At 71.0% G+C, this 55,274-nt stretch carries 54 protein-coding genes and 1 pseudogene; 31 read left to right on the forward strand and 24 right to left on the reverse strand.

What is annotated here, in order from left to right:
• Positions 1-101: 101 nt before the first annotated feature.
• Positions 102-293, reverse strand: coding sequence for a transposase (locus BLQ63_RS06075; protein ID WP_143014783.1), 192 nt, complete (start codon positions 291-293; stop codon positions 102-104).
• Positions 294-336: 43 nt separating this feature from the next.
• On the opposite strand from BLQ63_RS06075, the pseudogene BLQ63_RS29765 reads away from it, so the two are divergent.
• Positions 337-639, forward strand: a pseudogene (locus BLQ63_RS29765) (transposase family protein); the annotation flags it as partial.
• Here BLQ63_RS29765 and BLQ63_RS06085 read toward each other — a convergent pair.
• Positions 549-1,154: a DUF397 domain-containing protein gene (locus BLQ63_RS06085; RefSeq protein WP_308204470.1), complete on the reverse strand. Its 606-nt coding sequence runs from the start codon at positions 1,152-1,154 to the stop codon at positions 549-551. The pseudogene BLQ63_RS29765 and the gene BLQ63_RS06085 overlap by 91 nt on opposite strands.
• Entirely contained in the window at positions 1,084-1,887 is an 804-nt protein-coding gene (locus BLQ63_RS06090; protein ID WP_091030297.1) for a Scr1 family TA system antitoxin-like transcriptional regulator, read from the reverse strand. The genes BLQ63_RS06085 and BLQ63_RS06090 overlap by 71 nt, the downstream gene beginning before the upstream one ends.
• Positions 1,888-2,212: 325 nt before the next feature.
• Between BLQ63_RS06090 and BLQ63_RS06095 the strand changes: the two genes are divergently transcribed.
• Entirely contained in the window at positions 2,213-2,542 is a 330-nt protein-coding gene (locus tag BLQ63_RS06095) for a hypothetical protein (protein ID WP_091030300.1), read from the forward strand.
• A complete protein-coding gene (locus tag BLQ63_RS06100) occupies positions 2,535-2,870 on the forward strand; it encodes a hypothetical protein (protein ID WP_091030302.1) in 336 nt (111 codons plus the stop codon). The genes BLQ63_RS06095 and BLQ63_RS06100 overlap by 8 nt, the downstream gene beginning before the upstream one ends.
• Before the next feature lie 199 nt (positions 2,871-3,069).
• Here the strand turns inward: BLQ63_RS06100 and BLQ63_RS29115 are convergent, their stop codons facing one another.
• Both BLQ63_RS29115 and BLQ63_RS06110 read right to left on the reverse strand, forming a co-directional pair.
• The gene (locus BLQ63_RS29115; RefSeq protein WP_091030305.1) at positions 3,070-4,014 is read right to left on the reverse strand and encodes a glycoside hydrolase family 19 protein; all 945 of its coding nucleotides are present in this window, start codon (positions 4,012-4,014) and stop codon (positions 3,070-3,072) included.
• A gap of 247 nt (positions 4,015-4,261) precedes the next feature.
• Positions 4,262-5,014, reverse strand: a complete 753-nt coding sequence (locus BLQ63_RS06110) for a VOC family protein (protein ID WP_091030307.1) — start codon at positions 5,012-5,014, stop codon at positions 4,262-4,264.
• Between the two features lie 309 nt (positions 5,015-5,323).
• Here BLQ63_RS06110 and BLQ63_RS06115 point away from each other — a divergent pair, with 309 nt between their 5' ends.
• From BLQ63_RS06115 to BLQ63_RS06175, 13 genes are all read left to right on the forward strand, one after another.
• Positions 5,324-6,028 (forward strand): YqeB family protein, encoded by a 705-nt coding sequence (locus tag BLQ63_RS06115; RefSeq protein WP_091030312.1) that lies wholly within the window; start codon positions 5,324-5,326, stop codon positions 6,026-6,028.
• A gap of 187 nt (positions 6,029-6,215) precedes the next feature.
• Positions 6,216-6,839 carry a LysE family translocator gene (locus BLQ63_RS06120; RefSeq protein WP_091030314.1) on the forward strand — a complete coding sequence of 208 codons (624 nt, stop codon included), beginning with the start codon at positions 6,216-6,218 and terminating at the stop codon, positions 6,837-6,839.
• A 227-nt stretch (positions 6,840-7,066) separates the two neighbouring features.
• Positions 7,067-7,879, forward strand: coding sequence for a class I SAM-dependent methyltransferase (locus BLQ63_RS06125; protein ID WP_091030317.1), 813 nt, complete (start codon positions 7,067-7,069; stop codon positions 7,877-7,879).
• Positions 7,880-8,069: 190 nt separating this feature from the next.
• Positions 8,070-9,299 (forward strand): methyltransferase, FxLD system, encoded by a 1,230-nt coding sequence (gene fxlM / locus BLQ63_RS06130; RefSeq protein ID WP_091030321.1) that lies wholly within the window; start codon positions 8,070-8,072, stop codon positions 9,297-9,299.
• 251 nt (positions 9,300-9,550) lie between these two features.
• On the forward strand, positions 9,551-11,419 hold the full coding sequence (locus BLQ63_RS06135; protein ID WP_177154807.1) for a CASTOR/POLLUX-related putative ion channel: 1,869 nt from the start codon (positions 9,551-9,553) through the stop codon (positions 11,417-11,419).
• A 223-nt stretch (positions 11,420-11,642) separates the two neighbouring features.
• Positions 11,643-13,418: an ABC transporter ATP-binding protein gene (locus tag BLQ63_RS06140; RefSeq protein ID WP_091030326.1), complete on the forward strand. Its 1,776-nt coding sequence runs from the start codon at positions 11,643-11,645 to the stop codon at positions 13,416-13,418.
• A gap of 780 nt (positions 13,419-14,198) precedes the next feature.
• The gene (locus tag BLQ63_RS06145) at positions 14,199-15,257 is read left to right on the forward strand and encodes a glycerophosphodiester phosphodiesterase family protein (RefSeq protein ID WP_218125096.1); all 1,059 of its coding nucleotides are present in this window, start codon (positions 14,199-14,201) and stop codon (positions 15,255-15,257) included.
• 105 nt (positions 15,258-15,362) lie between these two features.
• Positions 15,363-15,713, forward strand: a complete 351-nt coding sequence (locus BLQ63_RS06150; RefSeq protein ID WP_091030330.1) for a bleomycin resistance protein — start codon at positions 15,363-15,365, stop codon at positions 15,711-15,713.
• Between the two features lie 320 nt (positions 15,714-16,033).
• Positions 16,034-16,984: an ABC transporter substrate-binding protein gene (locus BLQ63_RS06155; protein ID WP_091030333.1), complete on the forward strand. Its 951-nt coding sequence runs from the start codon at positions 16,034-16,036 to the stop codon at positions 16,982-16,984.
• A complete protein-coding gene (locus tag BLQ63_RS06160) occupies positions 16,981-17,874 on the forward strand; it encodes an ABC transporter permease (protein WP_091030335.1) in 894 nt (297 codons plus the stop codon). Before BLQ63_RS06155 ends, BLQ63_RS06160 begins: the two co-directional genes overlap by 4 nt.
• Complete coding sequence (locus BLQ63_RS06165; protein WP_245680869.1) at positions 17,871-18,638, forward strand: ABC transporter permease; 768 nt, start codon at positions 17,871-17,873, stop codon at positions 18,636-18,638. The genes BLQ63_RS06160 and BLQ63_RS06165 overlap by 4 nt, the downstream gene beginning before the upstream one ends.
• Entirely contained in the window at positions 18,639-19,415 is a 777-nt protein-coding gene (locus BLQ63_RS06170) for an ABC transporter ATP-binding protein (protein ID WP_091030337.1), read from the forward strand.
• Positions 19,412-20,581, forward strand: a complete 1,170-nt coding sequence (locus tag BLQ63_RS06175) for a 4-hydroxybenzoate 3-monooxygenase (protein WP_091030341.1) — start codon at positions 19,412-19,414, stop codon at positions 20,579-20,581. The genes BLQ63_RS06170 and BLQ63_RS06175 overlap by 4 nt, the downstream gene beginning before the upstream one ends.
• A 128-nt stretch (positions 20,582-20,709) precedes the next feature.
• On the opposite strand, the gene BLQ63_RS06180 is transcribed toward BLQ63_RS06175, so the two are convergent.
• Positions 20,710-21,297, reverse strand: a complete 588-nt coding sequence (locus BLQ63_RS06180; protein ID WP_218125097.1) for a GNAT family N-acetyltransferase — start codon at positions 21,295-21,297, stop codon at positions 20,710-20,712.
• A gap of 65 nt (positions 21,298-21,362) precedes the next feature.
• On the opposite strand from BLQ63_RS06180, the gene BLQ63_RS06185 reads away from it, so the two are divergent.
• The 4 genes from BLQ63_RS06185 to BLQ63_RS06200 all read left to right on the forward strand — a co-directional run bounded on the left by BLQ63_RS06185 (position 21,363) and on the right by BLQ63_RS06200 (position 25,530).
• A complete protein-coding gene (locus BLQ63_RS06185) occupies positions 21,363-22,880 on the forward strand; it encodes an ABC transporter substrate-binding protein (protein WP_091030346.1) in 1,518 nt (505 codons plus the stop codon).
• A 215-nt stretch (positions 22,881-23,095) separates the two neighbouring features.
• Positions 23,096-24,835: an ABC transporter permease subunit gene (locus BLQ63_RS06190; RefSeq protein ID WP_091030349.1), complete on the forward strand. Its 1,740-nt coding sequence runs from the start codon at positions 23,096-23,098 to the stop codon at positions 24,833-24,835.
• 69 nt (positions 24,836-24,904) lie between these two features.
• The gene (locus tag BLQ63_RS06195; protein ID WP_143014784.1) at positions 24,905-25,135 is read left to right on the forward strand and encodes a FitA-like ribbon-helix-helix domain-containing protein; all 231 of its coding nucleotides are present in this window, start codon (positions 24,905-24,907) and stop codon (positions 25,133-25,135) included.
• Entirely contained in the window at positions 25,132-25,530 is a 399-nt protein-coding gene (locus BLQ63_RS06200) for a type II toxin-antitoxin system VapC family toxin (protein WP_091030358.1), read from the forward strand. The genes BLQ63_RS06195 and BLQ63_RS06200 overlap by 4 nt, the downstream gene beginning before the upstream one ends.
• A gap of 46 nt (positions 25,531-25,576) precedes the next feature.
• On the opposite strand, the gene BLQ63_RS06205 is transcribed toward BLQ63_RS06200, so the two are convergent.
• The 3 genes from BLQ63_RS06205 to mscL all read right to left on the reverse strand — a co-directional run bounded on the left by BLQ63_RS06205 (position 25,577) and on the right by mscL (position 27,937).
• Positions 25,577-26,383 carry a VOC family protein gene (locus tag BLQ63_RS06205; protein WP_091030361.1) on the reverse strand — a complete coding sequence of 269 codons (807 nt, stop codon included), beginning with the start codon at positions 26,381-26,383 and terminating at the stop codon, positions 25,577-25,579.
• A gap of 105 nt (positions 26,384-26,488) precedes the next feature.
• The gene (locus BLQ63_RS06210; protein WP_091030365.1) at positions 26,489-27,307 is read right to left on the reverse strand and encodes a VOC family protein; all 819 of its coding nucleotides are present in this window, start codon (positions 27,305-27,307) and stop codon (positions 26,489-26,491) included.
• Positions 27,308-27,544: 237 nt separating this feature from the next.
• Positions 27,545-27,937 carry a large conductance mechanosensitive channel protein MscL gene (gene mscL / locus BLQ63_RS06215; protein WP_091031496.1) on the reverse strand — a complete coding sequence of 131 codons (393 nt, stop codon included), beginning with the start codon at positions 27,935-27,937 and terminating at the stop codon, positions 27,545-27,547.
• A gap of 172 nt (positions 27,938-28,109) precedes the next feature.
• Between mscL and BLQ63_RS06220 the strand changes: the two genes are divergently transcribed.
• Positions 28,110-28,952, forward strand: a complete 843-nt coding sequence (locus BLQ63_RS06220; RefSeq protein ID WP_091030367.1) for an aldo/keto reductase — start codon at positions 28,110-28,112, stop codon at positions 28,950-28,952.
• 42 nt (positions 28,953-28,994) lie between these two features.
• Here the strand turns inward: BLQ63_RS06220 and BLQ63_RS06225 are convergent, their stop codons facing one another.
• Positions 28,995-31,370: a carbohydrate-binding protein gene (locus tag BLQ63_RS06225; RefSeq protein WP_091030371.1), complete on the reverse strand. Its 2,376-nt coding sequence runs from the start codon at positions 31,368-31,370 to the stop codon at positions 28,995-28,997.
• A gap of 93 nt (positions 31,371-31,463) precedes the next feature.
• A complete protein-coding gene (locus BLQ63_RS06230; protein WP_091030374.1) occupies positions 31,464-32,510 on the reverse strand; it encodes a LacI family DNA-binding transcriptional regulator in 1,047 nt (348 codons plus the stop codon).
• A gap of 519 nt (positions 32,511-33,029) precedes the next feature.
• On the opposite strand from BLQ63_RS06230, the gene BLQ63_RS06235 reads away from it, so the two are divergent.
• From BLQ63_RS06235 to BLQ63_RS06250, 4 genes are all read left to right on the forward strand, one after another.
• Positions 33,030-34,325 carry an ammonium transporter gene (locus tag BLQ63_RS06235; RefSeq protein ID WP_091030378.1) on the forward strand — a complete coding sequence of 432 codons (1,296 nt, stop codon included), beginning with the start codon at positions 33,030-33,032 and terminating at the stop codon, positions 34,323-34,325.
• A gap of 187 nt (positions 34,326-34,512) precedes the next feature.
• Positions 34,513-36,066 (forward strand): signal recognition particle protein, encoded by a 1,554-nt coding sequence (gene ffh / locus BLQ63_RS06240; protein ID WP_091030381.1) that lies wholly within the window; start codon positions 34,513-34,515, stop codon positions 36,064-36,066.
• Positions 36,067-36,283: 217 nt separating this feature from the next.
• Complete coding sequence (locus tag BLQ63_RS06245; RefSeq protein ID WP_091030385.1) at positions 36,284-37,378, forward strand: amidohydrolase family protein; 1,095 nt, start codon at positions 36,284-36,286, stop codon at positions 37,376-37,378.
• Positions 37,379-37,486: 108 nt separating this feature from the next.
• Complete coding sequence (locus tag BLQ63_RS06250) at positions 37,487-38,014, forward strand: hypothetical protein (protein ID WP_091030388.1); 528 nt, start codon at positions 37,487-37,489, stop codon at positions 38,012-38,014.
• Positions 38,015-38,066: 52 nt separating this feature from the next.
• Here BLQ63_RS06250 and BLQ63_RS06255 read toward each other — a convergent pair whose 3' ends face one another.
• From BLQ63_RS06255 to BLQ63_RS06295, 9 genes are all read right to left on the reverse strand, one after another.
• Entirely contained in the window at positions 38,067-38,423 is a 357-nt protein-coding gene (locus tag BLQ63_RS06255) for a VOC family protein (protein ID WP_091030391.1), read from the reverse strand.
• Positions 38,424-38,498: 75 nt separating this feature from the next.
• Positions 38,499-38,972 carry a twin-arginine translocase TatA/TatE family subunit gene (locus BLQ63_RS06260; protein ID WP_177154808.1) on the reverse strand — a complete coding sequence of 158 codons (474 nt, stop codon included), beginning with the start codon at positions 38,970-38,972 and terminating at the stop codon, positions 38,499-38,501.
• Between the two features lie 79 nt (positions 38,973-39,051).
• Complete coding sequence (locus tag BLQ63_RS06265) at positions 39,052-40,419, reverse strand: S1C family serine protease (protein WP_091030397.1); 1,368 nt, start codon at positions 40,417-40,419, stop codon at positions 39,052-39,054.
• A 206-nt stretch (positions 40,420-40,625) separates the two neighbouring features.
• Positions 40,626-40,793, reverse strand: a complete 168-nt coding sequence (locus tag BLQ63_RS06270) for a DUF3117 domain-containing protein (RefSeq protein ID WP_091030400.1) — start codon at positions 40,791-40,793, stop codon at positions 40,626-40,628.
• 184 nt (positions 40,794-40,977) lie between these two features.
• The gene (locus BLQ63_RS06275; RefSeq protein ID WP_091030404.1) at positions 40,978-41,487 is read right to left on the reverse strand and encodes a hypothetical protein; all 510 of its coding nucleotides are present in this window, start codon (positions 41,485-41,487) and stop codon (positions 40,978-40,980) included.
• Positions 41,488-41,499: 12 nt separating this feature from the next.
• Complete coding sequence (locus tag BLQ63_RS06280; RefSeq protein WP_091030407.1) at positions 41,500-42,036, reverse strand: DivIVA domain-containing protein; 537 nt, start codon at positions 42,034-42,036, stop codon at positions 41,500-41,502.
• Positions 42,037-42,057: 21 nt separating this feature from the next.
• Entirely contained in the window at positions 42,058-42,789 is a 732-nt protein-coding gene (locus tag BLQ63_RS06285) for a hypothetical protein (protein WP_091030409.1), read from the reverse strand.
• Positions 42,786-45,341, reverse strand: coding sequence for an FtsK/SpoIIIE domain-containing protein (locus BLQ63_RS06290; protein WP_091030412.1), 2,556 nt, complete (start codon positions 45,339-45,341; stop codon positions 42,786-42,788). Before BLQ63_RS06290 ends, BLQ63_RS06285 begins: the two co-directional genes overlap by 4 nt.
• Positions 45,342-45,545: 204 nt before the next feature.
• Positions 45,546-46,805: a M18 family aminopeptidase gene (locus BLQ63_RS06295; RefSeq protein WP_091030415.1), complete on the reverse strand. Its 1,260-nt coding sequence runs from the start codon at positions 46,803-46,805 to the stop codon at positions 45,546-45,548.
• Between the two features lie 81 nt (positions 46,806-46,886).
• On the opposite strand from BLQ63_RS06295, the gene folP reads away from it, so the two are divergent.
• From folP to BLQ63_RS06305, 3 genes are read left to right on the forward strand one after another with little or no spacing between them, the layout of a single operon-like run.
• A complete protein-coding gene (gene folP / locus BLQ63_RS06300) occupies positions 46,887-47,750 on the forward strand; it encodes a dihydropteroate synthase (RefSeq protein ID WP_091030418.1) in 864 nt (287 codons plus the stop codon).
• A gap of 49 nt (positions 47,751-47,799) precedes the next feature.
• A complete protein-coding gene (locus tag BLQ63_RS28295) occupies positions 47,800-48,033 on the forward strand; it encodes a hypothetical protein (RefSeq protein WP_177154809.1) in 234 nt (77 codons plus the stop codon).
• Positions 48,023-48,433: a PIN domain-containing protein gene (locus BLQ63_RS06305; RefSeq protein ID WP_177154810.1), complete on the forward strand. Its 411-nt coding sequence runs from the start codon at positions 48,023-48,025 to the stop codon at positions 48,431-48,433. Before BLQ63_RS28295 ends, BLQ63_RS06305 begins: the two co-directional genes overlap by 11 nt.
• A gap of 47 nt (positions 48,434-48,480) precedes the next feature.
• On the opposite strand, the gene BLQ63_RS06310 is transcribed toward BLQ63_RS06305, so the two are convergent.
• Together BLQ63_RS06310 and dapE are read right to left on the reverse strand one after the other, a co-directional pair.
• Complete coding sequence (locus BLQ63_RS06310) at positions 48,481-49,170, reverse strand: LOG family protein (protein ID WP_091030425.1); 690 nt, start codon at positions 49,168-49,170, stop codon at positions 48,481-48,483.
• The gene (gene dapE, locus BLQ63_RS06315; protein ID WP_091030427.1) at positions 49,167-50,237 is read right to left on the reverse strand and encodes a succinyl-diaminopimelate desuccinylase; all 1,071 of its coding nucleotides are present in this window, start codon (positions 50,235-50,237) and stop codon (positions 49,167-49,169) included. Before dapE ends, BLQ63_RS06310 begins: the two co-directional genes overlap by 4 nt.
• 39 nt (positions 50,238-50,276) lie before the next feature.
• On the opposite strand from dapE, the gene BLQ63_RS06320 reads away from it, so the two are divergent.
• Positions 50,277-51,206: a DapH/DapD/GlmU-related protein gene (locus BLQ63_RS06320; RefSeq protein ID WP_091030430.1), complete on the forward strand. Its 930-nt coding sequence runs from the start codon at positions 50,277-50,279 to the stop codon at positions 51,204-51,206.
• Between the two features lie 317 nt (positions 51,207-51,523).
• Here BLQ63_RS06320 and BLQ63_RS06325 read toward each other — a convergent pair whose 3' ends face one another.
• Positions 51,524-52,660 carry an Mrp/NBP35 family ATP-binding protein gene (locus BLQ63_RS06325; RefSeq protein WP_091030434.1) on the reverse strand — a complete coding sequence of 379 codons (1,137 nt, stop codon included), beginning with the start codon at positions 52,658-52,660 and terminating at the stop codon, positions 51,524-51,526.
• 89 nt (positions 52,661-52,749) lie between these two features.
• Here BLQ63_RS06325 and BLQ63_RS06330 point away from each other — a divergent pair, with 89 nt between their 5' ends.
• Positions 52,750-53,592, forward strand: coding sequence for a PhzF family phenazine biosynthesis protein (locus BLQ63_RS06330; protein ID WP_091030438.1), 843 nt, complete (start codon positions 52,750-52,752; stop codon positions 53,590-53,592).
• Between the two features lie 7 nt (positions 53,593-53,599).
• Here the strand turns inward: BLQ63_RS06330 and amrA are convergent, their stop codons facing one another.
• A complete protein-coding gene (amrA, locus tag BLQ63_RS06335) occupies positions 53,600-54,193 on the reverse strand; it encodes an AmmeMemoRadiSam system protein A (protein WP_091030441.1) in 594 nt (197 codons plus the stop codon).
• 123 nt (positions 54,194-54,316) lie between these two features.
• Between amrA and BLQ63_RS06340 the strand changes: the two genes are divergently transcribed.
• The gene (locus BLQ63_RS06340; RefSeq protein WP_091030444.1) at positions 54,317-55,189 is read left to right on the forward strand and encodes an SDR family NAD(P)-dependent oxidoreductase; all 873 of its coding nucleotides are present in this window, start codon (positions 54,317-54,319) and stop codon (positions 55,187-55,189) included.
• The last annotated feature ends 85 nt before the right edge of the window (positions 55,190-55,274 follow it).

Genomic DNA, 55,274 nt, shown 5'->3' on the forward strand with positions numbered 1-55,274 from the left:
ATCCGCGACCCGGGCAAGAAAGCCAAACGCGAAAAAACCATGAGAGAGCGAGAACAGCACCTGACCAGCACCAAAGGTTAAAAATCAAGGCTAGGCCGTGTTTACGAACTCGGTTTCAAGTCGAGGATGATCGCGATCTGGATGGTCGCTTCGTAGCGGATGGCAAGTTTGTCGTATCTGGTCGAGGCGGCGCGGTAGCGCTTGAGGCGGCCGATGACTCGCTCAACGGTGTTGACGTTCCGATTCATCGCCCGCGCCGCCGGAACAGAAATCGATCCTGACGGATACGTCACTGAAGCCGCTCTCGCTGCGTCTTGCTTGATCCCGAAGCACTCGGCCGACACCCAGCGCGTTGTCGCACTCGGTACCCCGCTGCCGGGCAACCGCAACGACTCGGTCGCCTTCGCCGCCTCGGGCGTCGACCATGCCACCCGTACCGCGACGGAGATCGCCGACGGTGGCTATCGAGGCACTCGTGCGGTCATCCCACACCGCCGCAGGAAGAAGGACGAGCCCTTGACCGGCTGGAAGGAAGCCCACAACGCATCTCACCGCCAAGTGCGCGCACACATTGAGCACACCTTCGCGAAGCTGAAAGTCTGGAAGGTGCTCCGCGACTGCCGCCTGCGCGGCGAAGGTACTTGGAGTTTGCGTCCGCGGTGCTTATTTGATCGTCGGCCGCTTTCGCGCCGCGCACAGCGTCTTCGACCAGCGCCAGGGCTGCGCGGAGCGCGGCGGCGACGTCGCCGATTGAAGTCATCCGGTCCTCCTCGCCGGGGATCGCCTGTCGCCGGAGATATGCGAAGGCCGCCGTTGCGGGGTTGCGACGGCGGCCTTTGAAGCTGTTCGGGGTCTAACTCGGCGGCGCTCAGCAGGGCCTTGAAGTCGGTCGAGGCGAGGTCGAAGATCGGGGAGTCGTGACCGAGCTTGGAGTCCCGTACCTGGAACGCTCCGGTCAGCTGGCGGGCCTCGACGCAGCTGCTGTCGTCACCACCGTTGCTTCGGGTGCTCTTGCGCCAGGTGACGCGGCACTCGACGCAGCTGCTGTTGTCGCCGCCGCCACTTCGGGTGCTCTTTCGCCAGCTACCGTATCCAGTCATCGAGGCGCCCTCCAATTCGTTGGCCTGCCGACCACATCCTCTTGACCCGGTCATAGTACAAGCCGACCCGCTCCACCTCCTCTATGTGTCGGCTCTGGTCGATGGTCTCGACGTAGACGAACGGCGGCGGGGCCTTAAGAAAACCGCTGGGCCGGAAGATCTCGAATGAATGCTCGACGCCGTAGTACAGGCCGTCCAGGACACGGATTTCGCAGTTGGGCCACTGGTCGATCTCAAGCAGGTGGTTGAACTGCTGTTCCGCACCATCCCAGCCGCGAATCTGGCGCAGAGCGTTGGCGCTCATGAGGAACCGCATGACCGGTGCGGGGCGGCGCGCGGTGAGGGTGAGATAGCGGCGGTGTTTGCGCTGCCAGTTCTGCATCGGGCTCACGCCCTGCTCAGGAAGCCTCTCCAGGTGGTACCGCTGATGTTGGAGCGGCCCGGGGATGTACCACGGCTCCCACTTCCAGAATTCGCCCGCTGTCGCCTCGGCGCGCTCGACGATGAAGATATTGCGCTCGTTCAGGTCCGAGACGATCTTGCCGTTGTCGAGCTGACTGATGACATGGGTCAGGAAGTCGGTGCGCATCTCGCTGGCCCCGCAGATCTGAGCAAGCCTCGCGACCATGCCCGCCTTCGGGCGGGTCTCTCCGGAGACGTAGTTCTGGATCGTTCGCACACTCACGCCGAGCACGGCGGCGATCTGTGCATAGGTGAGATCCGATTCTTTTGTGAGTGCTTCGACATCCGCGCGGTAGAACCATTCCGCGACAGTAGAGAGCGGCATCGGATCCCCCTGAGTTCGTTGGTGGGAACGGACTGTAACCAGACGGTACACGGGCTTTTTCGGTCGATGCAATAGGGACAAGGAACCGGAAAGTTTGGGGCGCAAAACTTTCCGGTCAATCTTGCGCAGGCCCCTTACCAGCAGGAAGTGCTCCCGCGTCGGACCTTCTGTCTCCCAAGCTCAGCGCTTAGATTCATTGCATCGCGGGTCCTCTTGACCGATCCGCGATTGGTGGGGAAGCCCGGGGATCGCTCCTCCCGATGAGCATTGCGATCCCCGGGCGAAATCCTGTCGGCTATCCGACAGTCTGAAATGGAGGTGCGCGATGCGCGACCCGAATGCGACCGGGAATTCCGGTCGGAACCCCCTCGACCGCGGGGGCTTCAGCGACGACTTCCGGTCCTATACGGTCCTCGCTTCGAGCGCCGATGCGCCGGACTCGTTCCAGGTCATCACAGGCGAGCGCGGCGACGACGTCGTCCTGGTCGTCTCCGGCCTCACTTCCGGCAACCTCAAGGCGACCTGGGGCCGGTTCTGGTCCGGCCTCAAGCCGCAGTCGAAGATCTGGGTCGAGGAGCAGGCGTTCCGCACCTTCTACTCCGGCCACCGGATCATCGCCACGGCCCCGGTCTCGGCGAGGTTCTGTGATGGCTAGCCGCGCAACGGGTCCGACCCTCCCCGACGACGACCCCTACAACTTCCGCTCCGACGGCAAGCCCGGCATCGACGGCCACCTGGGCGACTTCCGCAGGGGCCCGGCGGTCTTCTCGCTCTACCGGCTCGACTCGTTCCCGGCCCGGGCCTTCAAGATCACCGAATACCTGCTCGACGTCGAGGACGGCGCGGGTCCGCGCGAATGCTGCCGCTTCACCGACGACCCCGAAGACGTGCCCGAATGGAACGGCAGGTGGAACGGCGACGAATGGTGCGGCTGGATCATGCAGCAGGTCCAGGCCCTCATCGCCGAGCCCGACATCCATTGAACCGCACCGTTCGTTGCTCGTGCTGAGCTGCGACGACCCGCATCGACCCGCAAGACTCTCCGCGGTCCGGCGCCTGAACCTCTGGCGGTCCGCGGAGTCCCAAGGGCACGCTCCTCCCCAGGACGACCCGTGCCCGCGAAGGGCCGGTCGAGGATTGGTGGATCCTCGACCGGCCCGCCTTCGTTTCGTCAGTTGTCGATCAGCAGTAGAGGTTCGGGCCCGTGCCGACCCCGAGGATGCCGGTGAAGCTCGTGTAGTTGTTCACGCGGCTCTGCACCTGGGCGGGGTTGCCGCCGTTGCATTCGATCGAGCCGTTGATGGAGCGGATCGACTCGCCGAAGCCCGAGCCGTTCGTCATGGCGGCGTGCCCGGTCATGGAGCCGGGCCCGCTCTGGGTGTTCCAGTACCACAGGGCGGTCTGCCAGGCGACCGTCGCGTTCTGCTCGACGAGCCACGGGTTGGTGAGCAGGGGCAGGCCGAGGGCGTTGCCCGCGGCGTTGTAGTTGAAGTTCCAGCTCAGCTGGATCGGTCCGCGGCCGTAGTAGGCGGCCTGTCCGGCCGGGCAGCCGTAGGACTGGCCGGCGTCGCAGTAGTGGGGGTAGTTGGCCTGGTTCTGCTCCACGATGTGGACGAGGCCGCCGGTCTCGTGCTTGACGTTCGCGAGGAAGGCCGCGACCTCCTGCTTCTGTACGGTGGCGCTGCCGGTGTTGCTGAAGGCCGGGTACGAGGCGGTGGCGTTGACGAAGCCCTGGTAGGTGTAGAACGAGTTCCGGTTCGGGAACATCTGGTTGAACTGGGCCTCGGTGACGTCGAGGCCGGTCGGGGTGCCGGGTCCGGGGTCGGTGCCGCCACCTCCGCAGGCGACGGCATTGCGCCAGACGCCCCACTGGCCGGTGGTGCCGGGGGTCTCGCCCTGGGTCCACCACTGGGCGGTCCAGTTCTGGCCGTTGTGGGACGCGACGTTGCCTTGCGTGTAGACGGTGCCGGCGTTCCACGGCGCGGCGCAGGCGGCCTGGGCGCTGATGTCGGTTGCGGAGCTGATGCCGGTCTCGGCGTTGGCGGCGGGGACGCCCATGATCACGGCCAGGGCGACGGCGAGCGAACCGAGCAGCGCGAGGAGCTGCCGGCGGGGTCGACGGAGCATGGTCTCACCTCATATTCATAAGGAAGCTTTACTTATAGATAAAGGTAACTTTCCCAGCGAAGCGGCACAAGACTCCAGAAGCGACTGATTTGCGGGATTCCGGGCGGAGACGGGGTGGGAGCGCTGCGGCGCACGCAGAAGCGCCGATCGGCACGGATCGGCGCTTCGGGCTCTCGGTCTCGCGCCGCAACGGGCGCTGAACCGCCGGTCGGCCGCTGAGGCCGACCGGCGGCCTGTCAGGTGCGGGTCAGGGCGCCGGGCGCCAGTCGGGGTCCTTGGCGGTGATGCAGTACTCCAGGCCCGTCGGGTCGCGCATGACCTGCCAGAAGTGATGGCGCCGAACCGCTTCGGCACCCAGCTCCACGTGGCGCTCGGTCTCGGCGTCGACGTCCGAGCACGACAGGTCGATATGCGCCGACGCCGACTGCCCGCGCTCGGCGGCCTCCAACCGCTGCAACAGGACATGCAGCGGCAGTCCCGGCGGCGGAATGAGCCGGCGGAACTCGGGCGACTCGCTGCGCGTCTGCGGCCAGCCCGTCAGCGACTGCCAGAACACCAGCTCGTGGTCGAACGCCTGCGGCGGGATGTCGATGCACAACTGGTCGGTCCGGCTGCGCTGGCCGCCCGGCCACGTCGAAGCGGACGGGGCCTTGGCCTCGCCGTTGTGGCTCACCAGGCAGAACGCGAAACCGCCGGGGGAGAGGAGGACCGCGAGGCCCGGCTCCTGGAAGACGAGGGTCGCGCCGAGCACCCGGGCGCGTTCGGCGTCGGCCTCGACGTCGTCCACGTGCAGGTCGAGGTGGTTGCCGCCCTTGCCCTCCCGCACGCGCTGCACCCGCAGGCACGGGTCGCCCTCGGCGGGGATCAGGGTCACGAACTCCCCTTCGGGGCCGCGGCGCGGCGACAAGGTCGTGTCGGTCACCTTGAGCCAGAACGCGATGCCGTCCTCGAAGGTCTCGGCGGGATAGTCCCAGAACGCGGTAGTCCATCGGATCGCCATGCCCCGAGACTAGTACGGATCATGAGCACGATTCGGCATTCAACACGTTCGTGGGAGCAGTGTCGGACCCGCATGTCACCCTCGGAACCGGGGGCGCTTCGAAACGGGCGCGCGGGGCGCCACCCCCTGCGCCGAAACCGCCCGCATCGCGACCTCCGTATCGCCCCCGCGGCCCGCGCCCTGACTTTGGTATCGCCGACCGCTCTTCCTCTCCTCCTTGAGAAGTAGTACCCAGGTGCGGCGTTTCTCCAGGTCAGAAGGCATGGATACAGTAGGGCCACCTGCACCCGACGGAAAGGCGGCGAACCCGTGCCCACCGATCGCGCCCATGAACGCAACCGCACCACCGTGGCCGACCCCGCCTGGGTCGCACCGGCGTTCCTCGTGGTCCTGCCCATCGTCGGGGCCGCCCTCGGCTGGGGCCTGACCCTCATCGCCGAATGGATCACCGGCCTCTCCTGGTTCCCCTTCCAAGGCCTGTTCGAACTCTTCACCGACCTGTCCGCGACCGTGCAGCTCGTCGTCGCCCTCGCACTCGGCCTCGTCGTCGGCCTCCTGCTCGCGATGTGGGCCGTCCACGAGATGCTCACCGTGACCGTCGGCCCCGCCCGGCTCGAACTCAAACGCGGCGACTACCGGTGCACCGTCGAGCGCACCGACGCCGCCGCCGTGTTCGTCGAGGACAAGCGCCTCATCGTGCTCGGCCACCGCCGCCAGGAACTCGCCCACGTCCCCTTCGACCTCGACCGCGACAAGCTCGCCGACGCCCTGCACCGCCACGGGTACGCCTGGCTGCCCGACGGCGACCCCTACGCCGCCGACTTCCACCGCTGGGTCCCCGGCGCCGAAGGCCTCCCCAAGGGCGCCAACGCCGTGCTCAAGGCCCGCGAACAGGCCCTGGAGAAGTCGAAGCAGGACGACCTGCGGGAACTGCGCGACGAACTCGCCGACCTCGGCGTCGTCGTCCACGACAAGGACAAGAAGCAGTACTGGCGCCTCTCCGACCCGGCCTGAACCGCGGGCAGGAGTCGAGGACCCGGGGGGCGGTCCCCGGTATTCAGGGTGACACCGGGGTACGACATTCGCGGCCGCGGCCGGAACCAAGCCAGGCCCGAACCCGGTCGGTGAACCCCGTCATCATGCCGATGCGGCCGGCCCCGGGCGGTGCCAGTATCGGAGGCACCCGACCCGAGGAGACCCGATGACCGTCCTGCTGATCTTCGGACTGGCGATCCTCATCGCCGCCATCGTCCCCGGACCCGACTTCGCGATGGTCGTGCGCAACACCGTCATGTCCGGGCGCGCGAGCGGGATGTGGACCGCCGCCGGCGTCGGCTTCGGCGTCTGCGTATGGGTCGTCACCACCTCCGTCGGCCTCGCCGCGCTCCTGGCCGCCTCCGCGCTCGCCTTCACCGTCGTGAAGATCGCCGGCGCCGCCTACCTCGTCTACCTCGGCATCCGCTCCATCCGCACCGCGATCAAGGAGCGGCGCACGCCCGCCGCCGAGATCGAACTCGACCGCGCCATGACGCGCCTCGCCGCGTTCCGCTCCGGCCTCATGTGCAACCTGCTCAACCCCAAGGCCGTAGTGCTCTTCACCGCGCTGATGCCGCAGTTCATCGACGGCGGCGCCGACACCCAGTGGGTCCTCATCGGCGAACTCGCCGCGGTCGGGATGACCGTGGTCTCGCTGTGGTACCTCGCGCTGGCGGGCCTGATCGGGCTCCTGCGCCGCGTGCTCGACCGCCCGCGCGTGCGCGCCTGGATCAACGGCGTCACCGGCGCGGTGATGGTCGCCCTCGGCCTGCGGGTCGCCGTGAGCTGACGCCATGCGCCGCAAGCGAGCACGGCCGCCCGACCGCTTCGCGGGGGAGCCGCGCGTCGGCGCCCGGAGGCGATGGGGTGAGATAGCACAGCGGCGGCCAGCCGACCGGCGCCACGCGCTTGCGGGAGTGCGTGGACCCGGCAGACCGGCCGCCGTCTCCGTGCCCCGCACGCGGTCCGGGCGGTAAATCGATGGCGGTCCGCAAGCGCCTCACGGACCATCGACCCATGAGCGAATGGGAAATCGAGACCGAGATCCGGGCGTACTACGAACGCGGCGAGGAGCGCGAGCGGCTGACGCGGAACGCGCGCGGCCGCTTGGAGTTCGCCCGCATGCAGGACCTGCTGCGGCGCGTGCTGCCCGGCGAGGGGCTCGACGTGCTCGACGTCGGCGGCGCGACCGGGATCCACTCGGCCTGGATGGCCGCCGACGGGCACAAGGTCACCCTCGTCGACCCCGTGCCGAGCCAGGTCGAGGTCGCCTCGCGGCTGCCCGGGGTGGAGGCGGTCGTCGGCGACGCGCGCGACCTCCCCTGCGGGGACTCGACGTTCGACGCCGTGCTCCTCATGGGGCCGCTGTACCACCTGACCGACCGGGCCCACCGGGTCCAGGCCGTCGCGGAGGCGCGGCGGTGCGCGCGGCCCGGCGCGATCGTCGCGGCCGTGACCATCAACCGCGTCGCGGCCTGGAACGACTACCTGCTGTTCCAGGCGGGCGGGCGCGACAAGGGCTTCACGCCCGACGACGCGCTGCGGATCCTGCGCGAGGGCGACCTGCGGTACTACGAGCAGGAGATGTTCACCACCGCCTACCTCGCGCACCCGGCCGAGGTCGCGTCCGAGTTCGCGGAGGCGGGCCTGGGCGCGGCGGTGCAGTACGCGGTGCAGGGATTCCCCGGGTTCATCCCGGACCTGGAGGTGCTCATCGACGACGAGCGGGCGCGCGACCACCTCATGGAAGGCCTGCGGCTCATCGAGACCGAGCCGTCGCTGCTGGGCGCGAGCAACCACGTGCTGACCGTCGCGCAGACCCCGGCCTGAGTCCGGAAGGGCGCCCGGCCGCGGAATGTCGTACCCCTCGGGCACCCTCGTATCGGGGGCCCGCAGAGCGGCTCCCGGGGTCTCGACCCCTGCGCCTCAACCGTTGGTCCGCCCGCCTTGGCCTTTCAGCGGTTCCATGGGGTGAAATTGGAGGAGGCGATCTTGGCACTTCGGACGTACGCTTGGGAACGTGGGTGATCACACCGATACTTCCGGTAATGAGGCGCACCAGCTGCGCACCCGCCTCGTGGAGAATCTGCGGTCGAACGGGGTGATCCGGAGTGCGTCGGTCGAGGCCGCCATGCTCGCGGTCGCGCGCCACCGCTTCCTCCCCGAGGCGACGCTGCGCTCGGCTTACGCCGACGACGCCTACGTCACCAAGCGCAACAGCGACGGCGACGCCGTCAGCTCCGCCTCCCAGCCCGCGATCGTCGCCGAGATGCTCGAGCAGCTCGACGTCCGGCCCGGCCACCGCGTGCTCGAGATCGGCGCGGGCACCGGCTACAACGCCGCGCTCCTCGACGCCCTCGTCGGCCCGCACGGCTCGGTCACCACAGTGGACATCGACGCCGACACGGTGAAGCGCGCCCGCAAGGCCCTCGACGAGGCCGGATGCCAGCGCGTCCGGGTCATCCAGGGCGACGGCGAACTCGGTGCGCCCGAAGGCGCCCCGTACGACCGCGTCATCGTCACCGTCGGCACCTGGGACCTGCCCCCGGCCTGGTGGGACCAGCTCGCCGACGGCGGCAGGCTCGTCGCGCCGCTCACCATCCGCGGCTGCGAGCACTCGGTCGCCTTCGACTACGACGGCGGCGTCATGCGCAGCCGGTCCGTCGTGGGCTGCGGCTTCATGCCCATGCGCGGCCTCGGCAGCCACGAAGGGCAGACCGTCGAGCTCTCCGAAGGCCGGATCATGACCTTCCACGTCGAGGGCGAGGTCGAGGCCGAGGGGGCCACGGGCGCGCTCGACGGGCGCGGCACCACCGTGTGGACCCCCGTGCGGCTCAAGGTGAACGAGGACGCCTCGCAGCTGTCGCTGTGGCTGGCCTGCGCGTTCCCCGGGTACGGGCGCATGAGCGCGCCGTTCGGCGACCACGGCCTCCAGCGGCTCCTGATGCGCTGGGCGAACCCGGCCGTCGTGGAGGACCGCGACTTCGCGTACGCCGTGTGCCGGAGGGTCGACGGCGTCAACGAGATCGGCGTGCGGGGCCACGGCCCCAGCGGCACCGCCCTCGCGGTGCGCGTCGCCGAGCAGGTCCGCCTGTGGGACCGCGTGTGCCGCGACGGCGTCAACCTCCAGATCATCGCCCACCGCGAAGGCGAAGGGCTGGAAGAGGAGTCGGAGGCGCGCTTCACCGTCCCGAAGCGCCATACGCGCCTCGCGATCCGGGTCGCGCCCGTCCCCGCCGAGCGGTCGTAGCGCCCCGCGAACCCCGGCCCGCCTCGGCTGAGTCCATTCGATCTATGGTGATGGGTGCCCTTCGCCGTTCTCTGCGCTCCCTTTTGCGCATTGCCCGTCTCCGGGTGACCCCGTGTAGCCGCTCCGCTCCGACCGGTCGCAGTGGACGCAATGCGGTATTAGTGGTCGACACCCCGCGACCTCCCCGGTCCGACTCGCCTCCGCCCCGAGTCGGCCCGGTCGACAGCCATTCCCCAGAAAGGATCTCCCCGATGTCCGAGCCGACGTTCAAACAGCGAGCTCGCTATTGGTTCGACAACACCATGTCGAAGGGCACGAAGGCGCTCATCGGTTGGCTCACGGTGATCACATTGGTGCTCACCGCGATTGGCGCGATGTTCCTCCTGTTCGTAGGCAAGGGCGACGGCGTAGGCGGTACTTTGTGGACGTCGTTCATCCACATCCTCGACGCCGGCACGATCACGGGCGACGCCGAGGGCGGCCCGTACATGGTCATCATGTTCGCCACCACCATCGGCGGCCTGGTGATCCTGTCGTCACTCGTCGGTGTGCTGACCACCGGTCTCGACGCGAAACTCGAAGACCTCCGAAAAGGGCGCTCGCTCGTCGTTGAGAAAGATCACACCGTCATTCTCGGATGGTCGGATCAGGTCTTCATCATCATCTCGGAATTGGTGGAGGCCAACGAAAGTGAGAAACGCGCGTGCATCGCGATCCTCGCCGACCGCGACAAGGTCGAGATGGAGGACGAGATCCGCACGAAGATCGCCGACCTCAAGTCCACGCACGTCGTCTGCCGCACCGGCGACCCCGCCGACCCCGACAGCATCGCCCTCGTCAACCCCTCCCAGGCCAAGAGCGTCATCCTCCTGACCTCCGCCGAGGAGGACCCCGACGCCCAGCTCGTCCGCAGCCTCCTCGCCGTCACCCAAGGCGAAGGCGGCCTCAAATGCCACGTGGTCGGCGCCGTCAGCGAGGGCCGGAACCTCCCCGCCGCCCGACTCGCCGGGGGCCGTGCCGCGCACGTGGTCGACGCCAACGACCTCATGGCCCGCCTGATGGTCCAGACCTGCCGGCAGTCCGGCCTCTCGGTCGTCTACACCGACCTGCTCGACTTCGGGGGCGACGAGATCTACATGGTCGACGAGCCCGGCCTCTACGGCCGGCCCCTCGCCCAGGCCCTGCACGCGTACCGGACCTCCTCGCTCCTGGGCGTGCTCACCAAGGACGGCCGCTGCATCATCAACCCGCCCACGAGCGCGAACCTCCAGACCGGCGACAAGCTCATCCTCATCGCCGCCGACGACTCCGCGATCGTGCTCGACGGCTCGCGGCCAGCGATCGACGAGAGCGTCATCGTCGCGCGCGGCGACGCCGGGAACCGGCCCGAGCGCACCCTCATCCTCGGGTGGAACGCCATGTCGCGGACCATACTCGAGCAGCTCGACCAGTACGTCGCGCCCGGTTCGATCACCGACGTCATCTCCGACCACCCCGACGCGGCCGAGGCGATCCGCAAGATCGGCCCGGCCATGCGCGTGCAGGGCCTCAACTTCAAGGAGGACGACACCACCGACCGGCGCCTCCTGGAGACCCTGAACCCCGGGTCCTACAACCACATCATCGCGCTGTGCTCGGACGACGTCGCCCCGCAGCTGGCCGACTCCAAGACCCTCGTGACCCTGCTCCACCTGCGGGACATGGCCCAGCGCACCGGCACCCGCTTCAAGGTGGTGTCGGAGATGGCCGACGATCGCAACCGCACCCTCGCGCAGGTCACGCAGGCCGACGACTTCATCGTCAGCGACAAGCTCATCAGCCTGCTGCTGACCCAGACCGCCGAGAACCCGCACCTGTCGCAGGTGTTCGCGAACCTGTTCAGCGCGGACGGCTCGGAGATCTACCTCAAGCCCGCCGACCACTACGTGCGCACGGGCACGCCGGTCAACTTCTACACCGTCGCCGAGTCGGCCCGGCGGCGCGGCGAGACGGCCATCGGCTACCGGGTGGTCGCCGAGGCCCAGCAGGCCCCCAGCTACGGGGTGCACCTCAACCCGGACAAGGGCCAGACGATGATGCTCCAGGCCGGCGACAAGATCATCGTGCTGGCCGAGGACTGACCCCGACCGGCTGTCGGCCCCCCGCGGCATAGTTGCACCGGGGGCGACGGCGAACCGACACACCCGACCCCGTGGGCCGGACCCCCGTGCCGCGACGCGTCGGTCCTACGACCACGGTCGTAGGCGGATCTCGACTTCCGGCCGATGCCGGTGTCGCAGGCCGGGGGTAGCGTCGTGGGCAACCGCGGCACCCAGCGGGAGTTCTTCAAGGAAGCACAGGCGAATGACCGACACCACCACGGCGCCGCCCGGCGCCGACTCAGTCGACCCACCCGTAAAGGCGCCCATACGCCGATTGTGGGGGTACGCGCGACACCACCTGCGCCTGCTCCTCATCGGTGGCGCCCTCTCCTTCGCCGGGGGCATCGTCGGCCTCGTCCAGCCGCTCATCGCCATGGACGTGATCGACACCCTCTCGAACGACGAGTCCCTCACCCGGCCGCTGGTCTACCTCACGGCCGTCGTCATCGGCGGCGGCGCCCTGAGCGCCCTCGGCCCCTACTTCATGCAGATCGCCGGGCAGGACGTCGTCCTGACCGTGCGCCGGCAGCTCATCGGCAGGCTCGTGCGCCTCCAGGTCGCCGAGGTCGACCGGCTCAAGCCCGGCGACCTCGTCTCGCGGCTCAGCTCCGACACGAACCTCCTGCGCACCGTCGCGAGCACCACCGTCATCGGCGGCGTCACCGACGCGTTCATGATCCTCGGCGGCATCGGCCTCATGGCCTGGCTCGACCCGGTCCTGTTCGGCACCACCATGTCCATGGTCGCCCTGGTCACGGTGACGATGCTGTTCATCATGCCGCGCATCCAGAGCGCGACCGTCCACTCCCAGAAGGCGCTGGGGGACATGGGCTCCCTGCTGGAGCGCATCTTCAGCGCCTTCCGCACCGTCAAGGCCTCCGGGGCCGAGGACCACGAGATCGCCCGCCTCGACGAGGCCGCGACGGTCGCCCGCGACAAGGGCGTCAAGGCCTCCTTCTGGGAGGCGCTCGCGGGCGTGGCCGCGTTCATGCCGGTCAACATCGCGTTCCTCATGGTCCTGGGCGTCGGCGGCGCGAGGGTCGCCTCCGGGGCGATGGACGTGGGGACCCTCATCGGGTTCCTGCTGCTGCTGTTCTACCTGATGGGCCCGATCAGCGGGCTGGTCGCCTCGCTCTCGCAACTGCAGACCGGCCTGGCCGCGATCCACCGCATCGAGGAGGTCGCGAACCTCGACTCCGAGGAGCCGGTGGGCGCCGTGACCGCCAGGGGCGGCGAGGGCCCGGCGCAGGTCGTGTTCGAGGACGTGACCTTCCGGTACGGCGAGGACCTGCCGTACGTCCACCACGGCGTCACCTTCGCCTCCAGCGGGCGCGGCCTGACCGCCCTGGTCGGCCCCTCGGGCGCCGGCAAGACCACGGTGTTCTCGCTCATCGAGCGGTTCTACCCGGCCACCACCGGCTCGATCCGGGTCGACGGCGTCGACATCGCGGACTGGCCGCTCGAGGAGCTGCGCGGGCTCATCGGCTACGTCGAGCAGGACGCGCCGGTCCTCGACGGCACGCTCCGCGAGAACCTCGTGATGGCCGCCCCCGACGCGAGCGAGGACGACATCGCCGAGGTCGTCAAGACCGCGCGGCTGACCGAACTGGTCGGCAAGCTGCCCGACGGGCTCGAATCGCGGATCGGCTACCGGGGCACGACGCTCTCGGGCGGCGAGCGCCAGCGGGTCGCGATCGCGCGGGCGCTGCTGCGCAAGCCGCGGCTGCTGCTGCTCGACGAGGCCACCTCGCAGCTCGACGCCGCGAACGAGGCCGCGCTCAAGCAGGTCATGCTCGACGCCGCCGAGCGCACGAACGTGCTGGTGGTCGCCCACCGGCTGTCGACGGTGACCAGCGCCGACCAGATCGTGGTCTTCGACGCCGGTCTGGTGCGCGCGGTCGGCACGCACGCGGAACTGGTCGCCAAGGACGACCTGTACCGCGACCTGGCCGCCTCGCAGCTCCTCACGGCGGCTTAGGGAAGTCGCTTCGGCCGCGGGCGCCTTTGGGCGCCCGCGGCCGGCTCGAAGATCGAGGCGCGGGCGAGCGAACGGCGCCGCCGACCCGCATCGCGCGGCGAACGCGTCGCCGCGGCGCTGACCAGTTGCGCCGTGGTGCGCACGGCCGGGCCGTCCCGGACCCGATGATCGCCGGGCGGCGCCCGCAGCACCCGGCGCGCTTCGGATCGCGGTGCTCATCGAGCGTCGCGACCGGTGCCGCCCTGCGGCGCAGGCGATCTCGCGGGTGCGTCAAATATTCGAGGGGTTCGATGCTTGACGTCCGGGCGCGAGTGCGTCAAGATGCTTATAGAAAGCGGTTCCTATCGCTCTCTGAGGCCGTGTAAGGCGGTCCTGGCCGCGACGATGCCCAAATCGGCGACTATCGCAGAAACCGGTTCCGGATCTACCGGGGGCGGCGCCGGCCGGGACGCCTCCGCCGGCCGGAGGCCGTCGCTTCGGTGACCGGACAGATGGTCGCGGTGGTGCATGCCGGGGTGGCCGCCACCGCCGAACCGACGGCCTCCGCACCACGCCTTCGCCATCGGGTGGCGCGGTGACGGCGCAGCACGCCCCTCTCGCCGGGCGGACAACGCTTCGGGGCGCCGCGGTCATGCCGCTCTTCCTCGACGGGGTCGCGCGCCGCGGGTGAATCACCCGTTTTCAACCAGTCTTCAAGTACCGTTCAGCCGCGGGCAGGCCGCGGTACGGCTGCGCGCGGTCCACTGAAGGTCCCCGCTCACCGACAGGAAGAGGACTTCGATGTCCCGCAAGGGTGCGATTCTGCGCGCAGCGGCGGTTCTCGCCGCCGCCGGAACCCTCATCGGCCTCGCCGCCGCCCCGGCCGCCGCCAAGCCCCACCACGATCACGGGAACCACCACGACGCCGAGCCGATCGTCATCGCCCACCGCGGCGCCAGCGGCTACCTCCCCGAGCACACGCTCGAGGCCTACGCGCTCGCGGTCGACCTCGGCGCCGACGTGATCGAGCCCGACCTCGTGCTCACCGCCGACGGCGAGCTGCTGGCCCGCCACGAGCCGGTGCTGGACGAGACCACCGACGTCGCCGAGCACCCCGAGTTCGCCGACCGCAAGACCACCAAGGACATCGACGGCAACCCCGTCACCGGGTTCTTCGCCGACGACTTCACCCTCGCCGAGCTCAAGACCCTCCGCGCCGAGGAGCGCCTGCCCGACATCCGGACCGAGAGCGCCGAGCACGACGGCGAGTTCCAGCTCGTCACCTACGACGAGGTCCTCGACTACGTGGGCACCCTCGACGAGAAGATCGTCACCTACCCGGAGATGAAGCACCCCTCCTACTACGAGGAGCAGGGCCTGAGCATCGAGGACGCGCTCGCCGACCTGCTGGAGGAGCGCAAGCTCGACCGCAAGCGGTCGCCGGTGTGGATCCAGTCCTTCGAGTACCAGAGCCTGCTCAACATCGCCGAGCGCGTGGACAACCGGATCGGCCTGAACATCGACGGCCAGGGCCCGATCTCCAACGCGGACCTGAACGAGTACGCCGACACGCTGGACACGGTGAGCCTCAACAAGAACCGCATCTTCCCGCGTGCGGCGGACGGCTCGATCTCGGAGCCGACCGACATCGTGGAGCGCGCGCACCGCCGTGGCCTGGACGTGCACGTCTGGACCTTCCGCGCGGAGAACACGTTCCTGCCCGCGAACCTGCGCGAAGGCACCGACCCCGCCGCCTGGGGCGACATCGAGGCCGAGTTCGCACTCTTCTACGACCTCGGCGTCGACGCGGTCTTCAGCGACTTCCCCGACCTCGCCGTCGCCGCCCGCGACGACTGCTGAGTACAGACCCAGGATTCGCAACACCGAGAAGAGGGGCCGCCCTGCCGCCGGGGCGGCCCCTCGCCTTCGCCCGCGAATGTCGGTGCGGGCTGAGACGATGGCCGCATGAGCATTGAAGAGACCGCCGAGCAGGCGATTCCGATCCTCCGCATCGCCGACTCCGAGACCGCCGTCGCCTGGTACGAGCGCCTCGGGTTCGCCGAGGAGTGGGCGCACCGGTTCGAGCCGGGCTTCCCCGCGTTCGTGTCGGTCGCGCGGGGGCCGGTGCGGCTGTTCCTGTCCGAGCACGAGGGCGACGCGAGGCCGAACGGGGTGGTGTACCTGCGGCTGCGCGATGTGGACGCGATCGCGGCCCGGTTCGGCGCGAAGGCCGAGGACACCGAGTGGGGGGCCAGGGAACTCGAACTGACCGATCCGGACGGCAACCGGATCAGGATCGGGATGCCAAGGGACTGAGGTGCGACCGCACCCCGGGGTCGGGTGTGTTGCGGCGCAAGGCCCCCCGGTTCAAAGGTGACGCGGGGGTGCGACAAGTCAGGGCGGGCCCGCCCCCGGGGTCGGGTGTGTCGGAGCGGGGCGCCCCCCGATTCAAGAGTGCCTGCGGGGTCTGACGATTCGGGGTGCCTCGGCGGGGATCAGCCGCTGTGCCGACGGCCGTGTCAATGGGGGGCTTCGCTCTTGACCTCATGTCGGGGATCTACTAGCTTCGATATGTGAACGAGTATTCGCATCGCGAACACTCGGTGCCGTCACCTCGCTCCCCCGGAGGCACCACCATGAGACGCCCGCTCGCCCTCGCCGTCCTGGCAATCACCCTCATCGGCACCGTCACCGCCTGCGGCGGCGAGGAAGACGACACCGGCGGGACCGACACCGTCTCCGTCGGCGTCATCCCCATCGTCGACGTCGCCCCCATCTACCTCGGCATCGAACAGGGCTTCTTCGCCGAACGCGACATCGAGGTCGAACTCACCGAAGCCCAGGGCGGCGCCGCCATCGTCCCCGGCGTCGCGGCCGAGGAGTTCGACTTCGGCTTCTCCAACATGACCTCCCTCCTCCTCGCCCAGTCCTCCGGGCTCCCCGTCGAAGTCGTCGCCAACGGCGTCGCCTCCACCGGCGAGGCCGGCGCCGACTTCGGCGCCGTCATGGTCGCCGCCGACAGCCCCGTCCAGACCCCCGCCGACCTCGCCGACGCCACCATCGCCGTCAACACCCTCAACAACATCGGCGACACCACCATCCGCGAATCCGTCCGCGCCGCCGGCGGCGACCCCGCCGACATCGGCTTCACCGAAGTCGCCTTCCCCGACATGCCCGCCCAGCTCGCCGCCGGCAACGTCGACGCCGTCTGGGTCGTCGAACCCTTCAAGTCCATCGTGGAGGCCGACGGCGGGCGCCCCGTCGCCTGGAACTACGTCGACGCCGCCCCCGACCTCACCGTCGCCGCCTACTTCGCCACCACCGAAATGGTCCAGGAGGACGCCGACCTCGTCGCCCGCTTCGCCGCCGCCGTAGCCGAATCCCTCCAGTACGCCACCGACAACCCCGACGCCGTCCGCGACATCCTCGCCACCTACACCGACATCAGCACCGACATCCTCGCCGCCATGACCCTCCCGGCCTGGCCCGCCGAGGTCAACCGCGACTCCGTCGAACGGCTCGCCGAACTCGGCGAGACCGACGGGATCTTCGAGAACCCGCCGGACGTGGACGCCCTCCTCCCATGAGCCGCAACGACGACCGCAGTCCGGCCGGAACGCGCCCCGCCGAGGCCCGATCCGGACCGGACCGCCCGCAAGCGCGCCGGCGGCGCCACCCCAGACCCCGGCCGCGTCCCGCCTCCCCAAGGAGGACTCCGCTGCTCCTGGGAGCGGCCGGGGTCGCCGCCGCCCTCGCGATCGGCCAGATCCTCCCGCACACCGGCCTGGTCGACCCCGACTACACGCCCACCACCGGCGCGGTCGCCGCCGCGCTGGCCGACGACCTCGTCCGATCCGAGTTCTGGCGCGCCCTCGCCGACACCCTGACCGCCTGGGCCCTCGGCCTCGCGATCGCCGTCGCCGCCGGGGCCGTCCTCGGCATCCTGATCGGCTCCCTCCCGTTCGTGCGCGCGGCCACCGCCTCCACCGTCGAGTTCCTGCGCCCCATCCCCTCGGTCGCCCTGGTGCCCTTGGCGGTCCTGCTGTTCGGCACCCGCCTGCCCTCGACCCTGCTCCTGGTCGTCTACGCCGCGTTCTGGCAGGTCCTCGTCCAAGTGCTCGCCGGCGTCCGCGACATCGACCCGGTCGCCGCCGACACCGCCCGGAGCTTCCGCCTGAGCCCTTGGGAGCGCCTTCGCCACCTCGCCTGGCCCACCGCGCTGCCCTATCTCATGACCGGCGTCCGCCTGGCGGCCACGGTCGCCCTCGTCCTCGCCATCACCGCCGAACTCGTCATCGGCTCGCCCGGACTGGGCCACGAGATCGCCGTCGCCCAGTCCTCGGGCGCGACCGAGCGGATGTACGCGCTCATCTGGGTCGCCGGCGGCCTCGGCGTCCTCGTCAACCTCGCCGTGCGCGCGGTCGAGAGAGGCGCCCTGGGCTGGCACCCGTCCGTCCGATCGGAGGCGACCGCGTGAACCTCCTGCGACGGGCCCTCGCGCTCACGGCCCTCCCCGCGATCCTCTTGGGCGCCTGGTGGATCGCCTCCGACGGCTCCACCAGCTTCTACTTCCCGCCACTGCGCGAGATCCTCGCCGAGTTCGGCGAGACGTGGACGGCCGACCGGTGGGCCGCCGACGTCCTGCCCAGCGTCGCCCGCCTCGGCGCCGGCTACGGCGCCTCCTGCCTCCTCGGCGTCGGTCTCGGCCTCCTCATCGGACGCACGACCTGGCTCATGCACCTCGCCGAACCCGTCCTGGAGTTCGCCCGCGCCGTCCCGCCGCCGGTCCTCGTCCCGGTCATCATGCTGTTCGCAGGGATCGGCGACACGATGAAGACCGCCGTCATCGTCTCCGGCTGCGTCTGGCCGATCCTGCTCAACACGATCGCCGGGGTCCGCTCGGCCGACGCGGTCCAGCTCGACACGGCCGCCGCGTTCGGCCTGGGCCGCACCAGGACCCTCGTGTCGGTCGTCGTGCCCGCCGCGAGCCCCCGGATCGTCACCGGGATGCGCCAGGCCCTCGCCGTCGGCGTCATCCTCATGGTCATCAGCGAGATGTTCGCCGCCCAGTCCGGGCTCGGCTTCGCGATCGTCCAGTTCCAGCGCAGCTACGCGATCCCCGCGATGTGGAGCGGCATCCTCCTCCTCGGCTGCCTCGGGGTCGCCCTCGCGGCCCTGTTCACCCTGTTCGACCGGGCGGTCCTGCACTGGTACCACCGGATGCGCGAAAGGAGCGCCTGAGTGCTCGAAGCGGACGGCATCGGCAAGGACTACCGGGTCGACGGCGCGGTCAACACCGCGATCGACTCGCTCACCTTCCAAGTGGCCGAAGGCGAACTGGTCTGCATCGTCGGCCCCTCCGGCTGCGGCAAGACCACCCTCCTGCGCATCTGCGCCGGACTCCTCGCCCCCACCCGAGGTGTCGCCAAAGTGGACGGACGCGAGGTCGACGGCCCTCCCGCCGACACCGCCGTCGTCTTCCAGGAGTACGGACGCAGCCTCTTCCCGTGGATGCGCGTGGGCGCCAACGTCGACCTGCCGCTGCGGCGCCTCGGCCTCACCCGGGCCGAACGGCGCGAACGCGTCGCCGAGGCCCTGGGCCTCGTCGACCTCGCCGGACGCGAGCGGGCCTGGCCCTGGCAGCTGTCGGGCGGGATGCAGCAGCGCGTCGCCATCGCCCGCGCCGTCGCCTACCGGCCCCGGCTCCTGCTCATGGACGAGCCGTTCGCCGCCGTCGACGCCCAGACCCGCGCCGAACTCGAAGACCTCATCCGGGACCTGTGGCACCGCCTCGGCGTCACCGTCGTGTTCATCACCCACGACATCGACGAATCGGTCTACCTGGGCCAGCGCGTCCTCGTCCTCTCCTCTTCGCCCACCCGCATGCAAGCCGAGATCCACATCGGACTCGGTGAGGACCGCGACCAGCTCGCCACCCGCTCGAGCCCCGAGTTCGCGAAGCTGCGCGGCGCGGTCTGGAAGGAGATCCAGGCGGCCAAGAAGGGCGGGGGCGAATGAAGGCGCGCGTCGGCATCATCGGGGCCGGTCCCGCCGGGCTCCTCCTCGCGCTCCTGCTGCACCGCAGCGGGATCGACTCGTTCGTGGTGGAGCGGCGCAGCCGCGCCCACTGCGAGTCGCGCGTGCGGGCCGGCGTCCTCGAGCAGGGCACGGTCGACACGCTCACCGCGGCGGGCGTCGGGGAGCGGATGCTCGCCGAAGGCCATGTGCACCACGGCATCGAGCTGCGCTTCGGAGGCCGGGGCCACCGGATCGCCTTCGAGGACCTCGTGCCGGGCCGCGCGATCACCGTGTACGGGCAGCAGGAGGTCGTCAAGGACCTCATCGCCGCGAACCTCGCCGCGGGCGTGCCGATCCGCTTCGAGGCCGACGACGTGGCCGTCCACGACATCGACGGCGACCCGTTCCTCACCTTCGGCGCCGATCGGCTCGACTGCGACGTGATCGCCGGGTGCGACGGCTTCCACGGCGTCTCGCGCGCCTCCGTTCCCGCGAATCGCCTGCGGCTGTTCGAGAAGACCTACCGGTTCGCGTGGCTGGGCGTCCTCGCCGACGTCGCCCCGTCCGCCTCGGAGCTCGTCTACTCCGCGTCCGAGCGGGGCTTCTCGCTGCACTCGATGCGCTCGGACCTGGTGAGCCGCTTCTACCTCCAGGTCCCGCCCGACGCCCGGGCCGAGGACTGGACCCACGAGGCGATCTGGGCCGAGCTCAAGGCCCGCCACGAGACCGTGCCGGGCTTCACCCTCGCCACGGGGCCGATCCGCGAGGTCGACGTGGCGGTGATGCGCTCGTTCGTGGTGGAGCCCATGCGGTTCGGGCGGCTCTTCCTCGCCGGGGACGCGGCGCACATCGTGCCGCCGACGGGGGCGAAGGGCCTCAACCTGGCGGTGGCCGACGTCCGGGTCCTCGCGGCGGCGCTGGGGGAGTACTGCCGGACGGGTTCGGAGGCGGGCCTGGACGCCTATTCGGCGACGTGCCTGCGGCGGGTGTGGCGCGTCCAGCACTTCTCGTCGTGGATGACGAGCCTGCTGCACCGGTTCGGCGACGGCGACGGCGGTTTCGACCGGCGGATCCAGCGGGCCCGGCTCGAAGGGGTCGTGCGCTCGCGGGCGCAGGCGACCGTGCTGGCCGAGAACTACGTGGGGCTGCCGTACGAGGACGCGTGAGGCGCCGCCGCGCGGGGCCTCGCCCGGTGCGGCGCCGTGTGCGGACGGTGCTTGAGCGACCCTGCCGCATTAATGGGAATCATATTCATTAATATGGCGGGATGCACGCGTTCGAGCACCGCCCGCCGTCAGCGCGGAATGCGCAGCCGGAAGTGGACGGTCTCGAACGGCTCGTCCGACCCGTCGCGCATGTCGTTGACGGCCACGCGCTCGTCGAACAGGACGGCGCCGCGCCTGGACCAGAACTCGACCGCGCCCGGCGTCCGCGCGTCGGTGTGCAGGTAGACCCCGGTGTAGCGCTCGCGGCCGGCGATGAAGTCGAGGCAGGCGTCGACGAGGCCGCCCGCCAGGCCGCGCCGGCGGTGCTCGGGGCGCACGTAGACGCGGTAGAGGCTCGCGGTGCGGCCCTCCTCGAAGTGCCGCGTCACCTCGTGGGGGTGCGGCGGCGAGACCGGGGTCTGCCCGCGCACGCCCGCGGTGCCCACGACCCGGCCGTCGCGGACGGCGACGAACAGCGCGTTGTCCTCGGGCGCCAGGTAGGACGACTCCAGGTCGATGATGTCGCCGTGCCACCGCGGCAGGTACCCGTGCCCGAAATCGCGGTACACGGTATCCAGCATCACCGAGCGGGCCTGCGCGACGTCGCCCGGTTCCGCCTGCCGCAGCACGTAATCGGCCGCACCTTTGGTCTCAGTAGTGGTCATCAGACTCGACACGCATGCCATTATTGCACCTGTTTTGCAATAAAGAAAACTTCGCGATAAGAGACGAGGCTCACTCCATGCCGCTCTCCCGGCGCACCATGCTCACCGCCGCCGCGCCCCTCGGCCTCGGCGGACTCCTCGCGACCGCGGGCTGCTTCGATTCCAGTGCAAGCGAATCGGGCCGGCTCACGATCGCGATGGCGCTCACCCCCGCCGCCGCGCTCTCGCCCCACTCCGAAGACGCGTTCCTCCTCGCCCGCTGGGCCGTCGCCGAGACCCTTGTCGGCCTCGACGACAACGGCCTGCCCGTCCCCCGGCTCGCCCTCGACTGGACCCAGGTCGAGGACACCGCCTGGGATCTCACCCTCCGCGAGGGCGTCGCCTTCCAGGACGGCACCGCCCTCGACGCGGCCGCCGTCGCCGCCTGCCTCAACGCCGCCGCCTCCGCCGCGGCCGTCCCCCGCGTCATCGACGGCGTCGGCCTCACCGCCGAAGCCACCGGCGACCACACCCTCCGCATCACCACCGCCGAGACCGACCCCGTACTCCCGCAACGCCTGTCCAGCCCGCAGCTCGCGATCCTCTCCCCGGACGCCTACCAGGGCGACACCGTCGACCCCGTCGGGCACGCCACCGGGCCCTTCACCATCACCGAGTCCACCGCCACCGGCGCCGTCCTCGAACGCCACGAGGGCTACTGGGGCGAGCCGGCCCTCCTGGACGGCTACCGCGCCGACTACGTGCCCGACGCCGCCACCCGCGTCGCGGCCCTGCGCTCCGGCGAAGCCCACGTCCTCGAAGCCGTGCCCTACGCCCAGATCGCGAACCTCCAGGACTCCCAGCTCCAGGACGCCCCCACCGGCCGCACCGTCAGCCTCTACCTCAACACCGCCGCCGGCCCCCTCGCCGACCCCGCGCTGCGGGCCGCCGTCGCCGCCGCGGTCGACCCCGGCCCGATCGTCGACGACCTCTACGAGGGCCGCGCCGACGCCCCCGAAGGGCTCTTCGGGCCCGCCCTCGCCTGGGCCGCCGACCACCGCGACCACACGCTCCCCGAGCCCGCGGCCCCCGCGGGGGAGGCGCTGCGCCTCGCCACCTACTCCAACCGCGCCGAACTCCCCGAAGCGCTCACCGTCATCGCCGCGCAACTCGAGGCCGCCGGATTCGCGACCGAGACCGAAGTGCGCGAGTACAACGACATCGAACCCGACATGCTCGCCGGCGAATTCGACTGCGTCCTGATGTCCCGCTCGGTCGTCCAGGACTCCGGGGACGCCTACACCTACCTCGACTCCGACTTCACGACCGGCGGCGGCTTCAACGTCTCCCAGCTCGCCGACCCGGACGTGGACGCGGCCGTCGCCGCGATCAGGGCCGCCTCCGCGCCGCTCGACGGCGACACCCCCGAAGCGGTCGCCGCGCGCCGCCAGAACGCCGTGCTCGACGCCGAAGCGGTCGTCCTCGCGACCACCGCGATCGTCCCCGTCGCCCACGAACGACTCGTCACCGGTGTCGCCCAAGGCGTCACGGGCATCGCCAGCGACCCGCGCGAACGCGAGATCATCACCGCTGCGACCGACATGGACCCGGCATGAGGCTCGCCGTTCTGGCTGCCTCGCGCGCTGCCGAGGCGACTTCGGGATACTCGGCAGCGCGCGAGACGGCCATCGCCGCCGGGCGCCTCGATTCCCTTGCCGCACAGGGAAGTTCCCCCGCGAGCGCGACCACGGCGACGGCTGCGAGCGCCTCCGTGCGGCGGACGGGCACACCGCCCCGGCCCCGCTCGGCCGCAGCGGACAGGCCCTAACCCGTGACACCGCACCGAGGCGCGCTCCTCACCGGGACTCTGACGCGACTGTCGGTCCTCGCGGCCGTCCTCGTCGCGATCGGCCTGCTGCCCTGGCTCGCCGACCGCGACCCGGCCCTCACCGTCCTGCGCGCCCGCTACCCCGGACGCGAAGCCACCGAGAGCGCCCTCGCCGCCGTCCGTGCCGACCTCGGCCTCGACGCCGGGCCCCTCCCGATCCTCCGCGACCGGCTCACCGGCCTCGCCCGCGGCGACCTCGGCACCTCCTGGGCCAGCGGCGAAGCCGTCGCCGACACCGTCCTGCCCGCGTTCGCCACCTCCCTCACGGTCATGGCCGCGGCCCTGCTCGTCACCGCCGCGATCACCGCCGCCGCATGCGCACCCGCCCTGCGCCGCGCCGCGACCGGACGGCCCGTCGGCACCGGCGGCATCGCCGTCGCCTCCTTCGCAGCCCTCCCCGACTTCCTCCTCGCCACCCTCGGCGTCGCCGTCTTCGCCGCCTGGCTCGGCCTCCTGCCCGCCTACGGCTTCGACGGCCCCGCGAACCTCGTCCTCCCCGCCCTCGCCATGGGCCTGCCCGGCGGCGGCCTCGCCGCCCGCCTCGGCCGCGACGCCATCGGCCACGTCGCCGCCGAAGACTGGGTGCGGCAGTGGCGCACCGCCGGATACTCCCGCCGCCGCATCGCACGCGGCCTCCTGCGCCGCGCCGCCCCGCCCCTCGCCCCGCAACTGGCGATCGTGGCCGTCAGCATCACCGGCGCGGCCGTCGCCGTCGAGACCGTCTTCGCCGTCCCCGGCCTCGGCCGCGCCGCCCTCGCCGCCGCCGACGCGCAAGACCTCCCGGTCCTCCAGGCGTGCATGCTGATCCTCATCGGCTTCGGCTTCGCCGCCGGACTCGCCGCGAGAGCCGGCGCCCGCCGCCTCGCCGGACCGGCCGCCGACGCCGCAGCCCTCCCGGTCGCCCCGCCCGCCACCGGCGGACGCCGCCGCCACCTCGTCTGGTTCGCCTGCGCCGCAGCGCCCCTCGCCGTCGCGATCATCTACGGGCTCGCGCGCGGCGGCACCATCGCCACCGGGACCCGCCTCGAAGGACCGGGCCTCGCCCACTGGCTCGGCACCGACGAACTCGGCCGCGACGTGCTCGCCCGCCTCGGCCAGGGCGCCTGGTGGACGGCGGGCGCGGCGCTCGGCGCGTGCGCGCTGTCGTACGCGATCGCGCTGGCCCTCGGTTTCCTTCCGCGCCTGGCGCATCCGCTGGCGGAGGCGTTCAACTCGTTCCCGGTCGCGATCGCCGGGATGCTCGTCGTGGTCGTGCTGGGACGCGGCCAGGTCGGCGCGGTGCTCGCGGTCGTGGCCGTCTCCTGGCCGCCGCTCGCCGCCCACGCGGCCGCGCTCGTGGCCCGGGCGCGGACCGCCGGGCACCGTGAAGCGCGCCTCGCGCTGGGCGCCGGACCGGGCTGGATGCTGCGGCGCCACACGCTCCCGCTGGTCACCGGCCCGCTCGCGGCGCACGCGGGCCTGCGGCTGCCGGGCATGGCGCTCGGCATCGCGTCGCTGGGTTTTCTCGGCCTCGGCGCCGGCCCCGACGCCCCCGAATGGGGCGCGAGCCTCGCGAGATCGATGCCGTACCTCGAACGGGCCCCGCTCGCCGCCCTGGCCCCGGCCGCGGCGATGATCGCCCTCACCCTCGCGGTGATGGCGGCGGTCTCCTTCCCGAGGAGCGCGAGGCGACACGCCGCCTGAATCGAAATGCGAGCATGCGCGAAGCATGATTCATATGCTTGCCGCATGCTTGAGAGTTACACTCAGACCATGAAGAACATCCAGGTGAAGAACGTTTCTGACGAAGTCCACCGGGTGTGGAAGACGCGCGCCGCCGCGGCGGGCATGTCCCTCCAGGAGTTCCTGCTCCGGAAGCTGACGCGGGAAGCACAGCAGCCCACGGTTGCCGAGGTCTTCGCGCGGGTGGAGCACCGAGGGGGTCCCGCGCTCGATCACGACGAGATCGTGGCGATGATCCGCGAAGACCGAGACGCCCGGTGATCGTCGTCGATGCATCGGTGCTTGCTTCCGCAGTGGTGTCGTTGACCGAACCCGATACACAACTTCGCAGGGAACTTGAGCAGCACGAGTTGGCGGCACCAGATCATGTCAACCTCGAGGTGATGTCGATCCTTCGCAAATACTGCCGCAGGAATGTCCTCACTGAGGAGCGGGCCGGATTGGCCCTGTTCGACCTCAAGGAACTCTCGATCGAGCGCGTACCTTTGGCGGCCTTGGAAATCCGCATCTGGGAACTGCGGCACAACGTGACCTCATATGATGCGGCGTATGTCGCGCTCGCAGAGCGGTTCGGCGCGGAATTGTGGACCTTCGACCGGAAGCTTGCGAATGCGCCCGGGACGGAGTGCGTCATCAAGGTTCCCGAGTTCAACTGAGACGTCGAGGCCCCGCCGCACTGCGGCGGGGCCTCGACGTCTGCTGCTATTTCCAGGCCCGCGGCGCCATGATCGCGACCGTCGTGCCGCTCGGGGCCGCCACCCCCGCCACCCGCAGGCCCGGCACGTCCATCGGCGGCGCCGCCACCGAGCCGCCCAGCTCCACCGCCCGGTCGCAGGTCGCGTCCGCGTCCTCCACGGCCACCATCACGCTCCACTGCGCCGGCAGCGACAGTTCGAAGCCCTCCGCCGCATGGCAGCCGCCGAACTCCTCCCCGCCCTCGCCCGCGCTCAGCGCCGCGTACGGCCTCGGATTGTCCGCGCTCTCCCACGGCGGCGTGACCACCTTCCAGCCCAACAGGTCCGCGTAGAACCGCATCGCCTCAGCCGGCACCCCGTCATGGTGGTACTCGGCCCACGAGACCGCGTTCGACTCCCCGAACGCGCCGAAACCGGTCCCCGGCGCCAGCGCCTCCATCAGCCCGAACGATGCCCCGTTCGGGTCGATCAGCATCGCGAACCGGAGCATCCCGCCCATCTCCTCCGGGCCCTCGACCAGCGTGGCGCCCAGCGCCTGCGCCTTCTCGGTCGCGGCGGCGCAGTCGGCCACCCGGAACTGGAGGTTCCAGATCCGCGACGGCTCGGCCCCAGGCGGGCACGGCATGATCCCCATGACCTCCCGCCCCGAATCCCTGGACCCGTCCGGGATGGAGAAGGTGGTGTAGTTCCCGAACTCCTCGCCGGCGTTCTGCGACGACCAGCCGAACAGGTGCTCGTAGTACCGGGTGTCCGCCTCCAGGTCCGACGTCAACGAGTCGGACCAGATCGGCGCCCCCAACGGAATCGAGGTCATGGCTTCGCTCCTTCGCAGCACGGTATCGACCACCACACCGTCGCACGCCCCACCGACAACCGCAGGGCTTCACGCCCAATCCCGCGGCGATCGATCACGCCCCGCTCACGCCGCGTTCGCGCGCTCCCGGCTCGACATCACCGAGAAGTGCGCCCCCGTCGGCGACGCCAGCACCGCCATCCGCCCGCCCGGGTCCTCCATCGGCGCCACCACGACCGAACCGCCCAGGTCCACCGCCTTCGACACCGTCAGCTCGACCGTGTCGGTCCCGAAGCACACCACCCAGTGCGGCTTCATGTCCAGCTCCGGGCCCAGCGCCATGCGCCCGCCCCCGAACTCCACGTTCGTCTCGTGCGTCCACAAGGCGACGTACGGCGCGTCCCGCGGCGGGTCCTCCGCGTCGGGCAGCCGCACCGACCAGTTCAGCAGCTCCGCGTAGAACTGCATCGCCTCCACCGGCGCCCCGTCGTACACGTACTCGCACCACACGATCGCGCCCGGCTCGTCGAACGCCGTGAAGCCGACGTGGTCGCTCAACGGTTCGAACAGCCCGAACGCGCCCCCGTCCGGATCGCGCATGGCCGCGTACACCAGGTCCTCGCCGACGCGCATCGGATGGCTGATGATGGTGCCGCCGAGCTTCTCCGCGTCGGCCGCCGCCTGCACGCAGTCGTCCACGTGGAACGACACGCCCCAGCCCGCGGGCATGCCCGGCTCGCCCGGAGGGTTCTGCGAGATCCCCGCGACCGCCCGCGCCACCGACACGGTCGTGCCCAGGCACAGCTCCGTGTAGTGCCCGAACTGCTCGCCGCTGTCGAAGCTCGCCCAGTTGAACAGGCGCGTGTAGAACTCCAGGTCGGCGGCCACGTCGGGGGAGTTGGTATCGGCCCAGATCGGGGCTCCGAGGGGAATCGAGGTCGGCATGGCGAACGTCCTTCGGGGTCAGGTCTCGCAGGTCAGGTCTTGCGGGTCAGCGCACCGCGGGTCGGCGATGCCACCCCACCGTCCCACGCGAGTGCGACGCGGGCAATACCTCGGTGCCGCGGGCGGACCCGCGCCGCCGCGAATACCCGCCCGCGCGCCCCCGCCAAACCTCCGGGCCCGCGCCCGGACGCGAATCGGCCCGCCGCGGCACAGCGGCGGGCCGGTGGAAATCGGACGTTACGGCTGGCCGCGGCGCTGCTCCTGCAGCAGGTCCCTGATCTGCTCCAGCAGGACGACCTGCTCCTCGCGCACCACTTCCGCCTCCTCCTCGGTCGACATGAACCGGTCGCGGAGCTTGTTCATCGGCAGCACGATGACGAAGTACACCGCCACCGAGGTCAGGAAGAACACCAGGAGGCCGTTGATGAACACCCCGTACGGGAAGTCGACCCCGTTCACGGTGAAACTGCCGCCGACCTCGCCGCCGCCGGTCACCAGCGTGATGAGCGGGTTGAGGAACGCGTCGCCGAACGAGGCCACGAGCGCGGTCATCGCCGCACCCATGACCACCGCGACGGCCAGTTCCACCACGTTGCCGCGCATCAAGAACTCTTTGAACCCTTTGATCATGACCACGAGTCTCGCATCCGCGAACGCCCCGGCCGCCGCCGTGCGGCGCGGTGTCGCGCCCCGGCCGCGAGATCACCCTCACGGGAACAAGTCGGGCCCCGCCGCGGTTGTGCCATCCGGCGGCGGCTCCGACCGGCCGCACCGCGAACCGCACACTTCGAGAGGCAATCCCATGAGCGACATCGTCATCGGCGGCGACCTCCGCGTCGACCGGCTCGGCTACGGCGCGATGCGCCTCAGCGGCGACCCCGGCATCTTCACCCCGCCCAAAGACCGCGACGCGGCCGTCGCCGTCCTGCGCCGCGCCGTCGAACTCGGCGTGAACTTCATCGACACCGCCGACTCCTACGCCCTCGGCGACAACGAGTCCCTCATCGCCGAAGCCCTCCACCCCTACGACGACGGGGTCGTCATCGCGACCAAGGGCGGCAACACCAGGCCCTCCGCCGAGGAATGGGTGGCCGTCGGCGCCCCCGGCTACATCCGCCAGCAGGCCGAACTGAGCCTGCGCCGCCTCAAGGTCGAGGCCATCGACCTCTACCAGATCCACCGCCTCGACCCCGCCCTCCCGGTCGCCGACCAGATCGCCACCCTCGCCGACCTCCAGCGCCAGGGCAAGATCCGCCACATCGGCCTCTCCGAGGTCACCGTCGCGCAGCTCAAGGAGGCCCAGGCGGTCGCCCCGATCGCCAGCGTCCAGAACCTCTACAACCTCGTCACCCGCCAGAGCGAGGACGTCCTGGACTACACCGCCGAGCAGGGCATCGCGTTCATCCCGTGGTTCCCGATCGCCGCCGGCGCCCACGCCGGACCCGACGGACCCGTCGGCAAGATCGCCGCCGAGATCGGCGCGACCCCGGCCCAGACCGCGCTGGCCTGGCTCCTGCGCCGCTCCGGCAACATCGTCCCGATCCCGGGCACGAGCTCGATCGCGCACCTGGAGGAGAACCTGGGCGCGCGCGACCTCGTGCTCACCGACGAGCAGTTCGACGCCCTGAACGCCCTGGGCGCGTAAGGTCTTCGGGCCCGCGCCGGGAGGTGCGGGCCCGCACCGGCCTCAAGGATTGAGCGGCGCCAGGCGGAAGCGCTCGAAGTCCGCCGTCGGGGCGTCGGGGTTGTCGAACGCGAGGGTGTTGGCGCCTTCGCGCAGGTCGACGATCACCGGGTAGGTCCAGAAGTCGTTCCAGGTCCACGTGCCGCGCATGGGGAAGCGCCCGACGTGCGCCCCGTTCACCGCGAGGTCGCAATAGCGCGTGATGATGTCCACATTGTACTCGTGGCCTTCGATGCGCACGTCGTTCGCGTAGCTCACCAGCAGCATGTGCGGCCCCGCCCCGGCCTCCACGGTGAAGGACACGCCCGCGCCCCGGCCGTTCCAGCCGATCACGTGCCCCCGGTTCGCGAAGTCGTTCACCACCAGGCACGAGCCGCCCGAGCGGACCACCTCGGCCGCGTCGACCTCCACCGGCTCCGGACCGGTCGCGGGCCGCACCGCCAGGCGCGGCACGTCCGCGGCGGTGCGCAGCCGGTTGATCCCCGCGTGCAGGAACACCGGCCGCTCCAGGTCGACCGGGACGTCCTGGTTCTGCGGCCCCGCGAGCACGCCCGAGCGCGCGCCCTCGATCCGGTGGTAGCCGTCGGCCGCCGCGTACAGGTCGAAGACCAGGCCGTCGCCGTCGATCCGCGCGAACGTCCCGTCGTAGACCTCGTGGCAGGGCCGGTGCTCGGTCAGCTCGATCTTGTCGAGCGCGACCTCGCCGCGCGCCGTCCCGATCGCGCCGGTCTTCGACAGCTCCACGGTGTTCGCGCCCTCCCGCAGCGACACGCTCCGGTGCACGATCGAGCGGTGCTGCCAGTTCATCGTGCTCGGGTACTCCACGAACCCCTCGGTGCCGTTCACGGTGAGCACCTGCTGCGCGGGCTGCGGCTCGGTCGCCTCAGCGCCGCGACCGTACATGTGCGCGTAGAAGATCCCCAGGTCGTAGAGACCTTCCGCGGGGACCTGGACGTGGAAGACCACGCCCGAATCGGTCTGGTTCAGGCCGCTCACGTCGTGCTCGCCCGAGGCGGCGAAGCCGTTGCCGTCGTCGGCGCACCCCTGCCGGGTCGTCTCGCCGGAGGTGACGACCGCGCGCTCGGCCTCCCACGAGCCCTTCCACGGCGGCGGCCCGATCGCCTCGGCCCCGCCGCGGGCGATCCGGACCCAGTACGCCGCCATCCGGTCCGGTGCGGACACCGGGATCTCCAGGCCCGCGGGCGGACCCGTGACGCGGCCGACCGCGACCGGCGGCCCCGCGGCGCCCTCGTAGCCCGACCAGTCGATGCGGTGCACCGTGGCGGTGACCTCCTCGCCCCAGAACGCCGGGTCCAGGCCCTCCGCCGCGACGACGAAGTCCGCGTCCGTGCCGCCGACGAGGATCTGCGCGGTCCCGCGCTCCCCGTCGATGCTCGCGACGCCCTGCAACGTGTCGACAGTGTCCGGGCGCGGCGGGCTCACGCGGACGGTCTCGCCGGTCATCCCGGAGTACGCCTTGAGGAACCACCACGCGCCGTTGGGCACGTTCGGCCGCGCCGCCGCGCCCGAGTAGCCGCCGGCGGCCGTCCAGTAGGCCATGTCGGCGTGGACCTTGGTGTCCTCGAACATCGCGGCCCACTGCACGAGCTGCCCGGGCACCGACAGGTCCCGGTTGTTCGCGTACTCGTCGATGTTGACCTGGAGCGGGCCGATGCCGAGGCCGGCCTCCAGCTCCCGGTAGGCCGCGTAGTGGCCGCGGTAGGACGCGAGGGAGCCCGGGGAGAGCTCGTGCCAGGACGCCCACTCCGGGAGCGTCCCGGTGTCGCGGGCGCGGGTGAGGAAGTGCCGCATGAACTCCGGGTGGAAGAACGCCTCGTTCGGCCCCGCGAGCGGCACTCCCGGGGCCAGGCCCCGCAGCAGCCGCGCCGTGGTGGTCCAGTCGGCCATGAACCGGTCGAACAGCGCCGGGTCGTTCTCCTTGAGCCCGTACCAGATCCAGTCGGGCTCGTTGAACGGAACAAACACCAGCCGCCCCTCGTTGCCCTCGGTGAGCATCGGCGGGACGACCGCGCACAGCCGCTCGTGGTAGACGTCGATCCCCACGTCCTCGTACGGCCACTTGGCGAACAGGTCCTGGAGGTAGACGAACGCCAGGCCGGTGCCCTTGCCCTCCCTGTCGCCGCGGCGCAGCACGGTGACCGCGTCCGAGGCGTCGCCGCCCGGGTGCTGCGCGCCGCCGTCGGGCTTCACCGCGAGGGTGGTGATGTCGAGGGCGTCGAGCAGCTCGTCGCCGGGCACGCCGTCCTCGGAGACGCCGTAGAGCGACCCGGTCGCGCCGTGCAGCACCGGGCCGGTGGCCGTGGCGAAGTCCGCGCCGATGCGCTCCGGCCTCGCCGCCGGACGGGGTTGAGGGGTCATGGCTGGGCCTTTCGAACGCCGGGCCTCTCCAGGGTCCGTCCCGCCTCGCCCTGACGCGCGGAACGGCTCCCGTAACAGTGTGCCTCTCGCGGATCAGGAACGGGGGCTTGGCGGACCGGAGGTTTCGCGGACGATGAGCTCGGGCTCGGGCCAGCTCGGCCTGGGACGGGGGATCGCGCCGTCGACGCGGTGGCGCAGGAGCTCGAACGCGCCGCGGCCGACGCTCTCGAAGTCCTGGTTCACCGTGGTCAGCGCGGGGGTCGTGAACGCCGAGAACGGCGTGTTGTCGAAGCCCACGATGGACAGGTCGCCGGGGACCGAGCGCCCGGCCAGGTGCGCGGCCCGCAGCGTCGCGAGCGCGAGGTGGTCGTTGCCGCACAGGATCGCGGTCACCGACGGGTCGGCCACGAGCGGGCGCACCGCCTTGAACGCCTCGGTGATCGTCCACCCGGACGGCACGGGGGCCGGGACCTCCCGGCCCGCCTCGCGCAGCACGCGGGCCCAGCCGTCGGCCCGGTGGGCCTTGCCGCCGCCGAACGTCCCGGTCGAGGTCGGGATCGCCAGGTGGTGGACGGTGGCGTGGCCCAGGTCGAGCAGGTAGCGGGTGGCCTCGGCCGCGGCCTTGCCGTCGTCCATGCCCACCAGCCACGGCGAGGCGGCCAGCTCCTCGGCGGTGTAGGGGCCGATGGCGACCATGGCCTGCGGCTGGGTGTCGAGCAGGACCTGCTTGGCGCGCATGCCGGGCTCGTCGTGGGCCATGATGATCGTCGGCTCGCCGGCGCGGGGCAGGCGGGCGATGATGTCGGCGTCGGAGTGGGTGTCGGCCGGGTCGAGGACCGAGATCGACACGCTCCACTCCAGGGACCTCGCGGCCTTCTCGATCCCGCGCAGGGCCGCCTCGGGCCCGTACAGCGAGGTGTCGGCGGTGAGCACGGTGACCGATTCGACCGCGCCGCCCGCGAGGCTGCGCGCGAGCCGGTTGGGCCGGTAACCGAGTTCGGCGATGGCCTCGAGGACCTTGTCGCGGGTCGCCGCGGCCACGCGGGGCGAGCCGTTGACGACCCGTGAGACGGTCTGGTGGGAGACCCCGGCCAGCCGGGCCACGTCCCAGATGCTGGCTGCCTTCTTCGGTTGCGCCATCGCAGTCGGTCTCTTTCCATGTTCGTCTCAGGCCGCTTTCGGGGGACACGGTGTGAACACAGTGTGGCCGCGGTCCCGTACGACGATACGCCGAGCGATGTTAGCGTTCACTCATTTCGGCGGTCAAGCCGTTCGGGGCACGATTCCGTAACGGTGCGGTGATGCGCGGGCAACCGATGGTGAGCCCCCGGCAAACGCGTCAAATGCCGCATCCGCACCATGCGTTGCAGTGGTACACGTCTCAGGGCCCGTCGTGAGCGGGAGTTCACACGCTCGAAATCTTTCGCGACAGCTTCTTAACACGCAGGCCCGGGCCGCGTAACACATTTTGGTGAAGCTGGCTTCACTCCGGTAGGTAGGAGAATCACGCGCCGACCGCTTTCCCGACGGTAACGGCGGGCGGGCCGCGAGGCCCGGCGGTCGGCGCGTGACATCCATACCGAGCACCGTCGCTCCCCTCACGCCGGAACAGCCTGAACGCCCGCAGTACGTACCTATCTCTGGAGAGAGGAGGCGGCCATGCCCGAACTCGATACCGGCAATAACGCGTGGATCTTGATCTCAGCCGCCCTGGTCCTGCTCATGACTCCCGGCCTCGCCCTGTTCTACGGTGGTCTGAGCCGATCCTCGAGCGTCATCAACATGATGCTCAAGTGCCTCGTGGCCATCGGCCTCACCTCGGTCGTCTGGGTCCTGGTCGGCGAGTCCATCGCCATCGGCGACGGCGGCGGCAACCCGTTCTTCAGCATGGACGTCAGCTCGGCCTTCGGCCTGCGTTACGTCACCGACCTCGGCATGGTCGACGGCGGCGTCTCCGCCGGCGCCATGTCGGCCTTCGGCATGATGTTCGCGATCATCACGGTCGCCCTCATCGCCGGCGCCGTCGCCGACCGCATGAAGTTCTCCGCCTGGATCATCTTCTCCGCCGCGTGGGTCGTCCTGGTCTACGCCCCGGTCGCCTACTGGGTGTGGGGCGGCGGCTGGATCGAGGAGCTCGGCGTCCTCGACTTCGCCGGCGGCACCGCGGTCCACGCCAACGCCGGCGCCGCCGCGCTCGGCCTGGCGCTCGTCGTCGGCCGCCGCATCGGCTGGAAGGACGGCAACTTCGCCCCGCACAACCTGCCCCTGGTCGTGATCGGCGCCGGCCTGCTGTGGTTCGGCTGGTTCGGCTTCAACGCCGGCTCCGCGTTCGTCTCCGACGCCATCGCCGGCCTGGCCCTGCTCAACACGCAGGTCGCCACCGCCGCCGCGATCCTCGCCTGGCTGCTCATCGACCGCATCCGGGGCATCAAGCCCTCGGTCCTGGGCGCCTGCTCCGGCGTCATCGCCGGCCTGGTCGCCATCACCCCGGCCGCCGGCTACGTGACCCCGCTGGGCGCCATCGCCATCGGCGCCGTCGCCGGCGTGATCTGCCCCTTCGCCATCGGCCTCAAGCACAAGCTCGGCTACGACGACTCGCTCGACGTGGTCGGCCTGCACATGGTCGCCGGCATCTGGGGCTCCATCGCGGTCGGCCTGTTCGCCTTCGGCGGCGTCACCGGCGGCACCGACGGCGTCTTCTACGGCGGCTCGTTCGCGTTCCTCGGCTGGCAGACCGTCGCGGTCCTGTCCGTGGTGCTCTACTCCTTCGTCGTGGCCCTGATCATCGCCCTGGTCCTCAAGTTCACGATCGGCGTCCGCATCACCGAAGAGCAGGAGCTGGCGGGCATCGACGCCGCCCAGCACGGCGAGGCGGGCTACGACATGCCCGTCAACGGCAATGTCGGAACCGGCCTACCCGAGGCCGCCGGCGAGCCCGAGAAGGTCAACGTCTGACGCACGACTTCACGTCACCGCTAGGGACGGCCGCCCGGCAACGGGCGGCCGTCCCGCTTTTCGCGCCCGCTTTCGGCATCGCCACCGTGCCCCGGGGTACCCCCGGCGTCACCGGGCGGCGGCTCCGCCGCCATCCCCGTTAAGCTCGTAAGAGTTCATCCGCATTGCACCATCGAGAGGTTCGCCCGTGTTCGACGCGCTGTCAGATCGACTGTCGGGAATCTTCGAGTCGATCCGCGGCAAGGGCCGCCTGACCGAAGCCGACATCGACGCCACCGCCCGCGAGATCCGCCTCGCCCTGCTGGAAGCCGACGTCGCCCTCCCGGTGGTCAAGACCTTCATCGCGCAGATCAAGGAGCGGTGCTCGGGCGCGGAGGTCTCCAAGGCCCTCAACCCCGCCCAGCAGATCATCAAGATCGTCAACGAGGAGCTGGTCGCCATCCTCGGCGGCGAGACCCGGCGCCTCAACTACGCCAAGCAGGCCCCCACGGTCATCATGCTCGCGGGCCTCCAGGGCGCCGGCAAGACGACCCTCGCCGGGAAGCTCGCCAAGCACCTCAAGGGCGACGACCACTCCCCGCTCCTGGTCGCCGCCGACCTCCAGCGCCCCAACGCCGTCGGGCAGCTCCAGGTCCTCGGCCAGCGCGCCGGCGTGGCCGTCTACGCCCCCGAGCCCGGCTCCGGCGTCGGCGACCCCGTCAAGGTCGCCCTCGACTCGATCGCCGAGGCCCGCCAGAAGGGCCACGACGTGGTCATCGTCGACACGGCCGGCCGCCTGGGCATCGACGAGGAGATGATGCAGCAGGCCCGCGAGATCAGGGCCGCCGTCAACCCCGACGAGGTCCTCTTCGTCATCGACGCCATGATCGGCCAGGACGCGGTGAACACCGCCGAGGCCTTCCGCGACGGCGTCGGCATCACCGGCGTGGTCCTCTCCAAGCTCGACGGCGACGCCCGCGGCGGCGCCGCGCTCTCGGTCCGCCACGTCACCGGCCAGCCGATCCTCTTCGCGTCCACGGGCGAGAAGCTCGAGGACTTCGACGTCTTCCACCCCGACCGGATGGCCTCGCGCATCCTCGGCATGGGCGACATGCTGACCCTCATCGAGCAGGCCGAGGCCGTGTTCGAGGAGGACCAGAAGGAGGAGATGACCCAGAAGCTCCTCCAGGGCGAGGACTTCACGCTCGAGGACTTCCTGGAGCAGATGCAGGCCATCCGCAAGATGGGCCCGATCGGCAACCTCCTGAAGATGATGCCGGGCATGGGCGGCCAGATGCGCCAGCAGATCGACTCGATCGACGACAAGCAGATCGACCGGACCTCCGCGATCATCCGCTCGATGACCCCGGCCGAGCGCCGCGACTCCTCGCTCATCAACGGCTCGCGCCGCCTGCGCATCGCCAACGGCTCGGGGGTCACCGTCTCCGAGGTCAACCAGCTCCTGACGCGGTTCAAGGACGCGCAGAAGATGATGCGCCAGATGTCGGGCGCGATGGGCCTGCCCACGGGCACGAAGGCCACGAAGTCGCCGTACAACAAGCGCAAGGGCAAGAAGGGCAAGAAGAAGCCGGTCGTGCGCCGGGGCGGGACCGCCGCGGCGGGCGGCGCGGCGCCGCAGCTGCCGCCGGGCCTGGGCGGCCAGCCCGGCCAGATGCCGGACCTGTCGCAGTTCAACCCCGCGGACCTGCCCGACATCGACTTCGAGCAGTTCCTCAAGGACCAGAACAAGAAGAACAAGTAGCCCGATCGGGTGATGGTCGCGTGTTCCCCGCCACGAAGCGGGCGGGGCAAGCGCGATCCTGTCGGAGGGCGGCGGCACGTTTGGGGCGCGCCTCCGATTCTTTTCTTACCCACCCTGGGTGGGAGGTCCGCCCCGCGCCCTCGCCCCGGCGTCGGGGCACGCGGTCCCTTCGCCGCCCGCTGGACAAGTCCGCCCGTCCGGGCGATACTGCGAGGCGATGACTTCACTCGCACCGCTTGCGCCTCTGCACCTTCGCGTCGTCTGGCTCCCTGACGACGCCGTGCGCGACGTCTACGTCGACGGGGACCGGATCACCTTCGACCCCGTCCCCGGGGCCCGCACCGTCGCCACTGGGGGCTTCGCCCTTCCCGGCCTCGTGGACGCCCACTGCCACATCGGCATCCGCCGCGGCGCCGCCCCGATCGAGAGTCTCGACGAGGCCCGGTCCCTCGCGCTCAGAGACCGGGACGCCGGGGTGCTCGCCATCCGCGACGCCGGATCGCCCTACCCGTACCCCGAACTCGTGGGCGAGGACGGCATGCCGCGCCTCATCCGCGCCGGACACCACATCGCCGCCTCCAGGCGCTACCTGCGGGGCATCGGGCTCGAATGCGAACCCGACGAGGTCGTCGGCGCCCTCGCCCGCCAGGCGAAGCTCGGGGACGGCTGGGTCAAGCTCGTCGGCGACTGGATCGACCGCTCCCGCGGCGACCTCGCCCCCTCGTTCGAGCCCGAGGTCCTGACCGCCGCCATCCGCGCGGCCCAGGCCGAGGGCGCGAAGGTCGCGGTCCACACCTTCTCCGAGGAGGCCGCCGCCTGCGTCGTGGCGGCCGGCGCCGACTCGATCGAGCACGGCACCGGGCTCGACCCCGACCTGCTCGACCGCATGGCGTCGCAGGGCACCGCCCTGGTGCCCACGATGATCAACATCGAGACGTTCGAGGACATCGCCGCCGGGGCCGACGCCAAGTTCCCCCGCTACGCCGACCACATGCGCCGCCTCAAGCAGGGCTTCCCCGAGGTCGTGCGCGCCGCCTGGGACGCGGGCGTGCCGGTCTACCTCGGCACCGACGCGGGCGGGGGGATCGACCACGGCCTGGCCGCCGAGGAGATGCGCCTGCTCCACGAGAAGGCCGGCATCCCGGCCGCGGACGTGGTCGCCATGGCCTCCTGGCGCGCCCGCGACTGGCTCGGCCTCCCGGGCGATCTGGGGGACGTCGTCGTGTACGACCGTGATCCCCGATCCGACCTCGCCGCCGCGCGCGAGCCCGCGCTCGTCATCCTCAGGGGACGGATGACCACCAGCGCCTGACCGGATATCACGACGATTCACGAACCAGCCTCGTCACAGTGGGTTGGCGGGTGTCGGCTATCGTGAACCTCCCCGCGCCGTTTCCGCCCGAGCAGAGAGCAATCAGCGATGACTTATCCTCCGCCTCCGGACCAGTCCGGTCAGGGCGGCTTCCAGTACGACCCGTACGGCAGCCAGCCCGGTTCACAGCCCGGTTCACAGCCCCCGAACCCGGGCGGCTACAGCCCCCAGCCGCAGCAGCCGGGTTACAGCCAGCCCCAGCAGCCCGGCTACGGCCCGGCCCCGCAGCTGCCGCCCGCGGCTCCGGGCTACCCGCCGCCGTACGGCGCGCCCGGCTACGGGCCCCAGCTGCCCAAGGGCCAGGCCATCGCCTCGATGGTGCTCGGCATCGTCGCTGCCGCGTTCCTGTGCATCCCCTACGCCGGCGGTTTCATCGCGTTCGTCTGCGGCGTCATCGCCGCGATCCTCGGCGGCATCGCCCTGAAGAAGGTCAACCAGGGCGTCGGCGGCGGCAAGGGCCAGGCGATCACGGGCCTCGTGCTCGGCATCATCGTCTGCGCCATCGGGGTCTTCGTCATCATCGCGGTCGCGGCGGGCATGGCCATGCTCGGCACCGCCGGGACCAGCACTCTCTAGCACTTCCACGTCGAAGGCGGCCCGGGCATCGCCCGGGCCGCCTTTCGCGTTGCTACATGGTGACCAGGCAGAACGGGTGTCCGACGGGGTCGGCGAAGACCCGGAACGTCTCGGTTCCCCCTTCGAGGCGCCGCGCGCCGAGCTTCAGCACCGCGGCCTCGCCCTCGTCGAGGTCGTCGACCTTCACGTCGAAGTGCATGTGCTGGGGCCGCTCGCCGCCGGGCCACGTGGGCGTCCGGTAGTCGGGGATCTGCTGGAAGGCCACGCCGGGCCGGTCGGCGGCGTCGCCGATGACGACCCAGTCGCCCTCGTCCTGGACCCGGATCATGCCGAGCAGTTCCTGGTAGAAGGTCGCGAGCGCCGCCGGGTCAGGGCAGTCGATGATGAGGCCGTGCCATTTTCCGATCATGGGGCCAGTGTCGCAAAGCGGTACGACGAGAGGGGCCGATCATGCGGTCCCGGGACCGTGCGGCAGGGGACCCGATCAGGTGACGTCGTCGAAGGAGGCCGCGCGCCCGCGCGTGCGCTCCGCCGGCGCGTCCTCGGCGGCGTCGCCGGAGGTCGAGCCGTTCGTGCCGGAACCGTTCGTGCCCCTGGTGATCGCGCCGCGGTTGACGCTGCGCCGCGTGGTCTCGACGTCGCGGGTGGCGTCGTTCAGGCCCTCCTTGAGCGGCTTGGTGCCGTCCTGGAGGTCGCGCATGGTCGACTTCAGCGGGCTCGTCAGCATCTCCTGGTCCTCTTCGGTCAGGATGTGCTTGCGGACGAACGTCTTGGGGTTGAGGTCCTCGGGCTTGATGTCGGTGCCGATCTCGCGGCTCAGGTCCGCGGCGGCGTTCGAGGCCATGTTGCGGGCCTTGGAGATGAACCTGCGCAGGTTGGCGAGCGCCTTCGGCAGCTTGTCCGGGCCCCACAGGAAGATCGCGATGAGGATGATGACCAGGAACTCGGTTCCGCCCAAGCCTCCGAACACGCTGACCCTCCGATGACCGACCGTGACTGCTGATACCTGAAAAACCTGCGCCTAGCGTACTCCCATGTCAGTCGGCGGCCGCTTCCAGCGTGACCTGCGCACTGTGCTCCTCGCCATCGCGCTCGTACACGACCGTGACCTCGGTGCCCGGCGCGAGTTTGCGGATGAGGGCGATCAGTTCGGTGTTCTCGGCGACCATGTTGCCGTCGAAGCTGGTCAGGACGTCGCCGTCCTGGAGTCCGGCGTCGTCGGCGGGGGAGTCGGGCACGATCCGGCTCAGGGTCACGCCCACGCCCAGTTCGGATTCCCCGAGCTCGGCCCCGAGCACGGTGTGCGTGGCCGATCCGGTCGCGATGATCTCGTCGGCGATGCGTTTGGCCTGGTTGATCGGGATCGCGAAGCCGATGCCGATGTTGCCGGCCTCGCCCTCGGCGGCGGTCGAGGCGATCGCGGTGTTGATGCCGATGACCTGCCCGCCGATGTCGGTGAGCGGCCCGCCGGAGTTGCCCGGGTTGATGGCCGCGTCGGTCTGGATCGCGGCCATGACCGATTCGACCTCGCCGTTGTTGTTCTCGGTCAACACCGGCCGGTCGATCGCCGAGACGATGCCCTCGGTGACCGTCGAGGACAGGCCCAGCGGCGCGCCGACCGCGAGCACGGGGTCGCCGACGGCGACCTTGTCGGAGTCGGCCAGGACCATCGCCGGGTGGTCGCCGCCCTCGATCTGGAGGACGGCCACGTCGGAGTCCGCGTCGGAGCCGATGACCTCGGCGGTGCTGACGGTGCCGTCGCTGAACAGGACCTGGAGGTTCTCGGCGGGCTCGGATCCGCCGCCGACGACCACGTGGTGGTTGGTCATGATGTAGCCGTCGTCGGAGACGATGAAGCCCGAGCCGTTGCCGCCGTCGGCGGTGAGGACCGTGACGACCGAGGGCATGATCTGCTCGACCACCCCGGCGACCGAGGTCAGCTCGCGCTCGGTCTGCGGGTCGGCGCCGGTGATCGAGCCGCCGTCGCCGTCGGAGCGGGTGGCCCAGATGCCGACGGCCGCGCCGAGCGTCCCGGCGATGAGCGCGGTGACCGCCGAGACGACGACGACCAGGCCGAGTCCGATGCGCGTCGGCGCCGAGGGGGGAGCCGGCAGCGGCTCGACCGGGGGCGCGAGGGGCGCGGGGCGGGTCTGGATGACCGCGTGGCTCCCGGGGTCCCTCCACGGGTCGGACGCGGCGGCCGGATGCCACCACTGGTCCGCGTTCGGGCCGGCGGCCGGAGCCGCCCCCGGCGCGGCGGGGGCCGGCCGCCATGCGTTCTCGCCCTGGGGGACCGGTCCGCCCGAGGGCGGCGCCTGGTCGCCCGCCGGCGAGGAGGGCCGGGGGGACGGTGAGGCTTGCGGATGGCCCGGATCTGCCTGGGGCGGCTGGGTGCCGGAAGTCATGCCCCGAGTCTATGCCGCATTTGCCGCACCTTCACCCGCGCTGCGATTCCCGCACGCCTCGTGCCGTGCCGTCCGTCTTCAGGCGACGCGCCGACCCGTTCGCGGGCGAGCAGAAGGACCCGCTTCACGCAGGAGCGTGCCGCGGGTCCTGTGTCCAGTCCGGCGGCGGGGTGACCGCCGAGGTGGGGTGGGTGAGACGGTTCCCGCTATTCGAGGGCGCCCTGGAGCTCCTTGTTCAAGGTCGCCGCCTCCTCGGGGGTCATTTCCACGACCAGCCGACCGCCGCCTTCGAGCGGAACGCGCATGATGATGCCGCGGCCCTCCTGCGTGACCTCGAGTGGCCCGTCACCCGTCCGCGGTTTCATGGCCGCCATATTCGTCTCCCCTCGATCCAAGGTCGCAGGTTGCGACTCGACGTTGCTAGATCAAGTTTCCCCGATGACGTGGGCGAAGGCCAACTCGCCCCTCCGGGTATGTGACAAGGTTGCGTAGAAATCACCTAAAAAGCGGCTTTTGCGACTTGCGTGATTTTTCTTAACGCAGTGTGAAGCCGGTCACTTACTCCTCAGGGTCCTGCTCGTGCTCGACGCCCAAAAGGAACGAAGTGCCCTCAAGTTCCCTTCCGTACGGGGAGACGAACGTCGGCAGCTCCTTCGGACCCAGCGACCGGATGTAGGACCAGAACTGGCGCACGGCCTCGGCCTTGTCGACCGCCTCGATCGGCATCGAGAGCGTCACGAGCCAGTCGCTGCGGCGCTCGGGGGCCGGAAGGCTGCGGACCAGGTCCTCCCAGGCGTCGGGGTTCAGCCCGATCCAGCCGGTCGCCTCGTCGGCGTTCGCCTTGGCGGTCTCGGCGGTCGGGCTCGACGCCTCCAGGCGCCGGCGGTAGGCCACCGCGCCGCCCACGACCTCGCCGAGCGCGAAGACGCCCTCGGGGCCCGCCAGGGCCACCTCGTCGCCGTCGGCGGCGTCCTCGGGGAGGGCCGCGGAAGGGGAGACCGCCTCGGCCTCGTAGGCCTGTTGTTCGGTGAACTCGTCGTCTTGCAACGCCAGCAGCCAATAACGCATGGGCTTATCCCATCACGCCCCGGCGCGCGGCGTCGCCTCACCGTCGTCCTCGCGCCCTGCCTCACTTCCGGGATCGTCCTCGCCGGTCCGCACGTCGGCGCCCTCATCGAGGTCGTCCTCGATGTCCCCGGGCCGGGCCTCGGGCATGGCCTGGGCGACCGACTCGTTCGCGAGGCGGTACGTGTCCTCGTCGAGGATCCCGCCGAAGGGCTCATCCTCGGCCTCCTCGTAGGTGCCGTCCAGTCTGGCCTGGAGCACCGCGAGCTGCTCGTCCTTGCGGCCGATCTCCCAGGCGAGGCGGTTGAGCGCGGCGTCGACCTGGTCGGTGCGGTAGCCGCGCATCCCGGTGTCGAACCTGACGGACGCGACGGCGGCCTCGCTCACGGCCTCGCCCTCGCCGAGCCCCAGCGGGGCCCCGGCCGGGGACAGGTCCAGGAGCGTGTCGCGGCCGGTGGCCCACACGACGATCGCGAAGGCGATCCACACGCCGATGGCGGCGACGATGACCGGCAGCGCGAAATCCGCGATGAGCCGAAGCACGAAACCCACGAGCGGTCCCTCCAAGCAGTTCTAAGCGAAGAACGCGAAATAGGCGAACAGCGCCATTGTGCAGACCGCGAGTGTCACTCCCAGACGCGGGTTGTGGGGGACGACCGGCTTGAGGGGCCTCCCGTTGCGGTCGAGCATCGGCAGCCGGGGCCGGTTGGCGGTCCCGACCAGCAGATATCCCACGAGCGCGGCCATCACGGGCGGCAGGAACGTGACCCACCACGCGGCCTCGCCGCCGCCGTTCGTGGCGGCGAGGTACAGCATCTGCCCGGCGAAGCACGCGATCATGCACGCGCCGTAGACGAGGATCTCGCGCACGACGTGGTGGGCGCCCGGCAGGAGCGTGGGCCGCTGGGCGGTGCGCGTGGTCTTCGCCAGCGCGGCGTCGGCCTCGCGCAGGGCCCGCTGGGCCCGCGTCAGCTCCCGGTCGATCTCGTTCTCGGCTGGCGGCATGGGCGGCGCGGGCTCGGCGGACTCGATGGCCTCGATGCCGTCGCCGTCCTCGGCCATGCCGTAGGCCGCGAGGCTGTCCGCGAGGTCGTCAGGGGCCGGGGTGAGGTTCGGGGCGGTGTACCGCAGCCGCGAGCTCAGCTCGGCCAGGCGCGCGGACCGCTCGACGAGGTCGTTCTCGACCGCGCGCAGGGCGGTGCGGCGCCGCTCCAGCTGCTTGGCGGCGCGCGCGGTGCTCGCGGCGTCGTCGGCGTCGAGGCGCGTCAGCTCGTGGACCAGGTCGTCGTAGGCGCTCAGGCTCATCGGGTCTCCACCTTCCTGGCGGGCGCGTCCTGGGAGGGCAGGCCGTCGAGGCGGCCCGGGCGCACGTACGGGACCGCGAGGGTCTCGGTGCCCGCGTGGCGGTCGATGACCAGGCACCGGTTGGACCGGGCCTCCCAGGACCGCTCGTAGCCGCCGGTGATGGCGGCGAGGTCGTTGGCGGCGATGTTGAGCGCCACGATGCCGGCGCAGTGCTCGCGTCCGGCGGAGCCGCCGATGTCGTCGAGGAAGCGGCGGGCGCCGCGCCACCAGCCGAGGAGGTGGACGCCGTCGGCGGGGCCGTGCAGCAGGAGGTCCCGCAGCCGGGCGGTGTGCCCGTCGGCGCCGTCGGCGCCGAACCAGATCAGGTACGTCGGTGTGCCGCGCTTCCCGGTGAGGATCGATCCCGGTGCGAGCCTGGTGCATTCGTGGCCGAGGCGTTCGAGTTCGCCGGCGACTTCGGCGGCGGTGTCGTCCACGCCGACGGCGGTGACGGCGATCTGGAACGCGACGGTGCCCGGCTCGTGCTGGTGGCCGAGCGAGATCGCGCCCGCGGCGAGCACGTCGGCGGCGACCGCGGAGGTGCCCAGGATCGCGAGGTGCCGTCCGGGGCTGCGGTCGAACTGGTAGCCGACGGTGGACATGTGGACGTCGACCGCGCGCCCGATGAGGGCCCGGGGCGCGTGCGTGGGCGCGAGCGCCTCGAACGCGGGGTCCTCGGTGAGGTGCTGCTCGTCGAAGCCGCGGAAGACGATCGGTTCGGCGTCGGAGTCGCGCCGCTCCCACAGCTGGTGCCGCAGCCCGGTGAGGAGGTCTTCGGCGCTGGAGGCGTCGGGGAACCGGCAGGTGCGGTTGCGCCCGCGGATGCCTCCGGCGTCGTTGAGGACCGCTTGGCCGACGCTGATGCCGTCGGCCCCGTCGTTGCCCTCGTCGAGGAGGTGCTTGGCGCCGGGCAGGGCCACGCGCAGCGGGAACTGCCCGAAGATCGAGTCCTTCTTGGAGTAGAGCGCTTCGATGCCGGAGATGGTCTGGCTCGCGAGGACCAGGTGCACGCCGTAGGAGCGGCCCTTGCGGGCGAGTTCCTCGAGGTGGGCGACCGCTTCGCCGGCGAGCCGGTCGTTCCCGGCGAACAGGACGTGGAACTCGTCGACGACGGCGACGATGCGCGGCAGCCGCACCTCGGGCCGCAGCTCCCGCAGCCGTGCGAGGCGGGTCGCGCCGGCGCGCTTCATGAGGCCCGCGCGGCGGGTCAGCTCGGCGCGCAGCGCCCCGAGGACGGCGACGCCGTACTCGCGGTCGGACTCGACGCCGACGGCCCTGACGTGCGGGATCCACGACGGGTCGAGGTGCGAGGGCGTGAACTCGGTGAACGAGACGCCCTCCTTGAAGTCGAGGAGGTACAGCTCGAGTTCCTCGGGGGAGTAGCGGGTCGCGAGCCCGTAGAGGACGTCGAGGAGGAACACGGTCTTGCCGCCGCCGGTGCGCCCGCCGATGAGCCAGTGGGGGGTCGCGTCGTCGAAGGAGACCTCGACGTCGCCGCCGGTGGCGCTGCCGGCCTGGTCGCGGCCGATCACGGTGGTCAGCCCGTGGCGGCTGGAGGCGGTCCACAGCTCGGCGGGGACGAGGTCGGCGACCGACAGCTCGCCGGCCTCGCGGCGCTGCTGGGCGCGGGAGCCGTAGACGGCCCTCGCGAGCGCGGGGGAGGGCGCCGGGTCGAGGGCCACCGGCAGCGGGAGCGTCCCGAGCCGTACTTCGTTCGCGTTGCAGGACAGGTAGGTCGCGTGCTCGATCGCGGGGACCGGTTCGCGGTGCGGGGCGTTGCGCCACCCGCACAGGACGATGTGGCAGCGCGCGGAGGGCCCGGCGTGGGCGAGGGCGGCGAGCCGTTCGCGCATGGACTTGCCGACCTCAGGCGGGAGCCCGGCGATGACGATGAGGTGGAAGGGCCGGTCCGCGATCGACTGCCCGCGGGCGCTGATGTCGCGCAGTTCGGTGAGGCGCTTCTCGGCGGCGGTGAGGATGCGGGCGAGCGCGAGGTGGTCGGTGGCGACGGGTCCGGCGATCCCGGCGTCCACGAGCGCGGTGGCGGGCGCGAAGACCTGGCCGAGGGTGACGCCGTCGACCAGGCTCACCTCGAGGTTCCGGTGGGCCGCGGTGACGCGCAGCAGCAGCGACTGGAGCATCCCGGCCACGCGCGGGTCGGCCGCGTCGGCGTCGCACACCAGGTGGCCCTTGCCGAGCAGGCCCGCGAGGGCGGGGAAGGCGGGGGCGTCGTCGAGTTCGGCCTCGCCGATCCGGATCGCGGGCGTCGACGGTTCGTCCGTCCATACGGGAGTGCTCGGCGCGATCGCGGCGAGGTCGGCGCCGAGCCAGCCGGTGGCCGCCCCTGCGGCGGCGGCGCGCAGCTTCTCGGCGAGGGCGAGGCGGCGCCGCTCGGTGTCGTCGGCCGACAAGCGCGAGGCGGACGCCGCGATCAGGCGTTCGGCCCGGTCAGCGGCCCCGGCGGCCTCGCGCAGCCGCGCGGCGGCCTGCTCCAGTTCGGTCCGCCAAGTCAAAGCCGCCTCCCAGGGGTGGTGCACGCATGCCCGTACGTGACCGGGTCACGACCTCACCTTACCGGGGCGGGCCGTACCGCGAGGCGGCCGGAGCGGGCACCGAACATGAAGGCGCCGCGCGGATTTCGCGTGCCGCGCACGGGGAGGCGCCCGCCCCAAAGCCCGCGCGAATCGCGCGTTCGGGAACGGGCGCTTCGTGAACGACTAGTGCGTGTACAGGCCGAGCGCCAGGTCCGCGAGGTACCCGGGGTCGTCCGAGCCGCACAGTTCGCGCGCCGAGTGCATCGACAGGATCGGCAGGCCGACGTCCACGGTGAGGATGCCCAGCTGCGTGCCCGAGATCGGGCCGATGGTGGTGCCGCCGGGGATGTCGTTGCGGTTGACGTAGGTCTGCCACGGGACGCCGGCGGCGTCGGCCGAGCGCCGGAACAGCGCCTGCTCCTCGGCGCCGCTGGCGTACCGCTGGTTCGCGCTGACCTTGATCATGGGGCCGCCGCCGGGCAGCGGCCGGTGGCCCGGCTCGTGCTTCTCGGGGTAGTTCGGGTGGAGGGCGTTGCCGGTGTCGGAGGACATCATCCCCGAGGCGGCGATCGCGCGCGCGTACGTCTCGAAGTCGTCGCCGATCAGCCGGTGCAGGACCGATTCGAGGAAGGGGCCCTGCGCGGCCGAGTAGGTCATCGACCCGATCTCCTCGTAGTTGAACGAGGCCAGGACCGGGACGCGGGTGCCGGTGTCCTCAGCGGCGATGAGCGCGCTGATTCCGGCGTGGGTGCTGGTCAGGTTGTCCAGCCGCCAGGCGGCGAACAGCTCGTTGTCCTTGCCCAGGTAGGCGGGCGCGTCGAGCGCGGCGGCGAACAGGTCGTGCCCGAACACGTCGTTCGCGTCGACCCCGGCCTCGGCGGCGATGAACTCCAGGAACTCGCCGTCGCGCGGCTCGCCCAGCCCCCAGATCGGCGTCAGCTGCGACTGCGCGTTGAGCTTCTGGCCCTCGTTGGCGCCGCGGTCGAGGTGGATCGCCAGGCGCGGGATGCGCAGGAGCGGGCGGTCGACGTGGACGAGCACCTCGGCGCCGTCGCGCATGACCAGGCGCCCCGCGACCGACAGGTCCCGGTCGAGCCAGGTCTGGTGCGACACGCCGCCGTAGACCTCGACGGCGATCTGCTTCCAGCCGAAGCCGCCGGTGTCCGGGCGGGGCTTGACCTTGAACGTCGGGGTGTCGGTGTGGGCGCCGAAGATCCGGAACGCGTCGTGGTCCCCGCCGTTGAGGCGCCAGGCGATGATCGAGCCGTCGCGGACGGTGTAGTACCCGCCGGGGTCGAGCGGCCAGGCGTCGGTCTCGGCCAGGCGCCGGAACCCGGCGGCCTCGAGCCTGCGGCCCGCCTCGGCGCACGCGTGGTACGCGGTGGGGGCGGCCTGGATGAACGCGGCGAGGTCGTCGGTGTGCGACCGGTCGAACCGGGGCATCGGAGCTCCTTCTGTGCTTGTTCGCGCCTGCCCGGGCGTCGTCTACTGGCGGGTAGCGGGCGCGGCTGTCAGCATAGACGGATGCGAGCGTTGAAACTTGGCCGACGGGTGTTCGATGAAGGCGACTACGCGGTGATGGCGATCGTCAACCGCACGCCCGACTCATTCTTCGACTCGGGGGCGACGTTCGCGTTCGAAGCGGCGGTCGCCGCCGCGGACAACGCGGTGGCGCAGGGCGCCGACATCGTCGACGTCGGCGGCGTCAAGGCCGGCGACGGGCCCGAGGTGTCCGTGGCCGAGGAGATCGAGCGGGTGGTGCCGTTCATCGCCGCCGTCCACGACAGGCACCCCGAGCTGATCCTCTCGGTCGACACCTGGCGCGGCGAGGTCGCCCGCGAGGCGGTCGCGGCCGGGGCCGAGCTCGTCAACGACACCTGGGCGGGCTGGGACCCGCAGGTGATCGAGGTCGCCGCCGACACGGGCGCGGGCCTCGTCGTCTCGCACACCGGCGGGCTCCAGCCGCGCACGGTCGCGGCGAAGCCCGTCTACGGCGACGTCGTGGCCGAGGTCCGGGCCGAACTGCTCGACCGCGCCGAGGCGGCCGTGGCCGCGGGCGTGCGCGCCGACGGCATCCTCATCGACCCGACGCACGACTTCGGCAAGACCACCTACCACTCGCTCGACCTGACCCGCCGGCTCGAAGAGCTCTCCGGTACCGGCTGGCCCGTGCTGGTCGCCTTGTCCCGCAAGGACTTCGTCGGCGAGACCTTGGACCTGCCGGTCGACCGGCGCCTGAACGGCACCCTCGCGGCGACGGCGATCTCGGCCTGGAACGGCGCGCGGGTCTTCCGCGCCCACGACGTGGCCGCCACCCGCGAAGTCCTCGACATGGTTGCGGCCATCAAGGGCGACAAGCCCCCGAAGGCCCCGCGCCGCAGCCTCTGACCGCAAGACCCGTGCTACACTGGTTACGTGTAACACGGATGGAGGCATCATGTCGAACCTGACGCTCAGCATCGATGACGAACTGCTTCGGCGCGCGCGCATGCGTGCGCTGGAACTCGACACCACCGTCAACGCCGTGGTCCGCGAGTACCTCGAAGGGTTCGCTGGAGAAAGCCCCACGAAGCGGGCATTGGCCGAATTCCTGGATCTCACCGAGGGCTTGTCGGCGTCGAGCGGGCCCGACGGACGGGGATGGACTCGCGAGGAACTCTATGACCGGTAGGGCCTTTCTCGATACGAACGTCTTGGTCTACGCCGTCGATGACGCCGACCCTGAGAAGAAGAAGACCGCGCGGGCGCTCCTCGCCCAGGCCGACAACGCCGTCATCTCAGCGCAGGTGCTCAACGAGTTCTACGTGACGGTCACCCGCAAACTCAAACCGGCGATCGACGCCGAGACCGCCGGGCACATGGTCCGCAAGTTGGCCCGGCTCCAGTGCGTGCCGGTCGATGCGCAGCTGGTGCAGTCCGCGCTCCGTGCCGGGCAGCGCTGGCGGCTGTCGCATTGGGACTCGCTCGTCGTCGAGGCGGCACGCCAGTCCGGATGTTCGAAGATCCTCACCGAGGACCTTGCCGATGGCGCCGCCTATGACGGACTCATCATCGAGAACCCGTTCCGCTGAGCGGACGCCGACGGCCGCCGCGTTGCCGCGGCGGCCGTGTCGCGTGCTTACATTCCCGCTTTTTTCATATGGTCGACGGCTTCGTCGAGGTCGTCGGTGACCAGGAGCAGGTCCACGTCGGCGGGGTTGATCTTGCCCTCGCCGAGCATCGACTTGCGCAGCCAGTCGACGAGCCCGCCCCAGTAGTCGACGCCGATGAGCGCGATCGGGAACTTGCCGACCTTCTGCGTCTGCACCAGCGTCAGCGACTCGAACAGCTCGTCCATGGTCCCGAAGCCGCCCGGCAGCGCGCAGAACCCGCACGAGTACTTCAGGAACATGACCTTGCGGACGAAGAAGTAGTGGAAGTCCAGCTGGATGTCCACGTACGGGTTGATGCCCTGCTCGAACGGCAGCTCGATGCCGAGCCCGACCGACTTGACGCCCGCGTCGGCCGCGCCGCGGTTGGCGGCCTCCATCGCGCCGGGCCCGCCGCCGGTGATGACCGAGAACCCGGACTCGCCGAGCTTGCGGCCCAGTTCGACGCCGAGCTTGTACTCCTCGCCGTCGACCGGGGTGCGCGCCGACCCGTAGACGCCGATGGCGTCGCCCAGCTCGGCCGCCTCGAGCGTGTCGAAGCCCTCCACGAACTCGGCCTGTATCTTCATGACCCGCCAGGCGGCCTTCTGCTTCCACTCCTCGGAGTGGCGGGTGTCGAGCAGGTGCTCGTCGGCGGTGACTTTGCGCTTCTGACTCATGTTGCCTCCACATAGGCTCGCAGGGCCTCGGCGCAGGACAGGATGCGCGGGATCTCGACGCGCTCGTCCTGCTTGTGGGCGAGGTTCGGGTCGCCCGGCCCGAAGTTCACTGCGGGGATGCCCAGTGTCGCGAAGCGCGCCACATCGGTCCACCCCAGTTTGGCCCGGAACTCCCCGCCGGCGGCCGCGACGAACTCGGCGGCCTCGGGCCGGTCCAGTCCGGGCCGGCACGAGGGCGCGGAATCGGTGACCGCGATGTCGAAGCCCGCGAAGACCTCCCGCAGGTGTGCTTCGGCGGCGGCCTCGTCGCGGTCGGGCGCGAAGCGGAAGTTCACCTCGACCCAGCACTCGTCGGGGATGACGTTTCCGGCGACCCCGCCGCCGATGAAGACCGCGTTCAGGCCCTCCCGGTACGTGCACCGGTCGACCTCGACCTCCCGCGCCTCGTACGCGTTGAGCCGCTCCAGGACCGCGGCGGCCTTGTGGATCGCGTTCTCGCCCTTCCAGGACCGCGCCGAGTGCGCCCGTCTGCCGCGGGTCGTCACGCGCGCCCGCATGGTGCCCTGGCATCCGGCCTCGACCAGGCCGTACGTGGGCTCCAGGAGGATCGCGAAGTTCGCGGCCAGCAGTTCGGGCCGTGACTTGGAGAGCTTGTTGAGTCCGTTGTGCTCGGCCTCGATCTCCTCGCAGTCGTAGAACGCGAAGCTCAGGTCGAACTTCGGGTCCTTCACCGTCGCGGCGATCCACAGCGCGAGCGCCGTGCCCGACTTCATGTCCGAGGTCCCCAGACCCCACAGGACGTCGCCGTCGAGACGGGTCGGGAAGTTGTCGTTGACCGGCACGGTGTCGAGGTGCCCGGCGAGCATGACCCGCCGCCCCCGACCCAGCTCGGTGCGGGCCACGAGCGTGTTGCCCACGCGCTCGGTCGTCAGGTGCCCCAGGGGTTTGAGGGCCGCCTCGACCTCGTCGCAGATCTCCGCCTCGCTCCGGGACACCGACTGGATGTCGCACAGGGCCCTGGTCAGCGCGACCGGGTCGGCGAGGACTGCCTCACTCAAAACTGTCACATCAGCAGACACTACCCGCCGCCTCGATAGGCTCTGTGGATGAGTGAATTCCTGACTGACGCAGCCTGGGGAGTCGGCGTGGCGACCGTGGGCGCCGACGGCACCGTCCTCGACGTGTGGTTCACCCGCCTCGGCCTCGGCGAGGCCCCGACCGGCGTGGCCGCCCCCGACATCGACCGCACCACCCCGGCCGGGACGACCTCCAAGGGCGTCGCGGTCCTCGTCAAGTCCCTCGCGGAGGAACCGGTCGACACCGCCGACGTCTACCTGCGCCTGCACCTGCTCTCGCACCGCTTCGTCATCCCGCACTCGATCAACCTCGCCGGCATCTTCGGGCTCCTGCCGAACAACGCCTGGACCAACTTCGGGCCCCTCCCGGCCGACGGCGTCAACGCCGCCCGCCTGAAACTGCGCGCCGAGGGCCACGTCCTCGAAGTCAAGTCCCTCGACAAGTTCCCGCCCATGGCCGACTATGTGACCCCCACCGGCGTCCGCATCGCCGACGCCTCCCGGGTGCGCCTCGGCGCCCACCTCGCCAAGGGCACCACGGTCATGCACGAGGGCTTCGTGAACTTCAACGCCGGCACGCTCGGCAACTCGATGGTCGAGGGCCGCATCTCCGCCGGCGTCCTCGTCGGCGACGGCTCGGACATCGGCGGCGGCTCCTCGATCATGGGGACGCTCTCCGGCGGCGGCAAGCAGGTCATCTCGATCGGCGAGCGGTGCCTCCTCGGCGCCAACGCCGGCATCGGGATCTCCTTGGGCGACAACTGCGTCGTGGCCGCCGGCTGCTATGTGACCGCGGGCTCCAAGGTCACGCTCCCGGACGGCACGGTCGTCAAGGCCGCCACCCTCTCGGGCAAGGACAACCTCCAGTTCTGGACCAACACCCAGACCGGCGTCCTCGAAGTGCGCCCGCGCTCGGGCACGTGGGGCGAACTCAACGCCGCCCTCCACAGCGCCCAGTAACACCCGTTAGCACCCGAATTCCACAGGTTTCATCGCAAGGGCCCCGGCTGCGCCGGGGCCCTTCGCCACCCACAGGTGTAGTACCTGAGTGCCATCCCGGCCCCCGAACTTCGTTCTCAAGACCCATGCGCCGCCCCTCGAACCCGCTTAATGTTGCCCGCATGGGTGCACCAGTGCACCGGGGCCGCAACGCGGCCAGCGAAACTCCGCTGGGAAACCGGGGAAAGAAAGCCGCGCGGCGGCCCGCAAGGGCCGCCGCGCGCACCATTTCCACACTCACGACGTTCGCGACCGGGCCGCCTCCGGCCCGCGCCGCTCTAGACCGGGCTCAGACCCAGCTGCTTGCCCGCCAGCGACACCTTCCGCACCGCCAGCTGATCCGCGACCGCGCGGATCGCCCGCGACGCCTCGCAGTCCGGATCCGAGATCACCAGCGGCACACCCGAATCCCCGCCCTCGCGCAGCTTCGGGTCCATCGGCACCTGGCCCAGGAGCGGCACGTCGGCGCCCACGTCCCGCGTCAGCGCCTCCGAGACGGTCTTGCCGCCGCCGGAGCCGAACGGCTCGATGTGCGTCCCGTCGGGCAGCTCCATCCACGACATGTTCTCGATGACGCCCACGAGCTTCTGATGCGTCTGCGTGACGATCGCCCCCGCCCGCTCGGCCACCTCGGCGGCCGCCTGCTGCGGGGTCGTCACGACCACCAGCTCTGCGGTCGGCAGCAGCTGCGCCACCGAGATCGCGATGTCGCCCGTCCCGGGCGGCAGGTCGAGCAGGAGCACGTCCAGGTCGCCCCAGTACACGTCCGCGAGGAACTGCTGGAGCGCCCGGTGCAGCATCGGCCCGCGCCACACCACCGCGGTGTTGCCCGGCGTGAACATCCCGATCGAGATGACCTTCATCCCATGCGCCTGCGGCGGCATGATCATGTCCTCGACCTGCGTCGGCGCACCCTCGACCCCGAGCATCCGGGGGATCGAGTGACCGTAGATGTCGGCGTCGGCCACGCCCACCGACAGGCCCTTCGCGACCAGCGCGGCCGCGAGGTTCACCGTGATCGAGGACTTGCCCACCCCGCCCTTGCCCGACGCGATCGCGAACACGCGCGTGCGCGACTCGGGCAGGTTGAACGGGATCACCGGCTCGGCCCCGGCCTTGCCGCCGCGCAGCTTCGTCTGCAGGTCGGCGCGCTGCTGCTCGGACATGACGCCGAACTCCAGCGCCAGCTCCTCGACACCTTCGACGGTGTCGACGGCAGCGGCGACGTCGCGTTGCAGCGTGTCGCGCATGGGACACCCGGCGATCGTCAGCAGGATCGTCAAGGACAGGCGACCGCCTTCGACCGTGACGGTGTCGACCATGCCCAGTTCGGTGATGGGACGGCGGATCTCGGGGTCGTTGACGTGCGAGAGCGCTTCGTGCACGGCCTCGACGACGGCAGCGTTGTCAGACATGACCCAATCGTAACCACGCAATTCGGATCGCCAATGTGAGCGTAGCCTTACCGCACCCGGCCCCAGGTTCGCGCGCTATAAGTGCCCGCATGCTTCCCTTCGAGATCTACGACGTGTTCTCCGACCGCGCCTACGCGGGCAACCAGCTCGCGGTCGTCTACGGCGGCCGCAACCTGACCACCGGGCAGATGCAGGCCATCGCCAAGGAGTTCGGGTTCTCCGAGACCTCGTTCGTGCTCCCCGCCACGGTTCCCGGAGCCGACTACCGCGCCCGCATCTTCACCCCTGCGGAGGAACTTCCGTTCGCCGGACACCCCACGATCGGCACCGCGCTGGCGGTCGTCGCCGCCGGAACCGTGCAGCTCGAAGGCGACACGATCGTCCAGGAATGCGGCGCGGGTCTCATGGACGTCGTGCTCGACGGCCGCGGCGAAGCGCTGCTCGTCTCGCGCGTGATCGAACCGGGGGCGCCGATCGACCCGGCGCTGGCGGCGGCCGCGACCGGTCTCGGCGCGGATCGGATCATCGGCGTGCCGCAGGCGGCGAGCGCGGGCCTGTCGCACAACTTCGTGCGGGTCGACGACGCGGCGGTGGCCGAGGCGGTCGACGTGCCCGGCCATCTGCCGAAGGTCTACGTGTTCAGCTTCGACCCGGAGACGAACCGGGTGCACGCCAGGCTCTTCCACGTCGGCGTCGGCGAGGACCCCGCGACCGGTTCGGCGGCGGTCGCCCTGGGCGTCTACCTGGTCGAGCAGGGCCTCATCGGCAGCGACGGCCTCCACGAGTTCACGATCGCGCAGGGCGGGGAGATCGGCCGCCCCTCGAAACTGGTCGGGCAGGTCGCGATCGCTCAGGGCCGCATCGTGCACGTCGGCGTGACCGGCACCGCGGTCAAGGTCGCCGAGGGCACGCTGGTGACGCTCCCGGAGTAGCCAGGTCTCAGTCGGTGAACGAGGCCGCCTCGTAGTGCTCGGCCGCCATGCCCTCGGGCCAGGCGGCCGAACGCAGGTCGCCGGACCAGAGCGACTCGGGCCAGCCGCCCTTGCGCAGCAGCGCCGCGCAGAACCGCTCGGGTCCGGGCAGGCCCCTCCACACCGAGGGCAGGAACGTCGCGCGGCGGCCGGCGTCCTTGAGCGTCAGCCCGTCGACGCCGGGGCGCAGGCGGTCGAGCAGCGTCGTGAAGTCGCCCACCGCCATCGGCCGCGACGGCGAGAGCACGGTCACGGTGATCTTCAGATCATCGAGCTCGCCGCGCCGCACCGCGGGCAGCCGCGGGTCGCGGGCGGCGAGCCGGGCGTTGCGGATCACGTCGAACCCCAAGGGCCGCACCGCCGCGAGCGTGCCGACGCAGCCCCGCAGGGTTCCGTCGCGCTCGAGGGTCACGAAGGTCGCGGTCTTGCGGGACAGCTCGTGCGGGGTGTCGGCCAGCAGCGTGGCCGCGCCGGGCGGCCTCGGTTCGAACGAGGTCGCGACGGCGGTGCGCGCCAGCGCGGTCAGGACCGGCCCGAGCTCGCGGCCCAGCTGCGGCTCCATCCCTCGATGATCCCACGCCCGCCGCCGGACCGGTGCGGTGCGCCTCGGCCGGGCGGTGTCGGTTTCGCGCCGTTCGGCCCGGCGGTGGTGTGTTCACCGGAAGCCGCGTGAGAGACTGCGTCAATGGATGAACCGCGCTCCAGCCTCGACTCATTCGACTCGTCTTACGACGGCCTCGCAGAGGTCATCGACCTGCCGTCGAGCGGCCAGGGGCCGCTCGCCTCGTCGCAGCGCGGGCGCCTCCAGGAGCTCGACTCGCTGGCCGGGAAGATCGCTCTGGTCACCGGTGCGGGCGCGCCCGACGGGATCGGCTATGCGATCGCCACGCGGCTGCGGCTCGCGGGCGCCTCGGTGGCGATCGTGTCGACCACCAAGCGGATCCACGAGCGCGCCGGCGAGATCGACGCGATCGGGTTCGTGGCGGACCTGGCCGACGAGGCCGAGGTCGGCGGTCTGGCCGACGCGGTCGGCGACGCGCTCGGCGAGGTCGACATCCTCATCAACAACGCCGGCCTGACCTCGAAGTCCGATCCCGCCGTGGTGAAGCCGGTCGCGCAGTTGTCCTATGCGGACTGGCAGTCGGAGCTGGCGCGGAACCTCGACACGGCGTTCCTGGTGTCGCGCGCGTTCGTCCAGTCGATGGCCGAGCGCGGCTGGGGCCGGATCGTGAACGTCGCGGCGACGGCCGGCGTGGTCAACGCCGTTCCGGCCGAGGCCGCCTACGCCGCCGCGAAGGCCGGGGTCACCGGGCTGACGAAGGCGCTCGCGACCGAGGTGGTCGCCGACGGCGTCACCGTGAACGCGATCGCGCCGGGCCTGATCCGCACCGGCTCCTCCACCGTCCCCGAGCTCCAGAAGGGCCTCGACGGCCCGATCGGGCGCCCGGGCACGCCCGAGGAGGTCGCCGCGGCGGCCGTGTTCTTCTGCGCGCCTTCGGCGTCGTATGTGACCGGTCAGACCTTGGTGGTCGACGGGGGCCAGTCCCTGCGGGGCTGAACCGCCGCTTCGCGAACGACGGACCGCGCCTTCGCGGCGCCGTTCGCGGCGGCCGCCGCAGCGCGAGTCCACGGGCTTTCGACGA

This window comes from Glycomyces harbinensis, from assembly GCF_900101745.1.
Classification (GTDB): Bacteria; Actinomycetota; Actinomycetes; order Mycobacteriales; family Micromonosporaceae; genus Glycomyces; species Glycomyces harbinensis.

Excerpts from the sequence above, each read along its gene's own strand:
- BLQ63_RS06135 (WP_177154807.1), top strand. The coding sequence starts at position 9,551 with ATGTCCGAGCCGACGTTCAAACAGCGAGCTCGCTATTGGTTCGACAAC.
- BLQ63_RS06230 (WP_091030374.1), bottom strand. The coding sequence starts at position 32,510 with ATGGCGCAACCGAAGAAGGCAGCCAGCATCTGGGACGTGGCCCGGCTG.
- BLQ63_RS06265 (WP_091030397.1), bottom strand. The coding sequence starts at position 40,419 with ATGACTTCCGGCACCCAGCCGCCCCAGGCAGATCCGGGCCATCCGCAA.
- BLQ63_RS06160 (WP_091030335.1), top strand. The coding sequence starts at position 16,981 with ATGAGCCGCAACGACGACCGCAGTCCGGCCGGAACGCGCCCCGCCGAG.
- BLQ63_RS06320 (WP_091030430.1), top strand. The coding sequence starts at position 50,277 with ATGAGTGAATTCCTGACTGACGCAGCCTGGGGAGTCGGCGTGGCGACC.
- BLQ63_RS06305 (WP_177154810.1), top strand. The coding sequence starts at position 48,023 with ATGACCGGTAGGGCCTTTCTCGATACGAACGTCTTGGTCTACGCCGTC.
- BLQ63_RS06340 (WP_091030444.1), top strand. The coding sequence starts at position 54,317 with ATGGATGAACCGCGCTCCAGCCTCGACTCATTCGACTCGTCTTACGAC.
- BLQ63_RS06245 (WP_091030385.1), top strand. The coding sequence starts at position 36,284 with ATGACTTCACTCGCACCGCTTGCGCCTCTGCACCTTCGCGTCGTCTGG.
- BLQ63_RS06100 (WP_091030302.1), top strand. The coding sequence starts at position 2,535 with ATGGCTAGCCGCGCAACGGGTCCGACCCTCCCCGACGACGACCCCTAC.
- BLQ63_RS06285 (WP_091030409.1), bottom strand. The coding sequence starts at position 42,789 with ATGAGCCTGAGCGCCTACGACGACCTGGTCCACGAGCTGACGCGCCTC.
- BLQ63_RS06175 (WP_091030341.1), top strand. The coding sequence starts at position 19,412 with ATGAAGGCGCGCGTCGGCATCATCGGGGCCGGTCCCGCCGGGCTCCTC.
- BLQ63_RS06085 (WP_308204470.1), bottom strand. The coding sequence starts at position 1,154 with ATGACCGGGTCAAGAGGATGTGGTCGGCAGGCCAACGAATTGGAGGGC.
- BLQ63_RS29115 (WP_091030305.1), bottom strand. The coding sequence starts at position 4,014 with ATGCTCCGTCGACCCCGCCGGCAGCTCCTCGCGCTGCTCGGTTCGCTC.
- BLQ63_RS06270 (WP_091030400.1), bottom strand. The coding sequence starts at position 40,793 with ATGGCGGCCATGAAACCGCGGACGGGTGACGGGCCACTCGAGGTCACG.
- BLQ63_RS06275 (WP_091030404.1), bottom strand. The coding sequence starts at position 41,487 with ATGCGTTATTGGCTGCTGGCGTTGCAAGACGACGAGTTCACCGAACAA.
- BLQ63_RS06195 (WP_143014784.1), top strand. The coding sequence starts at position 24,905 with ATGAAGAACATCCAGGTGAAGAACGTTTCTGACGAAGTCCACCGGGTG.
- BLQ63_RS06110 (WP_091030307.1), bottom strand. The coding sequence starts at position 5,014 with ATGGCGATCCGATGGACTACCGCGTTCTGGGACTATCCCGCCGAGACC.
- BLQ63_RS06150 (WP_091030330.1), top strand. The coding sequence starts at position 15,363 with ATGAGCATTGAAGAGACCGCCGAGCAGGCGATTCCGATCCTCCGCATC.
- amrA (WP_091030441.1), bottom strand. The coding sequence starts at position 54,193 with ATGGAGCCGCAGCTGGGCCGCGAGCTCGGGCCGGTCCTGACCGCGCTG.
- BLQ63_RS06330 (WP_091030438.1), top strand. The coding sequence starts at position 52,750 with ATGCTTCCCTTCGAGATCTACGACGTGTTCTCCGACCGCGCCTACGCG.
- BLQ63_RS06250 (WP_091030388.1), top strand. The coding sequence starts at position 37,487 with ATGACTTATCCTCCGCCTCCGGACCAGTCCGGTCAGGGCGGCTTCCAG.
- BLQ63_RS06140 (WP_091030326.1), top strand. The coding sequence starts at position 11,643 with ATGACCGACACCACCACGGCGCCGCCCGGCGCCGACTCAGTCGACCCA.
- BLQ63_RS28295 (WP_177154809.1), top strand. The coding sequence starts at position 47,800 with ATGTCGAACCTGACGCTCAGCATCGATGACGAACTGCTTCGGCGCGCG.
- BLQ63_RS06095 (WP_091030300.1), top strand. The coding sequence starts at position 2,213 with ATGCGCGACCCGAATGCGACCGGGAATTCCGGTCGGAACCCCCTCGAC.
- BLQ63_RS06255 (WP_091030391.1), bottom strand. The coding sequence starts at position 38,423 with ATGATCGGAAAATGGCACGGCCTCATCATCGACTGCCCTGACCCGGCG.
- BLQ63_RS06235 (WP_091030378.1), top strand. The coding sequence starts at position 33,030 with ATGCCCGAACTCGATACCGGCAATAACGCGTGGATCTTGATCTCAGCC.
- BLQ63_RS06325 (WP_091030434.1), bottom strand. The coding sequence starts at position 52,660 with ATGTCTGACAACGCTGCCGTCGTCGAGGCCGTGCACGAAGCGCTCTCG.
- BLQ63_RS06210 (WP_091030365.1), bottom strand. The coding sequence starts at position 27,307 with ATGCCGACCTCGATTCCCCTCGGAGCCCCGATCTGGGCCGATACCAAC.
- BLQ63_RS06225 (WP_091030371.1), bottom strand. The coding sequence starts at position 31,370 with ATGACCCCTCAACCCCGTCCGGCGGCGAGGCCGGAGCGCATCGGCGCG.
- BLQ63_RS06125 (WP_091030317.1), top strand. The coding sequence starts at position 7,067 with ATGAGCGAATGGGAAATCGAGACCGAGATCCGGGCGTACTACGAACGC.
- BLQ63_RS06220 (WP_091030367.1), top strand. The coding sequence starts at position 28,110 with ATGAGCGACATCGTCATCGGCGGCGACCTCCGCGTCGACCGGCTCGGC.
- BLQ63_RS06185 (WP_091030346.1), top strand. The coding sequence starts at position 21,363 with ATGCCGCTCTCCCGGCGCACCATGCTCACCGCCGCCGCGCCCCTCGGC.
- BLQ63_RS06310 (WP_091030425.1), bottom strand. The coding sequence starts at position 49,170 with ATGAGTCAGAAGCGCAAAGTCACCGCCGACGAGCACCTGCTCGACACC.
- BLQ63_RS06090 (WP_091030297.1), bottom strand. The coding sequence starts at position 1,887 with ATGCCGCTCTCTACTGTCGCGGAATGGTTCTACCGCGCGGATGTCGAA.
- BLQ63_RS06155 (WP_091030333.1), top strand. The coding sequence starts at position 16,034 with ATGAGACGCCCGCTCGCCCTCGCCGTCCTGGCAATCACCCTCATCGGC.
- BLQ63_RS06205 (WP_091030361.1), bottom strand. The coding sequence starts at position 26,383 with ATGACCTCGATTCCGTTGGGGGCGCCGATCTGGTCCGACTCGTTGACG.
- BLQ63_RS06145 (WP_218125096.1), top strand. The coding sequence starts at position 14,199 with ATGTCCCGCAAGGGTGCGATTCTGCGCGCAGCGGCGGTTCTCGCCGCC.
- folP (WP_091030418.1), top strand. The coding sequence starts at position 46,887 with ATGCGAGCGTTGAAACTTGGCCGACGGGTGTTCGATGAAGGCGACTAC.
- BLQ63_RS06295 (WP_091030415.1), bottom strand. The coding sequence starts at position 46,805 with ATGCCCCGGTTCGACCGGTCGCACACCGACGACCTCGCCGCGTTCATC.
- BLQ63_RS06120 (WP_091030314.1), top strand. The coding sequence starts at position 6,216 with ATGACCGTCCTGCTGATCTTCGGACTGGCGATCCTCATCGCCGCCATC.
- mscL (WP_091031496.1), bottom strand. The coding sequence starts at position 27,937 with ATGATCAAAGGGTTCAAAGAGTTCTTGATGCGCGGCAACGTGGTGGAA.